Annotated in this window: 55 protein-coding genes, 2 tRNA genes and 3 pseudogenes (1 of these 60 cut by a window edge); 36 read left to right on the forward strand and 24 right to left on the reverse strand. The window is 57.5% G+C overall.

The window, feature by feature from the left end; translation table 11 throughout:
• From mutY to ACIF4X_RS02400, 7 genes are all read left to right on the forward strand, one after another.
• On the forward strand, window positions 1–65 hold the 3' portion of the coding sequence (gene mutY, locus ACIF4X_RS02370; RefSeq protein WP_134176247.1) for an A/G-specific adenine glycosylase. Its footprint begins 1,003 nt before the window's first position; 65 of the gene's 1,068 nt are visible here — the last part of the coding sequence; its start codon lies off the left edge, out of view; its stop codon occupies window positions 63–65.
• Complete coding sequence (locus ACIF4X_RS02375) at window positions 62–334, forward strand: oxidative damage protection protein (protein ID WP_016772129.1); 273 nt, start codon at window positions 62–64, stop codon at window positions 332–334. Before mutY ends, ACIF4X_RS02375 begins: the two co-directional genes overlap by 4 nt.
• A gap of 104 nt (window positions 335–438) precedes the next feature.
• Window positions 439–514: transfer RNA gene (locus ACIF4X_RS02380), tRNA-Phe, on the forward strand.
• A 578-nt stretch (window positions 515–1,092) separates the two neighbouring features.
• Window positions 1,093–2,172 (forward strand): hypothetical protein, encoded by a 1,080-nt coding sequence (locus ACIF4X_RS02385; protein WP_397480773.1) that lies wholly within the window; start codon window positions 1,093–1,095, stop codon window positions 2,170–2,172.
• Window positions 2,173–2,247: 75 nt separating this feature from the next.
• The gene (locus tag ACIF4X_RS02390; protein WP_007909181.1) at window positions 2,248–3,039 is read left to right on the forward strand and encodes a TSUP family transporter; all 792 of its coding nucleotides are present in this window, start codon (window positions 2,248–2,250) and stop codon (window positions 3,037–3,039) included.
• A gap of 8 nt (window positions 3,040–3,047) precedes the next feature.
• Window positions 3,048–3,917 (forward strand): alpha/beta hydrolase, encoded by an 870-nt coding sequence (locus ACIF4X_RS02395; RefSeq protein ID WP_397480774.1) that lies wholly within the window; start codon window positions 3,048–3,050, stop codon window positions 3,915–3,917.
• A complete protein-coding gene (locus ACIF4X_RS02400; RefSeq protein WP_397480775.1) occupies window positions 3,914–4,267 on the forward strand; it encodes a hypothetical protein in 354 nt (117 codons plus the stop codon). The genes ACIF4X_RS02395 and ACIF4X_RS02400 overlap by 4 nt, the downstream gene beginning before the upstream one ends.
• Here the strand turns inward: ACIF4X_RS02400 and ACIF4X_RS02405 are convergent.
• Window positions 4,264–4,554 (reverse strand): YceK/YidQ family lipoprotein, encoded by a 291-nt coding sequence (locus ACIF4X_RS02405; protein WP_397480776.1) that lies wholly within the window; start codon window positions 4,552–4,554, stop codon window positions 4,264–4,266. The two genes, ACIF4X_RS02400 and ACIF4X_RS02405, sit on opposite strands and share 4 nt — an antisense overlap.
• Window positions 4,555–4,629: 75 nt before the next feature.
• Complete coding sequence (locus tag ACIF4X_RS02410) at window positions 4,630–5,079, reverse strand: carboxypeptidase regulatory-like domain-containing protein (protein WP_397480777.1); 450 nt, start codon at window positions 5,077–5,079, stop codon at window positions 4,630–4,632.
• A 259-nt stretch (window positions 5,080–5,338) separates the two neighbouring features.
• Here ACIF4X_RS02410 and ACIF4X_RS02415 point away from each other — a divergent pair, with 259 nt between their 5' ends.
• The 4 genes from ACIF4X_RS02415 to ACIF4X_RS02430 all read left to right on the forward strand — a co-directional run bounded on the left by ACIF4X_RS02415 (window position 5,339) and on the right by ACIF4X_RS02430 (window position 8,341).
• Window positions 5,339–6,397, forward strand: coding sequence for a YhcG family protein (locus ACIF4X_RS02415; protein ID WP_242208871.1), 1,059 nt, complete (start codon window positions 5,339–5,341; stop codon window positions 6,395–6,397).
• Window positions 6,398–6,465: 68 nt separating this feature from the next.
• Window positions 6,466–7,440: an alpha/beta fold hydrolase gene (locus ACIF4X_RS02420; RefSeq protein WP_397480778.1), complete on the forward strand. Its 975-nt coding sequence runs from the start codon at window positions 6,466–6,468 to the stop codon at window positions 7,438–7,440.
• Between the two features lie 28 nt (window positions 7,441–7,468).
• On the forward strand, window positions 7,469–7,882 hold the full coding sequence (locus ACIF4X_RS02425) for a hypothetical protein (RefSeq protein WP_397480779.1): 414 nt from the start codon (window positions 7,469–7,471) through the stop codon (window positions 7,880–7,882).
• Between the two features lie 6 nt (window positions 7,883–7,888).
• The gene (locus ACIF4X_RS02430) at window positions 7,889–8,341 is read left to right on the forward strand and encodes a hypothetical protein (RefSeq protein ID WP_150794170.1); all 453 of its coding nucleotides are present in this window, start codon (window positions 7,889–7,891) and stop codon (window positions 8,339–8,341) included.
• A gap of 70 nt (window positions 8,342–8,411) precedes the next feature.
• Here ACIF4X_RS02430 and gabP read toward each other — a convergent pair whose 3' ends face one another.
• A complete protein-coding gene (gabP, locus tag ACIF4X_RS02435) occupies window positions 8,412–9,803 on the reverse strand; it encodes a GABA permease (RefSeq protein ID WP_397480780.1) in 1,392 nt (463 codons plus the stop codon).
• A gap of 554 nt (window positions 9,804–10,357) precedes the next feature.
• Between gabP and ACIF4X_RS02440 the strand changes: the two genes are divergently transcribed.
• From ACIF4X_RS02440 to ACIF4X_RS02490, 11 genes are all read left to right on the forward strand, one after another.
• Window positions 10,358–11,131: an ABC transporter ATP-binding protein gene (locus tag ACIF4X_RS02440; protein WP_007909167.1), complete on the forward strand. Its 774-nt coding sequence runs from the start codon at window positions 10,358–10,360 to the stop codon at window positions 11,129–11,131.
• A gap of 13 nt (window positions 11,132–11,144) precedes the next feature.
• Window positions 11,145–11,894: an ABC transporter substrate-binding protein gene (locus tag ACIF4X_RS02445; RefSeq protein WP_034153033.1), complete on the forward strand. Its 750-nt coding sequence runs from the start codon at window positions 11,145–11,147 to the stop codon at window positions 11,892–11,894.
• Between the two features lie 78 nt (window positions 11,895–11,972).
• On the forward strand, window positions 11,973–12,665 hold the full coding sequence (locus tag ACIF4X_RS02450) for an ABC transporter permease (RefSeq protein WP_034153034.1): 693 nt from the start codon (window positions 11,973–11,975) through the stop codon (window positions 12,663–12,665).
• Window positions 12,665–13,354 carry an ABC transporter permease gene (locus tag ACIF4X_RS02455; RefSeq protein WP_007909164.1) on the forward strand — a complete coding sequence of 230 codons (690 nt, stop codon included), beginning with the start codon at window positions 12,665–12,667 and terminating at the stop codon, window positions 13,352–13,354. Before ACIF4X_RS02450 ends, ACIF4X_RS02455 begins: the two co-directional genes overlap by 1 nt.
• The gene (locus tag ACIF4X_RS02460; protein ID WP_397480781.1) at window positions 13,335–14,570 is read left to right on the forward strand and encodes a methyltransferase; all 1,236 of its coding nucleotides are present in this window, start codon (window positions 13,335–13,337) and stop codon (window positions 14,568–14,570) included. The genes ACIF4X_RS02455 and ACIF4X_RS02460 overlap by 20 nt, the downstream gene beginning before the upstream one ends.
• 429 nt (window positions 14,571–14,999) lie before the next feature.
• A tRNA-Thr gene (locus ACIF4X_RS02465) sits at window positions 15,000–15,075 on the forward strand.
• Between the two features lie 115 nt (window positions 15,076–15,190).
• Complete coding sequence (locus tag ACIF4X_RS02470; protein WP_397480782.1) at window positions 15,191–16,072, forward strand: hypothetical protein; 882 nt, start codon at window positions 15,191–15,193, stop codon at window positions 16,070–16,072.
• A gap of 503 nt (window positions 16,073–16,575) precedes the next feature.
• Complete coding sequence (locus ACIF4X_RS02475; RefSeq protein WP_397480783.1) at window positions 16,576–16,941, forward strand: hypothetical protein; 366 nt, start codon at window positions 16,576–16,578, stop codon at window positions 16,939–16,941.
• Window positions 16,942–17,515: 574 nt separating this feature from the next.
• Window positions 17,516–17,752 (forward strand): colicin E3/pyocin S6 family cytotoxin, encoded by a 237-nt coding sequence (locus ACIF4X_RS02480; RefSeq protein ID WP_397480784.1) that lies wholly within the window; start codon window positions 17,516–17,518, stop codon window positions 17,750–17,752.
• A gap of 9 nt (window positions 17,753–17,761) precedes the next feature.
• On the forward strand, window positions 17,762–18,073 hold the full coding sequence (locus ACIF4X_RS02485; protein ID WP_397480785.1) for a hypothetical protein: 312 nt from the start codon (window positions 17,762–17,764) through the stop codon (window positions 18,071–18,073).
• Entirely contained in the window at window positions 18,073–19,011 is a 939-nt protein-coding gene (locus ACIF4X_RS02490) for an ImmA/IrrE family metallo-endopeptidase (RefSeq protein ID WP_397480786.1), read from the forward strand. Before ACIF4X_RS02485 ends, ACIF4X_RS02490 begins: the two co-directional genes overlap by 1 nt.
• 2 nt (window positions 19,012–19,013) lie before the next feature.
• Here ACIF4X_RS02490 and ACIF4X_RS02495 read toward each other — a convergent pair.
• Window positions 19,014–19,766: pseudogene (locus ACIF4X_RS02495) on the reverse strand (hypothetical protein); the annotation flags it as partial.
• A gap of 1 nt (window position 19,767) precedes the next feature.
• On the opposite strand from ACIF4X_RS02495, the pseudogene ACIF4X_RS02500 reads away from it, so the two are divergent.
• Both ACIF4X_RS02500 and ACIF4X_RS02505 read left to right on the forward strand, forming a co-directional pair.
• Window positions 19,768–19,974 (forward strand): annotated as a pseudogene (locus ACIF4X_RS02500) (integrase); the annotation flags it as partial.
• Window positions 19,975–20,036: 62 nt separating this feature from the next.
• The gene (locus ACIF4X_RS02505; RefSeq protein WP_397480787.1) at window positions 20,037–21,191 is read left to right on the forward strand and encodes a PIN domain-containing protein; all 1,155 of its coding nucleotides are present in this window, start codon (window positions 20,037–20,039) and stop codon (window positions 21,189–21,191) included.
• 451 nt (window positions 21,192–21,642) lie between these two features.
• On the opposite strand, the pseudogene ACIF4X_RS02510 reads toward ACIF4X_RS02505, so the two are convergent.
• Window positions 21,643–21,786, reverse strand: a pseudogene (locus ACIF4X_RS02510) (transcriptional regulator); the annotation flags it as partial.
• Between the two features lie 464 nt (window positions 21,787–22,250).
• On the opposite strand from ACIF4X_RS02510, the gene ACIF4X_RS02515 reads away from it, so the two are divergent.
• Window positions 22,251–22,532 carry a DUF3077 domain-containing protein gene (locus ACIF4X_RS02515; RefSeq protein ID WP_397480788.1) on the forward strand — a complete coding sequence of 94 codons (282 nt, stop codon included), beginning with the start codon at window positions 22,251–22,253 and terminating at the stop codon, window positions 22,530–22,532.
• Between the two features lie 43 nt (window positions 22,533–22,575).
• On the opposite strand, the gene ACIF4X_RS02520 is transcribed toward ACIF4X_RS02515, so the two are convergent.
• Together ACIF4X_RS02520 and ACIF4X_RS02525 are read right to left on the reverse strand one after the other, a co-directional pair.
• Window positions 22,576–23,241: an RES family NAD+ phosphorylase gene (locus ACIF4X_RS02520; protein ID WP_397480928.1), complete on the reverse strand. Its 666-nt coding sequence runs from the start codon at window positions 23,239–23,241 to the stop codon at window positions 22,576–22,578.
• 11 nt (window positions 23,242–23,252) lie between these two features.
• A complete protein-coding gene (locus ACIF4X_RS02525; protein WP_397480789.1) occupies window positions 23,253–23,660 on the reverse strand; it encodes an antitoxin Xre-like helix-turn-helix domain-containing protein in 408 nt (135 codons plus the stop codon).
• 333 nt (window positions 23,661–23,993) lie between these two features.
• Between ACIF4X_RS02525 and ACIF4X_RS02530 the strand changes: the two genes are divergently transcribed.
• On the forward strand, window positions 23,994–24,920 hold the full coding sequence (locus tag ACIF4X_RS02530) for a LysR family transcriptional regulator (RefSeq protein ID WP_397480790.1): 927 nt from the start codon (window positions 23,994–23,996) through the stop codon (window positions 24,918–24,920).
• Here the strand turns inward: ACIF4X_RS02530 and ACIF4X_RS02535 are convergent.
• From ACIF4X_RS02535 to ACIF4X_RS02560, 6 genes are all read right to left on the reverse strand, one after another.
• Entirely contained in the window at window positions 24,837–25,154 is a 318-nt protein-coding gene (locus tag ACIF4X_RS02535) for an AzlD domain-containing protein (protein ID WP_007909127.1), read from the reverse strand. The two genes, ACIF4X_RS02530 and ACIF4X_RS02535, sit on opposite strands and share 84 nt — an antisense overlap.
• Complete coding sequence (locus tag ACIF4X_RS02540; RefSeq protein ID WP_397480791.1) at window positions 25,133–25,849, reverse strand: AzlC family ABC transporter permease; 717 nt, start codon at window positions 25,847–25,849, stop codon at window positions 25,133–25,135. Before ACIF4X_RS02540 ends, ACIF4X_RS02535 begins: the two co-directional genes overlap by 22 nt.
• Complete coding sequence (locus ACIF4X_RS02545; RefSeq protein WP_007909123.1) at window positions 25,846–26,223, reverse strand: N-acetyltransferase; 378 nt, start codon at window positions 26,221–26,223, stop codon at window positions 25,846–25,848. Before ACIF4X_RS02545 ends, ACIF4X_RS02540 begins: the two co-directional genes overlap by 4 nt.
• Before the next feature lie 79 nt (window positions 26,224–26,302).
• The gene (locus ACIF4X_RS02550; RefSeq protein ID WP_397480792.1) at window positions 26,303–27,049 is read right to left on the reverse strand and encodes a 2OG-Fe dioxygenase family protein; all 747 of its coding nucleotides are present in this window, start codon (window positions 27,047–27,049) and stop codon (window positions 26,303–26,305) included.
• Window positions 27,050–27,281: 232 nt separating this feature from the next.
• Window positions 27,282–28,586 carry an OprD family porin gene (locus ACIF4X_RS02555; RefSeq protein ID WP_397480793.1) on the reverse strand — a complete coding sequence of 435 codons (1,305 nt, stop codon included), beginning with the start codon at window positions 28,584–28,586 and terminating at the stop codon, window positions 27,282–27,284.
• A 297-nt stretch (window positions 28,587–28,883) separates the two neighbouring features.
• Window positions 28,884–29,552, reverse strand: coding sequence for a DsbA family protein (locus ACIF4X_RS02560; protein ID WP_397480794.1), 669 nt, complete (start codon window positions 29,550–29,552; stop codon window positions 28,884–28,886).
• A 255-nt stretch (window positions 29,553–29,807) separates the two neighbouring features.
• Here ACIF4X_RS02560 and ACIF4X_RS02565 point away from each other — a divergent pair, with 255 nt between their 5' ends.
• Window positions 29,808–31,901 carry a TonB-dependent receptor gene (locus tag ACIF4X_RS02565; protein WP_397480795.1) on the forward strand — a complete coding sequence of 698 codons (2,094 nt, stop codon included), beginning with the start codon at window positions 29,808–29,810 and terminating at the stop codon, window positions 31,899–31,901.
• A gap of 187 nt (window positions 31,902–32,088) precedes the next feature.
• On the opposite strand, the gene ACIF4X_RS02570 is transcribed toward ACIF4X_RS02565, so the two are convergent.
• The 4 genes from ACIF4X_RS02570 to ACIF4X_RS02585 form a co-directional block, all read right to left on the reverse strand.
• Window positions 32,089–32,301, reverse strand: a complete 213-nt coding sequence (locus ACIF4X_RS02570; protein ID WP_397480796.1) for a hypothetical protein — start codon at window positions 32,299–32,301, stop codon at window positions 32,089–32,091.
• Window positions 32,302–32,546: 245 nt separating this feature from the next.
• Complete coding sequence (aguA, locus tag ACIF4X_RS02575; protein WP_397480797.1) at window positions 32,547–33,653, reverse strand: agmatine deiminase; 1,107 nt, start codon at window positions 33,651–33,653, stop codon at window positions 32,547–32,549.
• A gap of 5 nt (window positions 33,654–33,658) precedes the next feature.
• Window positions 33,659–34,537, reverse strand: coding sequence for an N-carbamoylputrescine amidase (aguB, locus tag ACIF4X_RS02580; protein WP_034151905.1), 879 nt, complete (start codon window positions 34,535–34,537; stop codon window positions 33,659–33,661).
• 293 nt (window positions 34,538–34,830) lie between these two features.
• Window positions 34,831–37,743 carry an aminotransferase gene (locus ACIF4X_RS02585; RefSeq protein WP_397480798.1) on the reverse strand — a complete coding sequence of 971 codons (2,913 nt, stop codon included), beginning with the start codon at window positions 37,741–37,743 and terminating at the stop codon, window positions 34,831–34,833.
• A gap of 166 nt (window positions 37,744–37,909) precedes the next feature.
• Here ACIF4X_RS02585 and rfbC point away from each other — a divergent pair, with 166 nt between their 5' ends.
• Genes rfbC through ACIF4X_RS02605 form a run of 4 tightly spaced genes read left to right on the forward strand, consistent with a single transcriptional unit; the run spans window position 37,910 to window position 42,140 of the window.
• A complete protein-coding gene (rfbC, locus tag ACIF4X_RS02590; RefSeq protein WP_277760182.1) occupies window positions 37,910–38,455 on the forward strand; it encodes a dTDP-4-dehydrorhamnose 3,5-epimerase in 546 nt (181 codons plus the stop codon).
• A gap of 42 nt (window positions 38,456–38,497) precedes the next feature.
• The gene (locus ACIF4X_RS02595) at window positions 38,498–40,306 is read left to right on the forward strand and encodes an ATP-binding protein (protein ID WP_397480799.1); all 1,809 of its coding nucleotides are present in this window, start codon (window positions 38,498–38,500) and stop codon (window positions 40,304–40,306) included.
• The gene (locus ACIF4X_RS02600) at window positions 40,303–41,688 is read left to right on the forward strand and encodes a sigma-54-dependent transcriptional regulator (protein WP_397480800.1); all 1,386 of its coding nucleotides are present in this window, start codon (window positions 40,303–40,305) and stop codon (window positions 41,686–41,688) included. Before ACIF4X_RS02595 ends, ACIF4X_RS02600 begins: the two co-directional genes overlap by 4 nt.
• Window positions 41,685–42,140, forward strand: a complete 456-nt coding sequence (locus ACIF4X_RS02605; RefSeq protein WP_397480801.1) for a YiiD C-terminal domain-containing protein — start codon at window positions 41,685–41,687, stop codon at window positions 42,138–42,140. Before ACIF4X_RS02600 ends, ACIF4X_RS02605 begins: the two co-directional genes overlap by 4 nt.
• Window positions 42,141–42,359: 219 nt before the next feature.
• On the opposite strand, the gene cysQ is transcribed toward ACIF4X_RS02605, so the two are convergent.
• The gene (gene cysQ / locus ACIF4X_RS02610; protein ID WP_397480929.1) at window positions 42,360–43,187 is read right to left on the reverse strand and encodes a 3'(2'),5'-bisphosphate nucleotidase CysQ; all 828 of its coding nucleotides are present in this window, start codon (window positions 43,185–43,187) and stop codon (window positions 42,360–42,362) included.
• Between the two features lie 11 nt (window positions 43,188–43,198).
• Window positions 43,199–43,765, reverse strand: coding sequence for an ADP compounds hydrolase NudE (gene nudE, locus ACIF4X_RS02615; protein ID WP_077570256.1), 567 nt, complete (start codon window positions 43,763–43,765; stop codon window positions 43,199–43,201).
• 88 nt (window positions 43,766–43,853) lie between these two features.
• Here nudE and yrfG point away from each other — a divergent pair, with 88 nt between their 5' ends.
• Window positions 43,854–44,516 (forward strand): GMP/IMP nucleotidase, encoded by a 663-nt coding sequence (gene yrfG, locus ACIF4X_RS02620; protein ID WP_397480802.1) that lies wholly within the window; start codon window positions 43,854–43,856, stop codon window positions 44,514–44,516.
• Between the two features lie 49 nt (window positions 44,517–44,565).
• Here yrfG and lysM read toward each other — a convergent pair whose 3' ends face one another.
• Window positions 44,566–45,015: a peptidoglycan-binding protein LysM gene (gene lysM, locus ACIF4X_RS02625; protein WP_397480803.1), complete on the reverse strand. Its 450-nt coding sequence runs from the start codon at window positions 45,013–45,015 to the stop codon at window positions 44,566–44,568.
• 137 nt (window positions 45,016–45,152) lie between these two features.
• Here lysM and ACIF4X_RS02630 point away from each other — a divergent pair, with 137 nt between their 5' ends.
• From ACIF4X_RS02630 to ACIF4X_RS02645, 4 genes are all read left to right on the forward strand, one after another.
• The gene (locus tag ACIF4X_RS02630) at window positions 45,153–46,040 is read left to right on the forward strand and encodes a LysR family transcriptional regulator (RefSeq protein ID WP_397480804.1); all 888 of its coding nucleotides are present in this window, start codon (window positions 45,153–45,155) and stop codon (window positions 46,038–46,040) included.
• Window positions 46,041–46,132: 92 nt separating this feature from the next.
• A complete protein-coding gene (gene fdhD, locus ACIF4X_RS02635; protein WP_397480805.1) occupies window positions 46,133–46,972 on the forward strand; it encodes a formate dehydrogenase accessory sulfurtransferase FdhD in 840 nt (279 codons plus the stop codon).
• On the forward strand, window positions 46,969–49,317 hold the full coding sequence (locus ACIF4X_RS02640; RefSeq protein ID WP_397480806.1) for an FdhF/YdeP family oxidoreductase: 2,349 nt from the start codon (window positions 46,969–46,971) through the stop codon (window positions 49,315–49,317). Before fdhD ends, ACIF4X_RS02640 begins: the two co-directional genes overlap by 4 nt.
• Before the next feature lie 290 nt (window positions 49,318–49,607).
• Entirely contained in the window at window positions 49,608–50,090 is a 483-nt protein-coding gene (locus tag ACIF4X_RS02645; protein WP_016986401.1) for a glycine zipper domain-containing protein, read from the forward strand.
• Window positions 50,091–50,145: 55 nt separating this feature from the next.
• On the opposite strand, the gene ACIF4X_RS02650 is transcribed toward ACIF4X_RS02645, so the two are convergent.
• The 4 genes from ACIF4X_RS02650 to ACIF4X_RS02665 all read right to left on the reverse strand — a co-directional run bounded on the left by ACIF4X_RS02650 (window position 50,146) and on the right by ACIF4X_RS02665 (window position 54,784).
• Window positions 50,146–50,571 (reverse strand): acyl-CoA thioesterase, encoded by a 426-nt coding sequence (locus tag ACIF4X_RS02650; RefSeq protein ID WP_397480807.1) that lies wholly within the window; start codon window positions 50,569–50,571, stop codon window positions 50,146–50,148.
• 235 nt (window positions 50,572–50,806) lie between these two features.
• On the reverse strand, window positions 50,807–52,033 hold the full coding sequence (locus tag ACIF4X_RS02655) for a 3-hydroxyacyl-CoA dehydrogenase NAD-binding domain-containing protein (protein ID WP_397480808.1): 1,227 nt from the start codon (window positions 52,031–52,033) through the stop codon (window positions 50,807–50,809).
• A gap of 132 nt (window positions 52,034–52,165) precedes the next feature.
• Window positions 52,166–54,100: an ATP-dependent DNA helicase RecQ gene (locus ACIF4X_RS02660; protein WP_397480809.1), complete on the reverse strand. Its 1,935-nt coding sequence runs from the start codon at window positions 54,098–54,100 to the stop codon at window positions 52,166–52,168.
• A 180-nt stretch (window positions 54,101–54,280) separates the two neighbouring features.
• On the reverse strand, window positions 54,281–54,784 hold the full coding sequence (locus ACIF4X_RS02665; protein ID WP_397480810.1) for a polysaccharide deacetylase: 504 nt from the start codon (window positions 54,782–54,784) through the stop codon (window positions 54,281–54,283).
• Window positions 54,785–54,845: the final 61 nt, after the last annotated feature.

Genomic DNA, 54,845 nt, shown 5'->3' on the forward strand with positions numbered 1-54,845 from the left:
CCGCCCCGGTCAAAACCTTGCTCGAACGCGCGGCCGCCGTCTTGAATGCAGGAGAGTCGCCATGACCCGCACCGTAATGTGCCGCAAGTACAAAGAAGAATTGCCCGCGCTGGAACGCGCTCCTTTCCCGGGCGCCAAAGGCCAGGATATTTTCGACCACGTCTCGGCCAAGGCCTGGGCTGACTGGCAGAAACACCAGACCCTGCTGATCAACGAAAAGCGTCTGAACATGATGAACGCCGAAGACCGCAAATATCTTCAGGGTGAAATGGACAAGTACTTCTCCGGCGAGGAATACGCCAAGGCCGAAGGCTACGTTCCGCCTGCAGAGTAAACCCCGCAAAATCGGGGGTCGAATCGTAAGCGACGGAATTAATTTAAGAAATTTTAAAAAAGTCGTTGACGTAAATCCGAAAAACCCTTTTAATGCGCCCCGTTGCCCAGATAGCTCAGTCGGTAGAGCAGGGGATTGAAAATCCCCGTGTCGGCGGTTCGATTCCGTCTCTGGGCACCAAATACCGAAAACCCTGAATCGCAAGATTCAGGGTTTTTTTATGCCTGCAATTTGATAAGCCTCACCTCACCCCTCTTCCAGTGCTTTTGCTGACGATAATTTTGATGTTAGGCTCCGTCAGCTTTTTCGGCAGGTCATTGCTGACTGTCGAAAATAATCGCCGAGTACTTCAGCCCTGATGACCGGCATTTAACGCATTACTCAAATAACGCACTCCGCGCCCCGGAATCCTCGAAACCTACTGAGGTTATTGCTGGCAGCAGGAGAGTTGCGTCTGCGAGCAGGATCGCTCGCAGAACTAAGACCCCTCATAAAGTTGTCATGGAGGACAAGACCTCAGCGCAGGTCATCTGCTGTTGTTTCAACTGTCAGGCAAGCGACAGCAAACACGGACCCGGCATTCAACATTTGTTTGAACTGTCGCGTCACAGCGCCCTGTGCCCTCCCGAAAAAACCAGACCTGTATCAACTCGCCCACGTCCGGATCTGTGCGTGCGCCACACGCATTGCATCATCGAAACAGCCAACAGCTCCCATAAAAAAATACAAAGGGAGCCGATACGACAGGGATGTAAAAAATGACCGAAGCCCTACAACAAACCAATAAAACCGTTGAGTCTTTAGTTGAACAGGAAGTCAGAACTTTCAGTTTTGATACGCAACAAGCAACGCTGCTGCACACCTTCTCTGAAGAACTGGCCGCCATGGGCGGGCCACAAGCCGCAGGCGCCAAGTCCAAAGCCTCGCTGGCAGCGACCGAGTTGAAGTTTTCGTTTTCCAAGGATCAATCCGAACTGCTCGGCGCTTACTCCGACGGCCTGGTTTCCCTGCTGATTTTTGAGGGCATGCAAAAAGTCACCGACACCAGCCCTCCGGATGAACTGCCCGACCTGACCGCTCTGGAGCATCGTCACGACGTACTTTGCCTGGCGGCGCGCAATCAGATTCTGTTGAAACTGGTGGATAACAGCTCCTTTGCCTACGACATGGACAACGAAGGCAAACTGGTCCGGCTCGTCGCCAACTTCAAGGGCGGCGGACTGACCAAAATCAATGATGAACCGGAAATCAAAGAGCTGAGCTCCCATTCCGGCCTCGCCCTCGGCCCGCACACCGAAGCGCCGTACTGGTGCGCCGTCAACGCGAAAGACGGGCACTCACCCTCGCCATCGTCGTTGATTCTATCGGCGCTGTGGAATCCAAGCCTGGAACCAACCTCGGTAATTCCGTTGCCACCTCTGCTGGACGAAATCGGCGTTACTGGATGCCTCGCTCTGACGACAGGCAGCTTCCAGTTCACCCGCAGCGACTCGTTCGTCAACGGCAAGGGCGAAGATGGCCGTAATGTTTCGATTCTGGAGTTCGATGACAACGTTGGATTCGCCGCGCGATTCAACTCGTACCGTTTTTCCGTCAACGAAAACGCCTCGGACTTTGTAAAAGAGGCTTATTCCGCACTTTGCCAAAGCGTGGGTAAAGCAACACCGGTTCAATACACACTGACGCAAGAGTCGGCCATGGTGATCAATAACGTCCGGGCCCTGCATTGTCGTGATGTCATCAAAGACAATCGACGTGTTTTGGTGCGCATCTTCGGCCTGTCGAAGTTCTCGTCCCCAATTGTCATTTCAGACGATCCGCTGCTGATACAGGGCTGATATTCGCTGCACGCAAAGCTGTTGAATGGCCAGTCATGTGAATGGCTGGCCAATAACTATAAAAGGGAAAATGTAATGGCTTGGGATGTAATTGGCATGTTGGCGCTCGTGGCTTTTTGCGCCGGTTTTTTTGATGCGATTGCCGGGGGTGGCGGTTTGATTACTTTGCCTGCCTTGTTTCTCGCTGGTGTCGACCCGATCAGTGCGATTGCCACCAACAAGTTTCAGGCCGCGTCGGCCACTATTTCGGCCACGGTCACTTTTGCCCGCAAGGGCATGATTGAATGGCGCGAGGGGCGCTTCCTGGTTATCTGCGCATTTCTGGGTGGCGCCAGCGGGGCACTCTTGGTCAGTTCTATTGATAAGCGCTATCTGGAAGTGTGCGTGCCCGTCATGCTCATTCTGGTGGCGATTTACTTTGCGCTCTCGCCGAAACTGGCCAATGAAGATCGTCGCAAGAGAATCGGCATTCTGCTCTTCTCGTTCACCGTAGCGCCGATCCTTGGCTTCTACGACGGTATCTTCGGCCCGGGTGTAGGCTCGTTCTTTATCGTTGGTTTTGTGCTGCTTTGCGGGCTTGGCATGATGCGGGCCATGAGCTTCACCAAACTGGCCAACGCGTCGTGCAACCTGGGTTCGCTGTCAGTTTTCATCACCAAAGGCGTGATCATCTGGCCGATCGCGATTGCCATGGCGCTGGCAGCCTTCCTTGGCGCACAACTGGGCGCAAGAGCGGCTGTCCGGGTCGGCCCACGCTTGATCAAACCCATGTTGATCGTGGTCTGCTGCGCCTTGGCGATCAAGCTGTTGAGCGTGGAGACCAATCCATTGCGGGTTGCAGTCCTCCACACCCTGGCAGCCTTGTGATCCATCGGTTGGCGCTGACCGGCGCGTCTCGACTTCAGTCTCGATTGCAGTTCGATGAGGCGCCAACCGGTCCCGAGTTTTTCTTTTCGCAGAACTTTGCGGGCTATCAACTGGAAGCTCGAGTGCTGAGCGGCTCCGACGGCGAAGCGTCAATGCCAAAGGTGCTGGCGATTCACGGCGCCCGCTCTGACTATTCGCGACTCAACGCCATTCTGCACCCCTTGCAGGCGCTGGGAATTGCCAGCCTGAGTTTCAATCTTTCCGGCCATGGTCCCGGCGCTGATGTTGCCCTTGAAGACACTTCACTGGCGCAGAACCTTCAGGAGGCCTTACAGTTTGCCGATCATCTTGGCGCCGAACTCAGCACAGTGATCGGTCACAGTCTGGGGGGCGCACTGGCGCTCAAGTTGGCGCAAGCGCATCGCGCTTCAGTCAGGCGCATTGTGCTGTTCTGCCCTGCCCTGTACGCGGAGGCGGCTTGGCAGCAACCGTTTGGACCAACCTTCAAAAGCGCCATTTCGGTACCTTACGGTTTTCTAGATTCGCCATCGCTGGATTTCCTGCGCACGTTCGACGGCAAGGTCTTGCTGGTGATCGGCGAATACGATGGCCTTCGATCAACCGCGTTTGGCGGGATTCCCGGTACATCTGCCGGGACGCAGCAAATGGGCGCGCGCTCGATTTATAGCGCAATTCCCTATGAGGTCATTGAGACCATTGAAAAGAGTCTGCCGCCCCATCAATTCAGAAAAATCATGCTGCCGGGGTGCGACCACGCTGTATCAACGTGGCTCAGGGAGAACCCGCCACGCACAATGGAACTCGCGAACGAGATAGCGCAGTTCATCAATACCGGAAACAGGTCCCAAGCGTCATGAATCAAAGGAAAACCCGCGTCCCCCTGCCCCATCCGCCGCCCTATCGTCCAAGTCGGGTGACGTACTGGCTGACTGTTCTCGTTGCTCTGCTGATTACTTTCGCCATCGGGTTGTCGATCTGGATGCTGGTCGACAGCTGGATCAGCGGATCTATCACCACCAATAATCGCGGCCCGCGCAGTACTTACACCCTGGCCCTGCAACCGCGGCAGTTCTGGTTCGAGTTTGTCTGGCAGAGCGTTGGCACAGTGTTTCTGCTGGCAGTGGGTGTGTTCGGCGTGTGGATCTATCGCAAGGTTCAAGAGCCCGTGCACACGCCGAAGAGCAAGCGCCGCGCTAAGAAAACCTAAAGCGTATTGATGTAATCGATCGGCAGCAGAACCGTATCCAGCGCGGCATCCACTGGCAGAGATACGACGGTAATGACCGGACAGACAATCATCATGTAACAGACGATCGCCGCCGGCATGCCATCGCTGCCCCCACCACGCACACCCAACAGGTGAAGGTTGCCATCCACCCCACGGTAATACTGAGCATCGGACAAACCGTCATTCAAACGCCCGATAAACGTTCCGCAGCCGGCCAACTGTAATAACAGGCCGATGACACCAACAGTACGCAAAATCCCTTTCAAACCAGCGTTTCCTTACGTCACAAAGATAAGGCGCGGGATTGTACCCGCGCCTCGGCTTGGCAATCACATCCATCGCTATCCAGCGTCATTCCAGTGGAACACCAGATTGCGCGCCGTGCCGCTGCCAACGCCGGTCACGTCGTGCCGCGTTTCGCCTTTACGCGTGGCCACCACCGTGTACTTCCCGGGTGGTAGTTGCACATATACCAATGGGCCCGTCTGGTTAAGCGTCAATACGGTTTGCCCTGGCGACTTTTCAATCATCACATCGACATCAGCGGTGTACTCGTCTTGCGCGCCGACTGCGAACGTCATGTGCAGGTTGTAACCACTGGTCTGTTGAATGGCCTTTGCCTCATCCTCACCGATCCCGCCGGCCAGATAAGTGACGCCGTTCTGTTGTTGCTGCTGAACTTGCACACCGGCGCTGTCGATGGGCTCAAGACTGGCTGCCTGCAACATCACCGGAAACAACAGTGCAGCGACGGCGGCGATGGACAGCATGAATGAAAGAACGCGTTTCATGATCACGACTCCCGGGTTCGTGAAGAACCCAACCGTTACTCCTTTTAGATTTTGCGTACCGGGGTGGGTTTTAGATTGTTTGGAACTTGGTGCGTGTACGAAATGGACTACAGATCATTTCGTTCTGGCGCATCTTTCAACGGCAACGTCCTGCAACATCAATCCCCTCTTCCTTCCCATATCACCGGCTCGCCCGACATACGCGGGCGGCGACTCTGGGCATGCTTTGACGCCTGTTTCCAACGATGTGGAAGAGCCGATGAGCCCGCTAAAACCTGCTGACACGCAAGACCCGAAAATCGATTCATTGCTGGGGGAGCTAGGCGAACTGATTCGCCAGGCGCGGCAAAAAGTGCTGCGTGCGGTGGATACGATTCAAGTGCAGACCTGCTGGCAGATCGGCAGGCATATTGTCGAATTTGAACAAGAGGGAGCCCAGCGTGCGGGGTATGGAAAACAGTTGTTGGCGTTGTTGGCGAAGGATCTGACGGCGCAGTTTGGTAAAGGGTTTGATGATCGTAATCTGCGATACATGCGCAGCTTTTATCAGTTGTTTCCAATTTGGAACGCAGTGCGTTCCGAATTGAGCTGGACACACTATCGTCGGCTTCTGGGCGTGACCAATGAAAAAGCACGCCATTGGTACATGGACGAATGCGCCAACCTGAACTGGTCAAGCCGCGCCCTCGATCGACAGATCCTTACGCTCTACTACGAGCGGCTTCTCATGAGTCGCGACAAAGCCGATGTCATCGAGGAAGCCACCACCAATATCGAAGCGCTGAAATGCAATCCGCGTGAATTCATTCGCGATCCCGTCATGCTCGAATTTCTCGGTCTGCCCTCAGCGGGCAAGGTCAGGGAAAGCGGTCTCGAGCAAGCCCTCATCGACCACCTGCAAGGCTTCTTGCTTGAGCTGGGCAAAGGCTTTTCCTTTGTCGCCCGCCAACAACGCATCAGTACCGACGGCGTCGATCTGTACATCGATCTGGTGTTCTACAACTACCTGCTCAAATGCTTTGTGATCATTGATCTCAAACGCGGCAAGCTCAGCGCCCGCGATGTCGGGCAGATGGACATGTATGTGCGCATGTACGACGAGCTCATGCGCAGCGAGGGCGACAAGCCGACTGTTGGCATCATTCTGTCTGCCGAGAGCAACGAATCGGTGGCGCGCTACTCAATGCTCAAAGGTAATGAGCAACTGTTCGCCAGCAGTTACAAGACGATCCTGCCGAGTGAAGAAGAGCTGCGTGCAGAACTCAATCGCGAACAGGCCTTGATCGAAGAGCGAATGCTTACTCAATCCACTGAATAAAACCTGCGGATTGTTCCCGGGCGGCACGGCGACTATCGTTGGCAGCTTACTCGTCAAGGTCGAAAGTCATGAGCTGTCAGGACACGCCCGCAACGCAGAATGTGCAGTCAAGGTCACCGACTTTGGCTGCAACGCGAGAGCAGCCTTTCAAGGAATCGGCTGCCGACGGATATGTCCTTGCCGGTTTTACCTGGCGCCACGCATCACCCGATACTCAGCGCCCGGTGGTCATCATCAACGCCGCCACCTCAGTGCGTTGCCGCCACTACTCGCGCTTCGCGGCTTACCTGTTCACCAATGGCTGCGACGTGATGGCCTACGACTACCGCGGCATCGGCGAATCGCGATCCGCTTCGATCAAAGGCTTGAACGCTACTTGGACAGATTGGGGCGCCCTGGATTTCGAAGCGATGCTCAAACGCGCACAACGGGAGTTTCCCGGTCAGCCGATCGACGTGGTCGGCCACAGTTTTGGCGGTTGCGCGGCGGGGCTCGGCGAGTCCGGGCGGGTTATCCGACGGCTGGTCACCGTTGGCGCGCAGTTCGCCTACTGGCGCGATTACGCGCCTGAACATCGCTGGCGCATGGTCGGCAAATGGCATGTGGTGATGCCGTTGCTGACGCTGCTTTGCGGTTTTTTCCCCGGCAAGCGACTCGGTTGGCTGGAGGATACGCCAACCGGCGTTGTGCGCGACTGGAGCACGCCCACCGCGCGTTACGAACAGCGCCCCAGTGGTCGCGCACTGATGAAAAAGAAGGGGACCCTGCCCTTCGCCGATGTTCGCGCGCAGACCTTGGCGATCAGCATCAGCGACGACCCTTACGGCACAATTGCGGCGATCGAACGCCTGCTCGGCTACTTCGATCACGCTGCAAAAACCCACCTGCGCATCGAGCCGCAGGACATCGGCGAACAACAAGTCGGACATTTCGCCTTTTTTCGCAGCGCATACCAAGCCACACTATGGCCCATCGCTCTGACCTGGCTGCAAACCGGCGCACTGGCCCCCGACACACCCGGGCGGCAAGTCCCACGCAGCTGAGCCCTCTCAACGCACGACGGAACACATCATGGCCTCCGCCAACAAGCAGCAAAAACGCGCCACTCGGGCCAAAGCCAAGGCCAAGCAGAACCGCACCAAGCGCGCGGAAGCGCCGGTCGAGCTGGACCCGAACGACGACCGCATCGACTTCGAGTCGGTGGATCTGACCGAACTGTTCAAAAAGATGATCGACGCCGAGAAGATCAGCCAGCAAGCCCTGTGCGCCGCGTTCCTCGAGGATCCGCTGCTCGAACTGGTTTACGAACAGGAAGGCGAAGAAGGCGCGATGGATTTCATCCTTGCCGCGCTGATCGAGTATCGCCAGTGGTCGCAGGAAACCGACGAGGCCGGCGCGCTGGCCTGGATCGAATCCCCGGCCTTCCAGGCCGACTATGTGGCGGCGTCCGACGCGATCGCCGCGCAAACCCAACAGAAGAACTGAGTTCCCATGGCATCCCTGAACAAGCAACAGAAACGCGCCAAACGCGCCAAGGCCAAAGCCAAGCAAATCCGTATGGTCGGCCGCAAGCCGCTGGAACAGGACGAAGATCTCGACCACCTCGCCGAGCCGGTGCCGGAATACGTCCTGGCGATGTTCAGCAAAATGCGCGACGCCGAAGCCATCAGCCGCAACGAAATGCTGCTGACCCTGCTGCGCGAACTGGCGTTCGTCATCGTTGATCATCCAGAACTGCTCGACATGGAAAACGCCGACAACGAAGGCATGGCCGCCACCCACCTGGCCGCCGACATGCTGATCGACTACCGCATGTGGGCCGAAGGCGTAACGATCGAAGAAGCCCAGGCCTGGCTGAGCGAACCACAGTTCATCACCGATTTCGGGGTTGCGCTGGATGCTTATGGCAAGTCGGTAGATGCGCAGGAAGACAAGAGCGAATAAACAACGCTCACAAACAAAAACGGCCGCTAGTCATCACTGACAGCGGCCGTTTTGCGTTACGCGTAACGGATCAGTTCAACACCACCGCACCACGTTTTTCCAGTTTGCGACGGCGTGCCACCAGCAAACCGGCAGCCACCACCATCAGGCTCAGCAGGCCAGTCGCGAGGATCTCCACGCGATGCGCTTCCTGGAACAACATGATGGTCAGCGCCGCAACGATGAAGATGATCACCGCATAGGTCAGGCCCGGAAACAGCCACATGCTGAAGTCGATTTTCTCACCGCGCGCCACGCGTTGTTTGCGCATGCGCAGTTGCGAAAAGGCGATCACCAGGTACACCAGCAGCGCGATCGCGCCGGAGCTGGCCAGCAGGAATTCGAACACCGCAGCCGGGGCTACGTAGTTGGCGAAGGTGCAGAGGAACGCTGCGCCGGTGGACAGCATGACCGCCCAGTAAGGCGTGCCGCTTTTGTTGGTACGGGTCGACATGGCCGGGGCATCGCCACGCTTGCCGAGGGAGAAGAGCATGCGCGACGAGGTGTACAGCGCCGAGTTCAGGCAGCTGGTCACCGCGACCAGAACCACGATGTCGACGATCATCTTGGCGTTAGGAATGCCCATGCGCTCAAGCACAGTCTGGTAGGAACCGAGGTTGGCCAGCGTAGGATCGTTCCATGGCACCAGGGCCACAACGATGAAGATCGACACGAGATAGAACAAGCCGATCCGCCAGATTACCGAGTTGGTGGCCTTGGAGATCTGCTTGCCCGGGTTCTTCGATTCCGCGGCCGCGATGGTCACGATTTCGGTACCCATGAAGGAGAACATGGTGGTCAGGATCGCGCCCAACACTGCGCCCATGCCGTTTGGCAGGAAGCCGCCGCTGTCAAACAGGTGCGACACACCGCTGACCTGGCTGTTCGGCAGGTAGCCGAAGATCGCTGCAAGACCGAGGGCGATGAAGCCGATGATCGCCAGCACTTTGATCAGGGCAAACCAGAACTCGAATTCACCGTAATTCTTCACACTGAACAGGTTCGTCACGGTGAGCAACATGGTGATGATCAACGCGAAAGCCCAGATGCCCACACCCGGGAACCATGCATGGAGGATGGTCGCAGCGGCGTTGGCTTCCAGCGGAATCACCAAGACCCAGAACCACCAGTACAACCAGCCAATGGTGAAACCGGCCCAGTGCCCGATGGCGCGGTCGGCGTAAGTCGAGAACGAACCGGTGTCCGGCGAGGCAACAGCCATTTCGCCGAGCATGCGCATCACCAACACCACCAGGGTACCGGCGGCGGCATAAGCCAGCAGCACGGCAGGGCCGGCGGCAGCGATGGCGTGGCCGGAGCCAACGAACAGACCGGCGCCGATTACACCGGCGATCGACAACATGGTCACATGACGCGGTTTGAGCCCCTGTTCGAGGCCATTGGAGCTTGGGGTACTGCTCATTGAAACTACCTTTGCAAGGAAAGCGATTCAGTCCGTCCTGTCTGGTGTGTTCTTTCTCGTAAAAAGAAACCAACAGGGCGTTCCGGATTCTGCACGCAATAAATGCGCCAAAATGTTTCAAAGTCTTCAGACTCGCGGCTTTGCGCGCGACCGGACAGTCAGCGCAAGTCCTTGAGATTAATGGCTATTCGCCAGAACGTTACCCTGCGACTCACTTTCATGACGAATCAGCGCACCAGAAACACACTGAAAAAGTGTGGGATGCACAATAAAAGGGCGAATCAGGAACGTTCGGCCGGATAGCGCTTCCAACACCCCGCCAAAGCTGGCAACATCGCGCCTTTTTTTACGCGACACCCACGGGTTTGCACGATCAAACACCCGTTCGGTTGTTGATGGGGCGACAGTCTGCTGTGCCGATGCGACAACCTGCCACATGCCACCCGTTAACCGCTCGTAGCGCTGTTGGCTGCCATTGAAACGCTATGCTAGCTTGGCCGCCTCGCCAGGACGGCCATCCAACAGCTGGAGCGCAACATATATGAGGAACGCACATGGCTGAGGCCACGCCCGCGCTTGAAATCCGCAACTTGCACAAACGCTACGGACAGCTTGAGGTGCTCAAGGGCATCTCGCTGACCGCCCGCGACGGCGATGTGATCTCGATCCTCGGTTCCTCCGGTTCCGGCAAGTCCACGTTCCTGCGTTGCATCAACCTGCTGGAAAACCCGCACCAGGGCCAGATTCTGGTGGCCGGTGAAGAGCTCAAGCTCAAGGCCGCCAAAAATGGCGAACTGGTTGCCGCCGACGGCAAACAGATCAACCGCCTGCGCTCCGAGATTGGTTTTGTGTTTCAAAACTTTAATCTGTGGCCGCATATGAGCATCCTCGACAACATCATCGAGGCGCCACGCCGCGTGCTCGGCCAGAGCAAGGCCGAAGCTATCGAAGTCGCCGAAGCGCTGCTGGCCAAGGTCGGCATCGCCGACAAGCGCCACGCGTACCCGGCGCAATTGTCCGGCGGTCAGCAACAGCGCGCGGCGATTGCCCGCACGCTGGCAATGCAACCGAAGGTGATCCTGTTCGACGAACCCACCTCGGCGCTTGACCCGGAAATGGTTCAGGAAGTACTTAGTGTCATCCGCGCATTGGCTGAAGAAGGCCGCACCATGCTGCTCGTGACCCACGAAATGGGTTTCGCCCGTCAGGTCTCCAGCGAAGTGGTGTTCCTTCACCAGGGCCTTATAGAAGAGCAAGGATCGCCACAGCAGGTGTTCGAAAACCCGCTTTCGGCGCGCTGCAAACAATTCATGTCCAGCAACCGCTAACGGAGCAACATGCATGCAGAATTTTAAAAAGGTCTTCCTGGCCGCCGCCGTCACCCTCGCGTTCAGCGCCGGTGCCATGGCTGAAACCCTGAAGATGGGCATCGAAGCGGCTTACCCGCCATTCAACAACAAAGACGCCAGCGGCAACGTGGTCGGCTTCGACAAAGACATCGGCGACGCCCTGTGCGCGAAGATGAAAGTCGAATGCACCGTGGTCACTTCCGACTGGGACGGCATCATTCCGGCTCTGAACGCCAAGAAGTTCGACTTCCTGATCTCCTCGCTGTCGATCACCGAAGAGCGCAAAGGCGCGGTCGACTTTACCGACCCGTACTACTCGAACAAGCTGCAGTTCATCGCCCCGAAAAACGTCGACTTCAAAACCGACAAGGACTCGCTGAAAGGCAAGACCATCGGTACCCAGCGTGCGACCCTGGCCGGTACCTGGCTGGAAGACACCTACGCCGATGACATCAAAGTCAGCCTCTACGACACCCAGGAAAACGCCTACCTCGACCTGACCTCCGGTCGTGTCGACGCGATCCTCGCCGACAAGTACGCCAACTATGACTGGCTGAAAAGCGACGCCGGCAAGAACTACGAGTTCAAAGGTGACCCGGTCGTAGAAAGCGACAAGATCGGCATCGCTGTGCGCAAAGGCGATCCACTGCGTGAGAAGTTGAACGCTGCTCTGAAGGAAATCGTCGCCGACGGTACCTACAAGAAGATCAACGACAAGTACTTCCCGTTCAGCATCTACTGATCCTGACCTGTGGGACTGGCGCCGTGATGCATCGGCGTCGGCTCCCGACTTTGCCTGCCGCAATTTGAACAGAAACCCATGATTATCGACCTCTACGGATTCGGCCCGGCCCTCGCTGCCGGCGCGCTGATGACCGTCCAACTGGCCCTCACGGCCCTGTGCCTGGGATTGGTGCTCGGTCTGCTCGGCGCCTTGGCCAAGACTTCCCCGTACAAGCCGTTGCAATGGCTTGGCGGCACGTATTCGACCCTGGTGCGTGGCGTTCCGGAATTGCTCTGGGTGCTGTTGATCTACTTCGGTACGGTCAACCTGATGCGCGCCCTCGGTGAGTACTTCGGCAACCCCGACCTGCAACTCAATGCCTTCGCTGCCGGTGTGATCGCTCTGGGCCTGTGCTTCGGCGCTTACGCCACTGAAGTGTTCCGTGGCGCGATCCTCGCCATTCCCAAAGGCCACCGTGAGGCCGGCCAGGCCCTGGGCCTGTCGAAATGGCGGATCTTCACCCGGCTGATCATGCCGCAGATGTGGCGCATCGCCCTGCCCGGCCTGGGCAATCTGTTCATGATCCTGATGAAAGACACTGCGCTGGTCTCGGTGATCGGTCTGGAAGAAATCATGCGTCACGCGCAAATCGGCGTGACCGTGTCGAAACAACCGTTCACCTTCTATATGGTCGCCGCGATCATGTACCTGGGCCTGACCGTGCTGGCGATGACCGGCATGCACTTCCTGGAAAAACGCGCCGCTCGCGGCTTTGCGAGGAGCGCTTAATGAACTGGGAAGTCATCATCAAGTGGCTGCCGAAACTGGCGCAGGGCGCGACCCTGACCCTGGAACTGGTGGCCATCGCCGTGATTGCCGGTCTGTTGCTGGCAATTCCACTGGGCATCGCCCGCTCTTCGAAGCTGTGGTACGTACGCTCGCTGCCTTACGCTTACATCTTCTTTTTCCGTGGCACGCCGTTGCTGGTTCAGCTGTTCCTGGTCTACTACGGCCTGGCGCAGTTCGACGCGGTGCGCGAAAGCGCCTTGTGGCCGTACCTGCGCGATCCGTTCTGGTGTGCGACCGTGACCATGACCCTGCACACGGCGGCGTACATCGCCGAGATCTTGCGCGGGGCGATTCAGGCGATTCCACCCGGCGAAATCGAAGCGGCGCGGGCTTTGGGCATGTCCAAGCCCAAAGCGATGTTCTACATCATCCTCCCGCGTGCCGCGCGCATCGGCCTGCCGGCCTACAGCAACGAAGTGATCCTGATGCTCAAGGCCAGTGCGCTGGCCAGCACCGTGACTTTGCTGGAGCTGACCGGCATGGCGCGCACGATCATTGCCCGCACTTACTTGCCGGTGGAGATCTTCTTCGCGGCGGGTGTGTTCTATCTGCTGATGGCCTACGTGCTGGTACGCGGCTTCAAGCTGCTGGAGCGCTGGCTGCGCGTCGATGCCTGCCAAGGGCGCTGACATTTCCCACGTGCTGACGGGCGAGGACTTACTCGCCCGCTTCACGGCGCTGGATGCTTTTTTGATTGAGCATCAGGCGCTGTGGAAACCTCGACCGTTCACTCATCTACATCTTCCTTGGGAAGAATCCTACCCGGAGCTGGCCTCTTGGCTGCGCGGACGGTCGCTGGAAGACGCGGAAAGTGCTCACAACCAACCTGCTGATCTTGCCGTTGCGCCGGAGCCATTTGCTTCATTGGCAGCGTTGTCGGCTGAACTGAGTTCTGTTGGCGAGTTGCCGGGACATGCGCTGGAGGCTGCGGGGCATCGATTGAATGTCGATGTGCCGGGGCGTAAGTGGCAGCAGATCGAGGCGTTTGCCAGTTGTTTGTCCTTTGCCTCGCAGCCGACGCATTGGTTGGATTGGTGTTCGGGCAAGGGGCATTTGGGGCGACGCTTGTTGGCCGCGGGGCAGCAACTGACTTGCGTTGAATACGACCCTCTGTTGGTCGCCAGCGGTCAGGCATTGAGTCAGCGTCATCACTTGCACGCTTTGCATGTGGAACAGGATGTCCTGGCAGCGGACGCCTCTGCTGTATTGAGCGCGAATCACACGCCCGTCGCCCTTCACGCCTGCGGTGACCTGCATGTGCGATTGATGCAACTGGCCAGTGCTGTGGGTTGCCAGCAAATGGCAATTGCGCCTTGCTGCTACAACCGCATCAGTCGCAGCGAATATCAGCCATTGTCCTCGGCTGGATCGAGAACGTTTCTACAGCTCTCGCTGGAAGATCTGGCGCTGCCAATGAGTGAAACCGTCACCGCCGGTGCACGGGTCCGACGTCAGCGTGACACCTCCATGGCCCGGCGCTTGGCTTTCGATTTGCTGCAACGGCAAGTACGTGGAATAGACGAATACCTGCCCACCCCGTCCCTGCCCAGCGCCTGGTTGGACAAAACCTTCGCCGATTACTGCCGCGATCTGGCTGCGCTCAAAGAGTTATCCACAATCGGTTCGCCAGATTGGCCCGCCCTCGAAGCAGCCGGTTGGCAGCGGTTGGCCGAAGTTCGCAACCTCGAATTGCTTCGCGGATTGTTCCGACGACCACTGGAGCTTTGGCTGAATCTGGATCGGGCGCTTTTCCTTGAAGAACAGGGCTACAACGTCCGTCTCGGCACCTTCTGCGACACCCCGCTGACTCCGCGTAATTTGGTGCTACTGGCCGAACGCGTCTAAAACATCACAGCCTGTGGATAACTCTGTTGATGGTTTTCCCATGGATCCAATATCTGCGCCTGTTTCGCTGCGCTAACATCGCTGGTCATTTTTTGTTCACATGAATAAAAAACCTGTAAAACAGGGATTTGCGAACAAAATGAGAATGGGTTCACAAATCCTCGCCTGAGTCCGATTTCGTGCCTTTCAGTTGTGCATAAGCTGCCAATCAAAACGACATAAACGCCGAATAATGGGCTTACCGATCGAATAATCGCGGCCTCGCGAAAGCCGAAACGCCACTGCTTGCCCTGCAAAACAGCCTTATCGTGTATAAGGCGCGAATCCTACGTTACGCACTGCGCAGGGCTTAATTTGCCGTGATGCAAAAATAGTCTGAATTCAGGGGTTTACAGGATCTTCCCAATCGCTATAATCGTCGCCCACAACGCCGGTATAGCTCAGTTGGTAGAGCAACTGACTTGTAATCAGTAGGTCCCGGGTTCGACTCCTGGTGCCGGCACCATATAAATCAAAGGCTTGCAGCGATGCAGGCCTTTGTTTTTTGCGCTATACGTAACACCGCACGTAACAAGAGTCTTGTCGAGCCGACGCGCTAGGGATTGAAAACAGGTAACTCTATGAAAGGGCGAGTTTTCGACTGGAAGTTTATTCTCACCCTCACCGTGGCGATTCTGGGTATTGTCGTACCATTGGTTTGGCAGTCCGATCTGTCCTCTAAGAATATGGAGCTTCGACTGAGCTCAAGTACCTCACTTGAACCATCGTCGAAAATCTTGGACTTGCAGGTTGTTTTAGACGGGAAAAAGCTGGAAAAACCTTACTCATCGTCTCTAGAGCTCGTCAATACAGGATCAAAGACTGTGTTGAGCTCCGATTTCGACAAGCCTATTGAAATCCTCATCGGTGATGGCGCGAAGCTCGTCACAGCGAGAATCACAGACACCACTCCGAACGACATCCCCGCAGAGATATCCCTATCTGGGAATGCGATACAGATTGCACCGCACCTTTCTAATCCCAAGGACACTATTTCCCTTAGTGTTATCACCTCAGGTGAGAAGCCCGATTACAGCACTCGGGGGCGTATAGCGGGAATTCAAAATATTTCCTACACAGACCTGACTCTCCCCAAACCCAACTACATTCGACACCTGATGTCAGTCATAAACGGCGTGGCCGGGTGGGGGCTGTTGTGCATTACCGTACTGTTTTCGTTCGTACATTTCGATCGACCAGCGTTTGGAGTACCCAAAGTTGTATCCCTATTCATAGGTCTAGTTTCGTATGTAGGGGCAGTCCAACTGATCAGCAGCGAGCTAAGCGGAATAATCTTGCGGAATCAATGGGGAATCTTTATTGCAATCGCCGTTATTTCAACCGCAACGGCGATAGCCGCCTGCCTGTTCTTGCTCCGGCGTTGGAATCGCCAAGCTCGCAGAATCCTCATAGCAGGTAGTCCAAAGTCGGCAAGCTCAAGCCGAGCACCTGATGAACGATGATTTAGGCTCGTAGGTGAGTTTTGATTAGTGGCAGCAGCGCGGTTTGATAGGCCGAGGTTTTAGAGCCGTTGTGATGAGTAAGCGTAAGTACGAGCCCTCCCTGAGGCGAGGCAAAAAAAAATAAGGGCTGCCCCCTCAAAAGCCTGTCAGTTTTGTCAGATTATTATTCTAACTACCTTCTAATCCCTGTAATTCAAGCCTCTCAGCGCTTTTGATCAGTGTCAGAACTGTGTCACTAACCTGTCAAAACCTGACAGAACAGCTATGTCAGATTCTCGACTCTCAACCCATTGATTTATAAGGGTTTTGTATTTCACATGGCAAAACTGACACAAACATCCACCCTCAGTGTCAGAGCTGAAGCCCAGTGAATACGGGGCCTCAGACGATTGGCTGACAGATATCCATGATCTGACAGGGTTTTGAGGGTCAACCTAAATAACTTTGATGAGGCATCTCGGAGCCATCCTTTAAGATGCCCAGGCGCGCCCTGATCGAGAAGAATGAACATGCGTAAAAAAGCATCCCAAGCAGCAGTACCCATCATCGAAATCATCAAGAAAGGCGCGGCTTGGGAGGTTCATTGGGATTACCAGGAAGCCCCAGAAAGCTCGATCCTGTTCCAACGCGCCGAATATCTGCGCGGCTACATCGACGGCACCATGGATGACCTAGGCATTCATCCCGACAATGTGTGCTGTGCCAGCGGACAGACCGGAACCGTAAAGAAGCTGAGCGAAGACCAGGCTCTGAGGTTGAGAGATGCTTTGAACCGCGTGCTGATCCCGATCGTAAACAAGGAATTCACGCGCCTTCAGAACATGAGCGACCTGCCTCACCTTCGAATGGCTGACGCTGAGGAGGCGTGAAACCCTCTTAAACGCTCTAGTTCTCCTGCAGCCCTCGCCGCATATGGTTCACTCGGGAATTCAAACCTCCCTCGCATGCAGGCAATTGCCACCCGAAAAAGATCGTGCGCGTTTTGGAAAACAGCCTGAAATCCACGTTTTCAAAGTTTTCGCCCAATGAAATCGGGCATTCCAACGATATCCCCTCCGCGACCACCCCGTGCATCTCTGTGCAGCCGCGCTGCATTACCCCTCAAAACTTTGCAATAGGTGAAACGGCCGCTTCCTCGCAGAGCCCCACAGCCCGCTTGGGCTGCACGATCGTTTGCACTAAAGCCGCGTTTGCATAAAAAACGGACGCAAAGCCCGTCGGCGGGAGGGGGATAAGTGCTTTTTTCGAACATTTTTTCTTCTTCAGGCCCTTTGACATCTCGAAGAACAAATATCATGCGGCTTTTGAAAATCTACCTTGCATCTGAAGATCGCCTCGTCCCCGGGCGAATCAAGACAATGAGTGCTATATGAGATAGCATTCTGCTGAACGGTTCCTGGTCTTTTAGATTGGAACATCGTAAGGGATGGCGAAGGAGCACCGATGGGCGGTATCGCACGACCCAGACCGTCTATTGTCGACAGTTACAAGAAACACAAGGTCGAGGGTGGAAGGCAGTATTATTTTGACCCCAATGAGCAGCGCTATTATTCATGGGACTCTCTTCATGGTGAGTTTGAAGTATTTGATAAACGCGGCTATCACTTGGGCTCGGTATGCCCCAAAACGGGGATAACCCTGAAACCCCCCGTCAGAGGACGGCGGTTTAACCCAAACTAGGGGATCATTATGAGCTTTATTAAACTTTGCCTAAACGGCGACGTGCTGACCGACGAGATTGATGATTTCGTTCAAGACTGGCACGAAGGCAAAGCCGGAGAGGATCAGGAACTTTATGAATTCCTCGGTATGACTTGGGAAGAGTATTCTGTTTGGGCAACCAATCCGTCGATGCTTTCATACATTTTGTCTGCAAGAAAAAATGGAGTTAGTTTTGAAGACGAGTTAAGCCGTGACCGGTTCTCGTTAGCTGCCCGCGCCGCGTCCCCTTTAGAAGCTAAACGTGTCATGGAGTGGTTACAGCAAGAGGAAGCTGGTTGATGTACCCAGAGGAGAAAATGGCGGCAAGGGTACTTAAACGAAAAGGGCTCACCCCTCCTTACGACCTCATAGAGCTAGCGAATAGCTATGGTGAGTTGCGATACAGGAGTTTTCCTTTCAAAGCCGATGGAATAACGGTCGGCATCGGCGAACAAGTTCGGCCAACGATATATATCAATAGCGATTGCCCAGAAACTCGGCAGCGATTTACGCTTGCTCACGAAGTTGGCCATATAGTTATTCCATGGCACACAGGCACTGTTGTATCACACCTAGAGCCCGGTTCCGATGATGATGAATATTGGCTTATGGAGCAACAAGCCAATAGATTTGCAGCCGAACTTCTAATGCCTACAGTGTGGCTAAAGCAACTGCATGCCCAATCAGGCTCAGTAGAAAAATTCTTCAGAAAAGTGCTATTGGATACCGGAGCTTCAAAAGAAGCGGCTTTCTATAAGATTTTCAAGGACTTAGATGCACCTATTGCATGTGCTCGTCTCGAAGAGGTTTTTGGGACGATATCACAGATAAAAAGAACCAGATTCGCCCCGCACGATGACAAAAGCACTCTTCCTAGCGAAATCTATAAAGATATAGATCACGAGTTTGAAGAATTCTTTATAGATGGAATGAAATTCTGCGCATGGACATTCAAGGGTAAAGAAATTTTGGAGCTTGACCCTCGAACTTGGCGAGAGCTTCTAAAGCAAATGCTCGAAGATACGAATCTGCAATCCAAACTCGGCAGCATTAACTCAATTATGTCAGCAGCTTTTGATAAATCAAAGCATCTTGCAGAGAATGACATCTGCGGAGGAGTGATTAGATCCTTCAGATTAAGGGATGGATTACCCGGCCTCAAAGAACATGCACTCTTCGAACAGTATGTCATCAAGAGAGTCAAAGAATTGAAATTGCGTAGCCAGAAAGCGCGATGATTTTAGTCTTCCAATACAATAGGTTTAAGTTCAACCGCTAGCAGCGATGCTTGTGCTGCTTGGGCGGCGAAGGCAGCTGAATTATTTGGCATGGGTGTGGCGCCGTGTACATGCCCCGCCAGTTGAGTATTCATATACTGCACTAACTCAATCAGGTCGAATAAAATTTTCAGCACATTCGTTTGTTCTAATCCTAGCCAGGTCTTAGGAGCCAATAGCCGTTGGCTGACAGTTACTAGGCTTTCGCGCAAACCTTGGATTCGTTCCTGCATATCCCCGCCTACCGTGGCGTTGTACTTTTGCCCGACCACCAGGTTCAAATCGCGCCCAGTCGCCTGGTGCAAATCATCCACCACCGCCAGACTCGCGGAGCCACCCGACAGCAGCTTGAGCGCACCCAGTGCTTCGATTTTCTTGATGCCACCCACTGTCTCGGTCGAATAGTCGTCCACCGCCCTGGTGTGGTTCTGGAAAGTCTCGGTGTTATCCAAGGCTTCGACTTCACGCTCGATCGCCTTGTCCTGGATCTTCCCATCGGTTTGGCGCAGCCAGTTGCCGTCGGCGTCGACGCGCTGCTGACAGGCTTCGCTGTGTTGCCACACCTGATCACCCTTCGGCACCCGGGGCAGGCTCAGACCGTGCGGCAGGATCTGCGTGATGAACGGCTTGTGTGGCAGGCCGTAAGCGAAGCTGATCACGACGGTGGTGCCCTCCTCCGGAAAGCCAAACATGCCCGCTTCTTGCCCGCCCATCGGCGCCTGGCAACGCTTTATCACATTGGCGATTGCAGACGGAAACATCAATCCGGAGGACCGTTTCGCCCTGCACGACCTTAAACGGCGCGGCATCACTGATACGACCGGCACTAGGGCAGACAAACAGGAAGCTAGTGGCCATCGTGACGCGAAAATGATGGATGTCTACGACTTGAGCCTACCGATCGTTGCACCCTCTGCAGATTAAGCATGCATGATGGCACTCGAGGCGATACCTTTAAAATCGAATAGAAATCAGGAGAAGGCGTCATGCCAAAGGGAATGCCTACCCCAGAATCAGTATGGGATGGCGACATCAGTTTTTTTTCGATTGACACTGACGTCATTCAAGCGGCCGGATATCACTTTGAAACTGGCGCGCTCCATCAACTTCACAAGCAACTCCCATCCAGCATGGGGTTACAGCTAACAGACATTGTTGCCACTGAAGTCATCGCACACCAGATGAAGGCTGTGTCAAAGTCTGTACAAGAATTCAAAAGCGCTTCAGCGAATCTAAAACGTAGAGCTGATCTGCCGATGAATCAAATCGACGATCTGTTTGTTGGACTCGATCCAGAAGAAGCATCGCGGATTTTTTTTCGCAAGCGGGTGGAAGACTACGCTGATAGGTGTGGGGGTGGGATTTTAGAGACTGAAGGTGACGGTATTCTGACCGAAGTATTTCGCAGATACTTTAATGCCATACCTCCATTCGAGCCCAACGCTTCGAAAAAAGCAGAGTTCCCCGACGCTGCTGCACTACTGGTACTAGAGTCTTTCGCAGAAGAAAACGAAACGTTGGGAATAGTAGTATCAAACGACGGTGGCTGGCACAACTTTGCAGCCAGTTCTGAGTATCTGTATTGCGCAAGATCATTGGATGAACTAACTAAGCTATTCATCGCGACGAGCGATGTGTCTACAAAAATTAAAGCGGCAATTCTGGACTCAATCAATGATCGCCAATCGCGATTGCGTATGCAGCTCAGTGATGAACTAAAAAACCACATCGACGACGCAACTTGGTTTGTAGGATTGCTTACAACTGACGTGGGTTCAAGTATTGATGGTGAGGTTACTGATACTCACTTAGCTGATCACGAAATCATTGTCGAACGAACCGATGTGTGGATGGATGAGGAGGATCCGACGAAGTGGTTAATCGAGGTGACAGCATCAATCAAAGTGGATGTGACGATAGACGTCATAACCTTTGGATGGGATGTTTACGATCGAGACGAAGCTAGACTCAGTAACGACAGCGTAGACAGAGTAATTGACGTCGACATCACAGCATTCCTCACCTGCACGGATGTGAACGCCGCATCAGCTCCTCAGGATTGGGAGGTGGAAATCGATATCGCCCCCGGTATTTATACTGTTGATGTCGGAGAAGTGAAGGCTTTCCCTTGGGATGAATAGCTCCTACTGCACGTAATTAACCTTCCCACACCCTAATAAAACCAGCCATGCGGCAGGGTGCTCGACGTAACAGGAACCACCGTAACTCATTGATTTAAATGCTTAAAGCACCTTCCTTGTAATCAGTAGGTCCCGGGTTCGACTCCTGGTGCCGGCACCATACAAAACAAAGCCCCTGCAGAAATGCAGGGGCTTTGTTGTTTCTGGGCGTTTATATCCTTAGCCGCGTTTCAGCTTCAGTAGAAATAGCGCACCTCCTCCGCACATGTCGATCAAATCGCCAGACGCCCTTCTCCCACAAAGCACGGCTTTTACCCAAAACGCTCAAATTTGCGCTTTTATGCCAAATTATGAACTGGCAATAATTATGGCGTGCCCATAAAAAGTGTAATTGCATGAGCAGCGTTTCTCAGCTCACTGAACCGGCGGAGTCAATGGCAACGCGGTTTCCCAGTCCAAGAGTGCTTGAAGCCTCGACGCTTTGTTTCTCCGCCGCAGAGGGCAGCATCTGCGTTACGCGAGCGGCCTCACCGGCCTTCATCTGACGTACAGACTCCAGTAAGTCCTGCTGGAATTGCTCCAATTCAACGACCATCGCTGATCTCCTCGTTTTGTTGCTTAAGGACAAGTCGTAACCGACAAAACACATGCCGCGAAATCTTGAGAAATCTGCTGTAACGAGAAGCCAAGCAAAGCCACTACTGGCCACAATTGCTCGCCTGCTACTCCCCAAGCTACCGTCAAACCCGTCGCTGCCAATTCAGCGACCGGGCCTGATAACCCGGGTAAGATACAGGCGCACTAGCGCCCCAACTCACGTTTGCCGGCGCATTTTTTGTGTCTGCCTTACTGTGCAATGGCGGCTGTGCGTGGGAGACCTTCGGGTCTGCCGGGTTCCTGTATCTCCGGTTTCTCAGCCTGCGCATAGCTGCCACCTTTTCGCCTGAGAACGAAATAGCAGCTCTCATTTGATACAGGGAGTTCACAAATGAAAGCCATTGATCCGTCAGCACACCGGTCACTTCACGCCCGTCCATCTCGAACGGCAGGTGAAGCGAAATGACCAACTACCTCGATTTGAAAACCCCAGGCCTCACGCACTTTTCCTTCCAAGCCAATCAAGCGATGTTTCGCACCAATCGTGGTGTTCCAGTAATAGCCGCTCTCTCGCACGCCTCTCACTTGCTTCACATCTCCAAGCTACTGACCGCTGACTCCACAGTCTCGCGCGAGACTGACCTTCATGCTTATGCCTCGCAGTATCTGCAGGAGTTAAGCAAGGCGCTGATCGATGATGTCGTGAAAGTGATGGATGCGCCGCCGGACAAGCCGTTGATGTAAACACCGGTGTAAGGCCCTCGCTGATACGAGGGCTTTTTGCGTTTCAGACCTGACTGATTTCAAACACAAACGAAATCTTCTGCTGACTCGCACTCCACACATACCGCAAATGCTTGCCCTGCTTCGGAATCGATACCGCCGGCGGCCGAAACGCAGCGATGCATTCGTGGCCCGGCAAGCGGACGCTGTTGTAGAGCAATCCCCACGACTCGGTTTCGCGCAGTTGTCGGGCGAAAACCTGTGACGGCCCATAAGCCTCAGGATCCGGATTGTGCAGTTCGGGGTGATCGTGACGAATGTCGTGCAACGGTTTAACCACCCGATTGACGTAAGTGCGCATGGTCAACTCAAGATCCGCTTCCTGGGTCGCCGCAAGAAATCGCTCCTGGTGATAACAAGTCTCAGCGATGGCCGCAGCCTGGCTGCTCGCAGCGTAGTAAACGCCGAAGGTGCCATCGCAGAAACGACTGCGTTTGCCGATGTGGGTAAACGCAGCCATCACCGGAGTCGAACCGGGACCGGAAAGTCGATCTTCGGGACGCACTCGGGCGAGAACCCCAGCTTGTTCAATCAGCCGATCATTGGTCAGCGCTTCAATCGCGTAGGCAACTTCCAGGTCTTCGGGATCGAGCACGTCTTCGAACAGCGCAATCGGCGGGAAGCTGCTGTTGACGATCCGGTAGGCTCGCGGCCACGGCACATCAACCAAATCGGGCGCCTTCAACCGCGCACCCCATCGAGGTAGCGGCGTACATCGGCGATATCGACCACGCGCCCGGCCAGCATGTAATCCAGCGCCGTTTGCCCATTGAACGGCGCCGCCGTGTTAGGGCTGCTGACCCACGTGTAAGCGCGCTCGCGGCTGTTGCTGAAGATGATGCTCAACGCCTTGTGAATACCCATCAGGTAGGAGATGCGCTCAAGGGTGTCGTTAGGCAGACGTATGTTCGGCAGATGTTTGTATTTGTAGAACGTGGTGTTACCAACGCCGCCGAGTAATGTGCGTTGCTGCTCTGCGCTGCAGCCCCAACGCTCCATAAGGTTGAAGAAGAACTTCAGCGCAACGCGGCCGGCTTCGGGGGCGTCGAGTTGTTCACGAGGGCTTATGGCCTGCGATGAGGTGGGCATGTGGCCGCCTCCTTGATTAGGTACCTGAATATGAGCGTAGTACAGATACGGACGCAAATTAATTTTTAATACATAAGCGAATAATAATTCCGCTAGATATCGGCGACAAAAATCCATCTCACGCACCAAAACCACACACTTTTTTTGACCCCCATCACCCCCACGTCACCAAAAACCCCGATCCTGTGTCAGCCTCCAGCCATCGGCGGAGACATCGATTCGCTACTAAACCCGCGACAACTATGCTCAGGTACAGGAATATAGCCAGCATATGGCGCCTGACCGGCAGTCTCGTAAACAACAATACCCAGCCCACTTTAGAGGGCATTACCCATGGATAGCAGAACCTTACGCAACCTCATGCGCATCGTGCAGACCGGCTCTTTGTCGGCCGCAGCCGAGCATTCGTGCCTGACTGTGCAGGCGTTGGCCGCGCAGTTGAACAAGGTCGAAGAGCAGTTCGGTTTCCGCTTGTTTCGACGTTCCAACAAAGGGCTGACGCTGACGCCGCAAGGCACCGAGCTCACGCCTTATATGGACAAAGTGCTGATTGCCACGCGACAGATGGAAGAAAAGGTCGAGGCGCTGAAAGTGCCGGGGCAGCGGACGTTGAAGGTTGCGTTGAACAATACCTTATCAACTGACTTCAACCGGCGAATGATTGGACGCCTGATCGAGGTGTTTCCCGATTATCAGATGGAATTCAGCTATGCCGAGTCGATGGAAAACCTCAGCAAGCTGAAAAATGAGGACTTTGACCTTGCGGTGCTGATCGGCCCACAGCGGCCGGGATTGCCGAGCATTGTCTTGCCGGATGTGCAGGTACAAGTAGTCGGCGCGCATTGCGGTCAGGAAAACGATCCGCTGACGTTGCTGGGCAACAAGTTTCAGGTGCGTCCTGCAGAAGATTGTCCGTATTCCCACAGCTTTCTGCGTTTTCTCGACGCTGGGCTGGGCAATCACGAGAACGGCCAGCGCATGGTCTATTCGTGCAGTGAAACGTTGACGCTGTCGCTGATCACGCAGATGGACGCGGTCGGCATGGTTTCGCGTGAGGCCGCGCAAAAGAACGGCCTGACGATTTTCCCAGGTTTCGAGGATTTCCTCGAAGTGCGCCTGGCGGTGAACAATCCGGAGTTGTCGAGCCAGGCGTTGAGTGATGTCGTCGATCTACCGCTACATGAACGAGCCGAGCGCAATGTACGCAGCCGTCCCAACCGCCACACTGAGAAAGAGGTTTTTGCTGAAATACGCACATAACAACGTCGGAATTGCGGCATAGAATTCCGGGCGATCGAGCTGTATGTGCTGATCCTTGATCAACAAGGGTGTCAGGCTGATCGCAGCGACGATCGCCACCGGCAAGTATTCCAGCGCCCGCGCAATAAACGGCGGCCAGTGCTCGGTGTTGACTTGCAGGGGCAAGGCGCGCGGCAGGAAAGTCACGGCCATCATCAGCGCGACCACCAGAATCAGAAACGTTTGGTCAGGCATACACCCACTCCGCAGCCCACAAACGTGGCGATAAACACATTGAACGGCGAACTGCCGACCAGACTCAACGCGCCCATGCACAGCACAGCGGCCGCAGCGGCAATGAGTTTGTTGCGCGTGTTGCACAGCGACACCAGCACGTAGAGCATCATCGCGGTCAGGGCGTAGTCGAGCTGATATTTGATCAGGTGCGCGGCATATTGCGCGCAGACCGCGCCGAGCAAACCGCCGAGCACCCACGAGGTGTGGCAGAACAGATTGAAGCCGATCAGATAACGCACATTGACCGGCGCACCCGTGCCGAGTTTGACGCTGTGGAACGCGAAGGATTCATCCGTCAGGCCACCGGCATAGGCCCAGCGCTCCATGCGACTCAAACCGAGTGCGCGCAGGGCCTTGGCCATGTACACCGACATCAACATGTGCCGCGCGTTGATCAGGAACGTGGTCAGTACAATGGTGGTCAGCGATGCACCGCTGGAGATCAGCGCCAGCGCGGCGAATTGTGAAGCGCCGGCATACACGAACAGACACATCGCCACCGGCAGCCACATCGGCAGGCCGGCGTTGACAGCCATCAGCCCGAACACGAATGACACCGTGAAGTAGCCGGCGACAACCGGGCTGGCTTCGGCAAACGTGCGCGATGGCTGATGAGCAGCCATCAGCGGCGCACTGCCGGACGTTTCATTCATAGATCCCTCTCAAATGTCCGTTCGCCGTGGGGTTCGCAAAAACCCTGGGCAGTCCAAAAACGCTTGCCCGCGAGGTTAGCATCGTCGACGAACAGAAACATCCGCAACACACCGACACGCTTCATGTCGGAAGACGCTGCTTCAACCAGACGTTGACCGACACCCTGGCTGCGATAGCGCGGGCTGACGGCCAGATGATTGATGGTGCCGCGACTGCCGAGCATGCCGCCAAGCACCGCGCCGACGATTTCGCCGGCGATGTCGAAGGCGAGATAGGCCGTGGTGGTTTTCTGGATCAGCACGCCGCGCAGGCACTTGGCGTCCTGCCATTCGCAGAAGGACACTTCGTCGAACTGACGGAAGAAGCGCTCCATGCGCTGCGCGTCCTTGGCCGTGGCGCGGCGCAGCACCACCGGCGTCGAGCACTCGACGCCGTCGATTGGGGTGATCTGATTAGCGAACAATGTCGAAAGCGGTCCCGGGCCGCGAGAAGGAAATCGCCAGAATCTGCCGGTACGCCATGGCATGGGTGTGCGTGTTGCGCGCAGGCGTCACGTAGTGGCGCATGTCGCGGTCGAGGAAGTAGGTGGTGTCGAGTATTTCCTCGTAGGTGGTCGACGCCAGTTGATGCTCGTGGACGTCGTACAGACGACTCTCCGCACCCTCGACGTTATTGCGGCCCCAGAAGTGCACACCGCTGAATGGGTAGCCGTCGCAGTGAATCCCTTCAGGGGTAATTTCCAGTTGTTTGCCGGGTTTGATCTCGATGCGGATCTGATGGATCTGGCACTGCCAGATTTCATCGTGCAGCTCTTCCGGCAGCACGCTTTTGTACACTTCGAAATCGGTGTCGATCAGGCTGCGCATCACCGGCGAAGTTATCACTTCATCGGAGAAATCCTGGAAGTGCCGCACCAGACCACCGACATAGGCGTTGTTTTCTTTCGACTGCACGTAGGCGCGATGCTCGAGTTGCTTCAACTCGCGAGTCTTGGGGTTGTACTCGAAGTCGCTGTAACGACGGTAACGCATGCCGGCTTCGGCCTGACCGTAGTAACTGTCAGGCTCCATGTTTTCCCAACTTTTGGTCAGTCTGACGAAGTCGGCAAAATGACCGTAGAGATTGAAGTCACCACCCTGGACGTTGACATATTTGTCGCGCCGTAGCGATTCGCCCACTTCTCTGTTCAAAACGATCATTACCAAATTCTCCGCTGCGTTGAGCGGCCTAATCTATTAGGTGGAGAATTTGCGTCCATGAGAAAGAATTTCAGGCATTTAAAGCCCTGTTTGAAACGGCGTTTGCAGCCACTTAAAAACAACTTTTACATGACAAAACCACGGGTTTTTTCCGGTTTTCATCGAAAAACCGTCGAAAAAAAACCCCGAACCAGTCGGGGTTTTTCTCATGTTTCTTACACTTGATCAGGCATCAGAAGATGTTGATCGGGTAGTCCACGAATACACGCAGTTCGTTACCGCTGACGTTGTACTCGCTGGATTTCTGCGAAACACGCAGGATCGAGCTGCGCAATTTCACGCTCAGGTCTTTGGCCGGGCCAGACTGCACGACGTACTTGAACTGGTTGAAGATTTCGCGCTCGGTGCCGCCTTCGCTGGTGGACGTGGTGATGTTGTCGCCACGCACATAAGCGAAGTTGTAGCTCAGGCCCGGTACGCCGAATGCGCCGAAGTCGAGGCCGTAGCCCAATTGCCAGCTGCGCTCGTCTTCAGCGTTGAAGTCGGACCAGTAGGAGTTGGCCAGGTAGATGGAGTTACCGCCGTCACCAACACGACCTTGATCTTTCTGGTAACCGCCGTAGGCGTAACCGAGGTTGCTGTCGCCGGTGGAACGCTGGTGCGCCACGGTGAACGAGTGCGGGCCGGTAGCGAAGGTTGCAGCCAGGCTCCAGATCTTATTGTCGCGACCGGTCACGATGCTCTCGCCCGGAACGGTGTTTTCGCGCACGTACGAGCTGTCCAGCTTGGTGCGATAACCGTTGAAGTCCAGGGTCAGCGACTGATCCTTGTTGAACGGCAACACGTAGTTGGCGTTCACGTATTGTTTCTTCAATACGTCTTCGACGTCGGAAGCGTACAACGCACCTTTGAAGTTCTCGGTGAACTGGTAGCTACCGCCCAACACGTTGATCGACTTCAGACCACCGCTGTCACGGCCTTCGTCGCTCTTGCGCGATTCGGCAGTGAAACGACCGGCGTTCAGTTCCAGGCCTTTGATCTCTTTGGAAGTGATCAGGGTACCGGTGTAGCTTTCCGGCAGCAGACGCACATTGTCGTAGCTCAGCACCGGCAGGGCCGGCATCTGGTCGCCGTAGGTCAACACGGTGTTGGAGAAGCGGAACTTCACCGCAGCACCGCCCTTCGCTATGTCATGGTTCGCGCGACCGTCATTTTCTTGCTTGAAGAAGTCGATACCACCGGCGCCGCTGCGGCCCTTGCCGCCGTCCAGACGCAGTGCGTACAGACCGAAAGCGTCAACACCGACACCCACGGTGCCTTGGGTGAAGCCGGACGAGAACGTACCGATGGCCGCTTGGCCCCACTCGGCCTTGTCTTTGTTACCGTTTTTGTAATCACGATTGATGTAGGCATTGCGCAACAGCACTTTGAGGCTGCTGTCTTCAACAAAACCCTTGGACTCGGCCTGGTCGTTAGCCATGGCCTGAGTGGCGCTCAACATCCCCAGTGCGATCAGACTGATTCGCTTGTTCAACATTTTGTTTTCCTTATTACGGGTTGAAACGCGCTGTGTCGAACGGCGGAAACGGCGCTATTGCACTCTTTTATTCACCCCGAAACAAAAAGGCCCGCCCACGACAATGTCATGGCGGGCCTGCTCCTTATTTTGAGTCATGGCGGTTGGCCACAGGCGTTGGGCCGAATCGTAGCCGCGCCCTCAACAATGTGTCAATTTCAAGAATCGTCTTTAAATAGGTAAAAATCGTCTAAGAAACGTAAATTTTGCGCTGAGTCCTTGCTTGGAATTGACAGCAGCCAGTGAATCCAGCGCGTGTCAGTGACAGCCGTCGAGGTCACATAACGTAGGAGATTCGCCGGTTTTTTCGATGCCGCTCACCTGCTCAAGCCATTGCGCAAAGGCTTGTGGCTTGCCCAGCCAGGGACTGATGTCGACCAAGGTGAATTGCCCGTCCTGCTCGAGTGCGAGGGTTGGAAAACCCTGTCCCCCAAGCTGAGCCAGAAATCCGCGCGTGGCTTTTATATGCGGTTCTGGATCAACCGCTTTAAATGCGACATGGAAGTCCTCTTCGGCGTAACCCGCCTCAATGGCCAGTTCCATGAGCACCGATTCGTCGGCGATGCGCCGCCCTTCCAAATAATGCGCGGTCTGCAAACGCCCGAGCATCTGCAGGCCGCGAGCATCGATAGCCTGCGCCGCCATGACGGCAGCAATGGGTGGCGTTGAATCGAAGACGGCCGAGTGATCGCGCAACAACCCTTCGAAATACGCCTCACCGAAAGGCTGCCCGGTGTATTCGGCGATACGTCGATCATGAGGCATGACGTAATCGCGCAGTTGTGGGGAAACACGCTGGCGGTTGGCGCCACTCATCATGCCCCCAGCATGGGCGATCACCGGCAGCACCTGTTGCGCGGCTTCAACCAGCGGCTTGGCGCCATAACACCAGCCACACAACGGGTCGTAAATGTAATGAAGAATCATGGGAAAGCTCCGGCAGAAAATCAGGAAAATCGATGGCGGCAGATTAGTCCCCGCACACATGCGGAAAAACGCCGGAATGGCTTTCAGTCTGTTTCGCGAATCGGTCGAATTGTCTGGTCGGTCAGATTGCGTCGAACCAGACACAAATTGAAACAATCAGACAAGGGAACTTATAAGGAATAATTAACGGAAGTAAATGCAAAGCATTACCATTCGCGCGATCGAATTCTTCCACCCTTTCGGATGCGCTGTTCAATGCCTGCCCCGTTCCGTCTTACGCCCGTCACTCTTGGGCTTTCTGCTTTTCTGTCCAGTGGTTTTGCCTATTCGGCGACCGAGTTACCCGCCACCGCGATCAGCGCCGAAGCGCAAGCCGACGACCCTCGGGTGAAGCTCAGCAGCACCGCGACGCGCACTTCAACACCGGTGCGTTATGTGCCGCAGGCGATTGATTCGATCAAGACCGCCAACGTCGCCAACTACGGCACCAATGATATTGCTGACGCCTTGAGCGGCATGCCCAACGTCAGCAGCAGCGCCGACACTCGCTTCGACAGCCTGCGCATCCGCGGCTTCGATGCCAGCAACGACTTCTATCTGGACGGCATCCGCGACGACAGCCAGTACAAGCGCGACCTGCACAACATCGAACGCGTCGAAGTGCTCAAAGGCCCGGCCGCCGTGCTGTATGGTCGCGGCAGTCAGGGCGGGATCGTCAACCGCGTGAGCAAAATGCCGGAGTTCGGCCGCCGCTCGACCATCGAAGCCCAGGCTGGCAGCGAAGATTTGCGCAGCCTTTACGCCGACCTCAGCACCGACCCGAGCGAAAACATCAGCCTGCGCCTGAACATGGGCAACATGGATGAAAACAGCTTCCGCGACGGTGTCAGCGGCAATCGCCAACTGTTCGCGCCGTCTATGAGCTGGCAATTGACGCCGGATCTGAACTGGTTGGTGCAGTACGAATACAGCCGCTATAACCGCACGCCGGATCGCGGCATCCCCGGCGTCAACGGGCGTCCGGCGGATGTCGGTCGGGACACGACCTACGGCAACGATCACGACTTCATCGACGACAAGTCGCAATCGCTACGCTCGAAACTCACTTACGAAATCAACGACAACTGGCAACTGCGCCAGACCCTCGGCGTGTTCAAGCTCGACAGCGACTTCGACAACACTTACCTCACCGGTTACACGCCGGCGACCAACAAGGTCACACGCCAGCACTGGCAGCAGGATCTGACGACACGCAACGTTTACAACAACGTTGAACTGGAAGGTGGTTTCGATACGTTCGGCCTTGAGCATCGCCTGTTGACCGGGATCGAGATCGGCAGCCAGCGCCGCGATCCAACGCTGTACAACGCCGCCACCGGCAGAACGCCCGGCGCGCAGCCTGTGCCGTCGCTCGACCTGTACAACCCGAACCGCGATCTGCGCCACACCGGCAGCATGCAGGTCTCGAGCAGCAGCCACACCGAAGTCGAAAGCCGTGCGGTGTACGTGCAGGATCAACTGCGCCTGAACGACCAATGGCAACTGCTTGCCGGTCTGCGTTACGACACCTTCGATATCGAGTCGACCAACAAGCTGCGTAACATCTCCGAAGACCGCGACAGCCACAGCACCAGCCCGCGCGTGGGTCTTGTCTGGACTCCGTTGCAGAATCACTCGTTCTACGCTTCGTGGTCGAAGACGTTTTCGCCCGTGGGTGGTGGCTTGATCGGCATCACCCCGGGTGCGGCCGGCAACACCAACGACCTCAGTCCCGAGCTGACCAAGCAGAAAGAAATCGGCGTGAAGAGCGACTGGTTCGACGATCGCTTGAGCACCACGCTGGCGGTGTATGACCTGGAACTCTACAACCGCCGTACCACCGATCCAAACGACCCGACCTTGACCGTGATGTCCGGTCTGCAACGCTCGCGCGGGATCGAGTTGACCGCCACTGGCAACATTGTCGGCAACTGGTACATGCGCGGCGGCATCGGTATGCAGGACGCGAAGATCGAGAAGGACAACAACGGCCTGGAAGGCAAACGCATCAACAACGTCGCCAAGCACAACGGCAGCCTGTTCCTGACCTGGAAACCGGAAATGGGCTGGTACGGTGAAACCGGTCTGACCCTGGTGGGTCAGCGCTACGCCGATAACGCCAACACGACGGTGTTGCCAGGTTATGGCCGTTGGGATGCCCTGGTCGGTTACCGCTTCAAGGATTGGGATTTGCGCGGGGCGCTGAACAACATCACCGACCGTGAGTATTACGCGTCGGCCACCAGCCAGTATCAGATCCAGCCAGGTGCACCACGCAGCGTCGTGATGACCGGCACCTACAGTTTCTGATTGCACACCAATCCCTGTGGGAGCGAGCCTGCTCGCGAAAGCGTCGGGTCAGTCGACATCGTCGTAACCTGATCCAGCGCATTCGCGAGCAGGCTCGCTCCCACATTGAATGGGTGTGTACAGAATAGTCGTGCATAAAAAAGCGCCGCCATCCCGGCAGCGCTTTCACCAATCCCTGTTGTTCTTCTTATCCTTCCATCACAGCCCACAACGCATCCAGTTCGGCCTCGCTGAACAGGCCAGCGGGGTAACGCTCGATCATCATCCGGCGCGGATCAGGTTGCCTGATCTGACGCGTTCCATTGGACTTCAACCAGTGCGCGACAATCTGGAGCGATTCGCCGTCAACGGCCATGGGATGCAACGTCCGCTCGCTGACTACGTTCACTTCGGCGTTCATTTCAGCGCTCTCTCCCCGTTCGTGAGCGGCTACGTTATCCAAGGTTTATGACAGAACTGTTGAAGTTCTCCCCCTCCCTAGTGCACGGGTGATGAATACAAGAGCTATGCCAAGGTTTCGCATTTGTCGACAAGCGGATACAAAGAAGCCCGCCATCCTGTCGGACTGCGGGCTTCAGCTGATGCATAGCGAGCTAATCATTGCCCGGCCGATTTGTTAATCAACTCAAGCTGTTACAACTCAACTCACTGTTTGTGCGGCGCGGGTTGCTGCTGGGTAAGGCAGTGGATATTGCCGCCACCCAGTAACAGTTCACGGCCCGGCACCAGCACCACTTCGTGCTGCGGGAACAGCTTCTGCAGGATTTCCTTGGCCGGTGCATCCATCGGATCGTCGAAGCTCGGCGCGATGATGCCGCCATTGACGATCAGGAAGTTCACGTAGGAGCCCGCCAGGCGCACAGACGGATTGCGCTCCTGCGTGCCGTCCACCGGATCAACACCGGCACACTCTTCTTCGGTCGCGTACAGCGGCCCCGGAATCGGCATTTTGTGCACCGTGAACGGGCGACCCTTGGCGTCGGTGCTGCTTTGCAGAACTTCCATTGCCGCCTGGCAGCGCGGGTAGTTCGGATCCTGCGGATCATCGGTCCACGCCAGTAGTACTTCGCCCGGGCGCACGTAGCAGCAGAAGTTATCCACATGACCATCGGTTTCGTCGTTGAACAAACCGTCCGGCAGCCAGATGATTTTATCCACAGCCAAATTGGCGCTGAGCACCGCTTCAATTTCTTCGCGGCTCAGGTGCGGGTTGCGATTGCGGTTGAGCAGGCACTCTTCGGTGGTGATCAACGTGCCTTCGCCGTCGACGTGGATCGAACCGCCTTCGAGCACGAAACCTTCAGTGCGATAACGCTGGCTGCGCTCGATCTCGAGGATCTTGCCGCCGACCTGCGAATCACGATTCCACGGCGAGTACAGACCGCCGTCGAAGCCGCCCCAGGCGTTGAAGTCCCAGTTCACACCGCGCACTTCGCCGCTGTTGTTGATTACGAAGGTCGGGCCGCTGTCGCGCACCCAGGCGTCATCGCTGGACATCTCGACCACACGGATATTCGGCACGTCGAGACGCGCGCGGGCATTTTCGTACTGGCCGGCGGACACAGCCACGGTCACCGGTTCAAAACGCGCAATGGCTTTGGCCACAGCCGCGTGTGCGGCTTGCGCCGGTTTGCCGCCCAGACGCCAGTTGTCCGGGCGCTCGGGCCAGATCATCCAGGTCTGCGTTTGCGGCGCCCACTCGGCCGGCATGTGAAAGCCGTCGGCGCGCGGGGTACTTTTCAAGGTGGTCATCGGGATCAGGACTCCAGGGAACCGTCGAGGGTTTTCAACGCGCCGTACAGGTTCGGACGGCGGTCACGGAATGAACCCCACGCGCTGCGAATGTGTTCGAGCTCGTCGAGGTTGAAAGTGTGCACAAGAATACCTTCTTCGGTTTTATTCAGCTCCTGCACTTTTTCGCCGAACTGGTTGGCGATGAACGAAGAGCCGTAGAACGTAATGTCGTAGCCGTCCTGTTCTTCGTTGCCGATGCGGTTGCTGGCGATCAGCGGCATCAGGTTGGCACCGGCGTGACCCTGCTGCACACGCTGCCAGTGGTCGCGCGACGAAATGGTCTTGTCGTGCGGCTCACTGCCGATTGCGGTTGGATAAAAGAGGATTTCCGCGCCTTGCAACGCCATGCTGCGTGCGGCTTCCGGGAACCACTGATCCCAGCAGATGCCCACGCCGATTTTCGCGTAACGGGTGTTCCACACTTTGAATCCGGTGTCGCCCGGGTTGAAGTAATACTTCTCGTGGTAGCCCGGGCCATCCGGGATGTGGCTTTTACGATAAATCCCGAGGTTGCTGCCGTCGGCATCAATGATCGCGATGCTGTTGAAGCGTGCGCGGCCGGCCAGTTCGTAGAAGCTGATTGGCAGCACCACTTGCAGCTCTTTGGCGATTTTCTGGAAATGCTTGATGGCGACGTTTTCTTCCACGGTCGTCGCGAGCTGCAGGTAGTCCGGGTTCGGCTTCTGGCAGAAGTACGGCGCCTCGAACAGCTCCTGGATCAGGATGATTTGCGCGCCTTTGGCGGCGGCTTCGCGCACCAGCCTTTCAGCGATTTCGAGGTTGGCTTCCAGATCCCACGAACAGGCCATCTGAGTGGCGGCGACGGTAACGATACGGCTCATGAATCATCTCCGGGCAAGTGCTTTGACGGTCGACAATTCGACCGAAAAGAAAAACGCGTGCACCGGACATGAGATCACCATGCCGGAGCAATGGCGACTTTATAGCCGATAAATATCGGCTTTAGAAGCTACTAAAATGCATTTCGTCTAATTTAGCGCACATAAAGCCGATACAAATCGAATTACAACCGTACCCATGTAGGAGCTGCCGAAGGCTGCGATCTCTTGATTTTGCTCTTGAAAAACAAGATCAAAAGATCGCAGCCTTCGGCAGCTCCTACATGGGGTGAGTGTCAGACGCCCTCGGTGAGCACCCGATCCAACATGTCGACGAAGAAGTCGACACTCTGGCGTGGCGTCACCATCGGCGGTTTGATCTTGAGAATGTTCAGATCATCACCGGTCGGCTGCATGAAAATCCCCAGCTCACGCAAGCGATCGCACAGCAACGCTGTTTCCTCGGTCGCCGGCTCCAGCGTCTCGCGATTGCGGATCAACTCAAGCCCTAGATAGAACCCGGAACCATGCACCGCGCCCACCAGCGGATGTTTATCGATCAACGCTTCGAGCCGTGCCTTGAAGTGGCCACCGACCACCTGCGCGTTCTCCCAGAGTTTTTCTTCTTCCATGACATCGAGCACCGCCATGCCGATCTGGCAACTGACCGGACTGCCACCCGCTGACGAAAAGAAATAACCCTCAGCCTCCAGCGCTTCGGCAATTTCCCGGCGAGTGATGACCGCCCCCAGTGGCTGACCGTTGCCCATGCCCTTGGCCATGCAGATGATGTCCGGCACCACGCCCTGTTCTTCAAAGCCCCAGAAGAAACGGCCCATGCGCCCGTAACCAACCTGCACTTCATCGGCGATGCACACCCCGCCCTGCGCACGGACCAGCGCATACACCTGCTTTAGATACCCCGACGGCAGCGAGATACCGCCGGCATTGCCGTACACCGGTTCGCAGATGAATCCAGCCAGTTGGCGCTTCTGCTCGGCAAGTTTTTCCAGGTGATGTTCAACGCTGCGCACGTAATCCGGCGCCGAATCGAGGCCACGGAATTCCCCGCGATAAGTGTTTGGAGCAGGCACCGGATGCACCCAGTCCGGGCGACTTTCCAGGGCTCTCGGGTTATCGGCAATTGACGTTGATACCGCATCGGCGCCGACCGTCCAGCCGTGATAGGCCTCAAGCACACTGATCATGTCGCGGCCGCCGCTGTAGGCCCACGCCAGACGAATCGCCAGGTCGTTGGCCTCACTGCCGCTGTTGACCAGAAACACCCGATCCATGCCCTCCGGCGCCAGTTTCAGCAAGCGTTCGGAAAACTCGGCGACCGCCGCATAGTTGAACCGCGAGTTGGTGTTGAGCAGTGACCACTGGCGCGCAGCGACCGCCGCCATGCGCGGGTGACCGTGACCGAGCACCGCAACGTTGTTGAGCATGTCCAGATAGGAGCGGCCCTGCATATCGATCAGATGATTGCGCCAGCCACGTTCGATGCGCGGCGGGTCGACGTAGTAGTGTTTTTGCGTGCGGGCGAAACTGCCATCGCGGCGTTCGAGCAGGGTTTTCGCGTCCAGCTCCGGCTCCGCATCGCAGGCCAGCCCCAACAAAGCGGCCGGCGAAGGGCACAGCGCCTGCCACGCCGCGGCATGCGCCGGGGTGCAAAACAACGGCGCATTGAGTTGCGCGCCCCGACACAACTGCACCCGCAACGGGCCGCTGACCGCGCCCAGCACCTGTCCTTTGACCAGCGCCGCGCCGCTGTGCAGCGAAGGTGTCACGCCCCACAGCCGCACGCTGAGTTGCGGGCCATCCAGTTGCAACACACCGTCTGCGGCCTGATGCACGACGCCAGCGAACGGCGCCTCCACGGCGGTACCATCGGGCACACGCAATTCCACATGCAGCGGGAAGGTGTCCGGTTCAACGGCACTGTCGGGACGAGTGCGCGACAAACGGTACTGACCATAACGGCTTGCCGCCAAACCATGCGCCACAGCCGCTTCAGTCAGCAGCCGCTGGTCGATACCCTCCTGCTCCCAATTGCCAGCGTCGAAATGCGGACTCAGCACGCCAAGATCGATCAGCGCAAATTCGTGTCCGACCAGACCGGGCAACAATGGCGCAAAACCTTCACTTTCAATGGCCGGCAAAGCCTGTCCCAGCGCCGCCAGAATCGCCGCCTCCATCAGCGCCTGAGGCACCGATGTAGCCACGCGGAAAATTTCCCACTCATGGGTAAGGTTGTCACGACTGTAAGTATTCGCCGGGTCGATGCTGACCTGTTGCTCGCCACTGAGCACCAGCACCGCCGCGCGCGCCACGATCAAAGGCCACAGTGCTTGCAACTCTTCGTGTTGCAGTGGGTTGACCGCGTGGTAAGCCTGAACCGCCGGCAAGATGACAAACGGATCACCACCAGCGTGATGCAGCAACGCCGCACACGTTACCGACAGATCGGTGATGCGCCACGTGCGCACCAGATCGCCGAAGTCGATCACACCCTGCAACTGCCAGTGACGCTGGGCATCGCGCGCCCAAACGGCATTGTCATCGGTGATGTCCATGTGAATCGCCTGCACGGGCAGATTGGCCAGCAACGGCTGCAAGCGGCGCTCGGCCTGAGCGGCGGCATCGGCGATCAATGTACGTTGCTGCTCGTCCTTGATGACCGGCAGCAAATGGCTGATCAACGCACTGGCGTGGCGCGCATCCCATTGCAGCGTGCGCTCAAGGCCGGGATGGTCGAAACCGGCCAGTGCCAGATCCATCTCACCGCAGAGCCGGCCAAACTTGGCCACCACGTCATGGCTCAGGTGACCGAGATGGGTCAGCGGCTGACCCTCGATGTAATCGAGCAGACGCACATGCACCGCTTCGCCACCGACTGGCAGCGACAACAGATCTTCACCGCTATTGGCCGCTATTACCCGTGGCACCTTCACGGCCGAGTGCTCTGCCAGAAACTTGAGGCCGGCGTGCTGAGCCTGCAGTTCCACGAGGGCGTAATCGCCACGACAGATCTTCAACACAAAGCGCCCGCGCGGACTGTCGACGCGAAAATTCAGATCCTGCTGGCTGCCGAGCGCCTGCAACGTGCCGCTGAGCCCGTAATGTTCCGCCAGCCATTGCCGGGCCCGCTCTGCAGAAACCTGCGGGCTGGGCAAACTGGCGCGATGAATCAACGTGGCGAGCGGCATGAAACGACCCCTGAAATTTTATTAGGCGCCTATATCGCCATTGCTTGGCAGGATCCGCAACCCCCAACCGCGTAAAGGTATCGGGGCTATTTCTCTTCTGGCACTCGCACCCTTGGGCACTTTGCGCAAGAATGACGACCATTCACACCAGCCTATGGAAGTCCCCATGAATGTAATCACCACCGACCTGCCCGGTGTTCTGATCATCGAACCGAAGGTGTTTGGTGACGAGCGCGGTTTTTTCTACGAGAGCTTCAATGCCAAGGCGTTCCAGGACGCCACCGGTCTGGACACTCAATTCGTCCAGGACAACCACTCGCGCTCGCAAAAAGGCGTGTTGCGTGGTCTGCATTACCAACTCGAAAACACCCAGGGCAAACTGGTCCGCGTAACCGTCGGCGAAGTATTGGACGTGGCCGTGGACATTCGCCGCAGCTCGCCGCACTTCGGCAAATCGGTGGCGGTGCGTCTGTCGGCGGAAAACCATCGTCAACTGTGGGTGCCGGAAGGTTTCGCCCATGGTTTCGTGGTGCTGAGCGAGTTCGCCGAATTCCTCTACAAGACCACCAACTACTACGACCCATCGTCCGAGCGCAGCATTCGTTGGGATGACCCCGCTCTGGGCATCGACTGGCAGCTCGATGAAGCACCGAAGCTGTCCGCCAAGGATCAAGCCGCAGCGCTGCTCAAGGACGCTGACGTCTTCGCCTGAGGCCGGGCATAATGCGCCTGTCCCTACAGGCGCATCCGGCTCATGAAACCAACCCTTCCCCGCAGACCTCGCTGGCGCAGCCTCGCGCTGCTGGCCCTGTGTCTGGCGCCGCTGTTGTGGCCGCTGGAACATCTTGCCGAGCGCTATTACCGCAGCGAACTGGCCGGCCAGAACCGCCAGACCCTCGACCTGTACGTCGCCAACCTGCTGGGCACCCTGCACCGCTACGAAGTGTTGCCGCAAATCCTCGGCGATCTGCCGGCGCTGCGTGCAGTACTGGGTGCGCCTGACGACGGCGTCACCCAAGGCAATGCCAATCGCCTGCTGAAGAACATTGCCGCGCAGACCGGCGCCGAAGTCATGTACCTGATGGACATCAGCGGCCAGACGCTGGCAGCGTCGAACTGGGACAAGCACGACAGTTTTGTCGGCCGCAATTTCTCGTTCCGGCCGTATTTCAGTGAAGCCATGGCCGGTCGTCTCGGGCGCTTCTTCGGTCTCGGCACCACCTCGGCCAAGCGCGGTTACTTCTTCGCCGCCGCCGTGCGCAACGGCGAAAAAATCATCGGTGTACTGGTGATCAAGGTCGACCTCGACCACACCGAAAGCCTATGGGGCAAAACCCCGGAACAACTGCTGGTGACCGACCACAACGGCGTGGTCATCCTCACCTCGCGCCCGGAATGGCGCTTTCGCTCGACCCGTGACTTGAGCGACAGCGAACGTTCGGCGATCACCGCCATCCAGCCCTATCCGACCCGTGAACCGCGCCCATTGAGCCTCAGCCCCAGCGCGTGGCTGATCCAGACCCACGACATCGCCGAAACCGGCTGGAGCGTGAGTATCCTTGCCCCGCGTACGCTGATCGACCGCCCGGTGCGCACCGTCGTCGCCATCGGCGGCGCCACGCTGCTGGTGGTAATGCTGTTGCTTGGCCTGATGATGCAGCGTCGCCGGCATTATCTGGAGCGCATCGCGTTCGAGGCCAAGGCACGCCGCGAACTGGAGGGCCGCGTGGCGGAACGCACCAGCGACCTCGAAGGCCTCAACCGGCGTTTGAAGGAAGAAGTGCTGGAGCGTGAACAGGCTCAGCAGGAACTGGTGCGCGCCCAGGATGACTTGGTACAGGCCGGTAAATTGTCGGCGCTGGGAACCATGTCAGCGAGCATCAGCCACGAACTCAATCAGCCGCTGGCAGCGATCCGCAGCTACGCGGAAAACGCCGAAGTGCTGCTCGATCATCAGCGCACCGACGACGCTCGCGGCAACCTCAAACTGATCAGCGAACTGACCGGGCGCATGGCCTCGATCATCGCCCACCTGCGCGCCTTTGCCCGCCGTGATCGCCATGCGCCGGAAAGCGTTGCCCTGCAACCGGCCCTCGACGATGCACTGGCCTTGCTCGCCAAACGGCGCCGCAGCATGGAGGTTGAGCTGATTCGCGATCTGCCGGCCGCCACGCTGTGGGTCGAGGCCGGGGAAACGCGTCTGCGCCAGGTGCTTGGCAATCTGCTGGCCAACGCCCTCGACGCGCTCACCGAAAAAGGCCCGCCGCGCAAACTGTGGCTGAGTGCCGAATCCACCACCGAGGGCGTCAATCTGTACATTCGCGACAACGGCCCTGGGTTCTGTATGGAAGCCCTCGGCCGCGCCAGCGAGCCCTTTTACACCACCAAGACCCGCACTCAGGGTCTGGGGCTGGGGCTAGCCATTTGTGAAACGCTGATGCGCGCCTTCGGCGGTGAGCTGTCGTTCGCCAACCACAAGCAAGGTGGCGCCTTGATTACCCTGCGGCTGCGCGCCGGTGCGCCCGGGGTCAGCCTGCAACCGTCCGAGGATCGAAGTGCATGACCATCGACAATCGTATTCAGGTGGTGTTGATCGACGACGATCCGCACCTGCGTCAGGCTCTCGGCCAGACACTGGATCTGGCCGGTCTGAAAATCTTGCCGCTGTCCGAAGCCAAGGGGCTGGCCGCACAGCTTGAACGCGACTGGCCGGGCGTGGTGGTGAGCGATATTCGCATGCCGGGTATGGACGGTCTGGAATTGCTCAGCGAATTGCACGCGCAGGATCCGGAGCTGCCGGTGTTGCTGATCACCGGCCACGGCGATGTACCGCTGGCGGTGCAGGCCATGCGTGCCGGCGCTTATGACTTTCTCGAAAAACCTTTCGCCAGCGATGCGCTGCTCGACAGCGTGCGCCGCGCCCTCGCCTTGCGCCGACTGGTGCTGGACAACCGCAGCCTGCGCCTGGCCCTCAGCGACCGCAATGAATTGAGTGCGCGACTGGTTGGCCATTCGACGCCGATGCTGCGTCTGCGCGAACAGATCGGCGCGCTGGCCGCGACCAAGGCTGACGTGCTGATCCTCGGCGAAACCGGCGCCGGCAAAGAAGTGGTCGCCCGCGCTCTGCACGATTTGTCGAGCCGCCGTAACGGCCCGTTCGTGGCGATCAACGCCGGCGCACTGGCCGAGTCGGTGGTGGAAAGCGAACTGTTCGGCCACGAACCCGGCGCGTTCACCGGCGCGCAGAAACGCCGCATAGGCAAATTCGAATTCGCCAATGGCGGTACGCTGTTTCTCGATGAAATCGAAAGCATGAGCATGGACGTGCAAGTGAAGTTGCTGCGCATGCTGCAGGAGCGCGTGGTCGAGCGTCTGGGCGGCAATCAACTGATCCCGCTGGACATCCGCGTGATTGCCGCGACCAAGGAAGACCTGCGTCAGGCCGCCGATCAGGGCCGCTTCCGCGCCGACTTGTATTACCGCCTCAACGTCGCACCGCTGCGCATTCCGCCACTGCGTGAGCGTGGCGAAGATGCGTTGGTGCTGTTCCAGCATTACGCCGATGAAGCCAGCGCCCGCCACGGTTTGCCGCCCCACGAGTTACAACCGGCACAACGCGCCTTGCTGCTGCGTCACACCTGGCCGGGCAACGTGCGCGAACTGCAGAATGCCGCCGAACGTTTCGCCCTCGGCCTGGAACTGGCGCTGGATAACGGTGACGCCGAAAGCGCTGGCAGTACCACGGTCGAAGTCATCAATGGGGGGCTCAGCGAGCAAGTGGAAAGCTTTGAAAAATCGTTGATCGCGGCCGAATTGGCGCGTTCCCACAGTTCAGTGCGTAGCCTCGCCGAAGCCTTGGGCGTCCCGCGCAAGACCCTGCATGACAAATTGCGCAAGCATGGCCTCAACTTTGGCGACAGCAGCCATGGGGACGAGAACGAATGATCAGCCACAGCGCCTATCTTGAGTCGGTTTTGCATCACGACATCCCGCTGACCCGAGACATGGGCCTAAAAGTGCTCGACTGGCATGAACAGCAACTGAGTCTGTATCTGCCACTCGACCCGAACGTCAATCACAAGAGCACCATGTTTGGCGGTAGCCTTTACTGTGGCGCGGTGCTGGCCGGGTGGGGCTGGCTGCATTTGCGCTTGAAGGAAGAAGGTATCACCGACGGGCACATTGTGATTCAGGAGGGGCAGATCAGTTACCCGCTGCCAGTTACTGGCGATGCCACGGCGATTTGCCCGGCGCCTGATGTGGCGGTGTGGAAGAGGTTTCTGGCGATGTATCGGCGTTATGGGCGGGCGCGGTTGATGCTACAAACGCGCATCGTCAATCAGGGCAGCGAAGAAGATGCAGTGACATTTACCGGGCAGTACGTTTTGCACCGCTGAAGATCAAAAGCCCCTCATCGGAACGCCGCCCGCCTAACCCTCTCCCAGAGGGAGAGGGAACTGATTGGGGGATGCTTCAGAAGTACATCGACCTGAAGGCGCTTTGCCGAATCCACAATCGACCCAATCTTTCAGGTCGATGTGAGACGCAAGACAACTCGATCGGCTCCCTCTCCTGGGGGAGAGGGCTGGGGTGAGGGGGATTTCGGATCAGCCCATTTAACCCCGAGCCAACTCCAACAATTGCGAACGCCAGGCTGCCTTCGCCGGCAACGCCAAGAAGAACTCATTGCGCAGCGATTCCCGCGCTGGATAGCAGAACGCATCCCCGCGCAGATCCAGCACCTCACCACCCGCCCCTTCGAGCACACCCTGCGCCGCCGCCGTGTCCCACTGCGAGGTCGGCGCCAGTCGCGGATAGCAATCCGCCGCGCCTTCCGCCACCAGGCAAAATTTCAGCGAGCTGCCAATATTGGCCAACTGCAGTTCACCGAGGCTGGCACTCAAACCTGCCAGCAAACGCTCTTGCTCGGGGCTGGAGTGTCGACGACTGGCGACCACGGTGAACGCTTCACCCGGCCCGGGCACATCACGCACCTGAATCGAAACCGGCGTGCCGCCCTGGTCGCAACGCCATGCCCCAAGCCCGGCGCCGCCGATGTAGAAGCGACCGTTGGTCGGCATCGACACCACGCCAAATACTACTCGACCGTTTTCGATCAGCGCGATGTTGACGGTGAACTCTTCACTGCCGCTGATGAATTCCTTGGTGCCATCCAACGGATCCACCAACCACCAGCGCTGCCAGCCGGCGCGTACGCTCTGGGGGATGTTGGCGTCTTCTTCCGATAACACCGGAATGCTCGGATCAAGCGTCGTCAGCCCGGCAAGGATCAGATGGTGCGCGGCCAGATCCGCCGCCGTCACCGGCGAATCATCGGACTTGGCCGTGACCTCAACGCCAGAACGCCAGAACGGCAAAATCGCCTCGCCGGCCTGCAATGCCAGCGCAACCACTGGCGCCATCAACGGGTGGGGAAAATTCATCGACACTTCACTCATGCTGGGAAGAATCCGCGTTGGGTCAGCAGATCGCGGGTCAAATACAGGGCGGCCAGGGCACGACCTTCGGAAAATTGCGGATTGAGCGCCAGCGACGACAGTTCGCGCAGGTTCACTTTATCGACACGCATCGGCTCAGGCTCATCACCTTCCAGACGTTCTTCGTACAAATCAGTGGCCAGGACAACCTGAATTTTCTGGCTCATGTAACCGGGCGACAGCGACAGCTCGGTCAGATGCTCCAGTTGCCGCGCGCCAAAACCGGCCTCTTCCTTGAGTTCACGTTCGGCCGCTGCCAACACATCCTCGCCCGGTTCGATCAAACCTTTGGGCAGGGACAACTCGTATTCGTCAGTGCCGCCGCAATACTCTTCGACCAACACCGCATGTTCGGCATCCAGCATCGCCACGATCATCACCGCGCCGTAGCCCGCACCTTTGCCGACCAGACGCTCGTAAGTGCGTTCCACGCCGTTGGAAAAGCGCAGCTTGAGTTCTTCGACGCAAAACAGACGGCTGGTGGCGACGATCTCGCGGGCAAGTACGGTGGGTTTCTGGCGCATGCAAAGCTCCTTGGCGTGAACGCGCTACTATAACGCGGCTTTCCCGATTGTTTATGTCGGATATCTTTCTACCGTTCGAGACGTTGCCATGCCTTCATTACCGTGGTCCGACATCGATACCGTTCTGCTCGACATGGACGGCACGCTGCTGGATCTGCACTTCGACAATCATTTCTGGCTGGAACACCTGCCCCAGCGCTACGCCGAACTGCACGGGGTCAGCCGGGCCATGGCCGAGATGGAATTGCAGCCGTTGTTCGAACGCCACGCCGGCCAGTTGCAGTGGTACTGCCTGGATTTCTGGAGTGCCGAGTTGAAGTTGTCGGTGCGTGAATTGAAGCTGGAAACTGCGCATCTGATTGCACTGCGGCCGGATGCCGATACCTTTCTGGAGGCGATCAAACGCGCCGGTAAACGGGTGATCATGATCACCAACGCGCACCGCGACTCACTGTCGCTGAAGCTTGAGCGGATCGAACTGGCGCCGTATTTTGAACGGCTGATCAGCTCGCATGATTACGGTTATCCCAAGGAAAATCCGCAGTTCTGGGATGCCTTGCAGGCGGACATCGGCTTTGATCCGGCGCGCAGTCTGTTTATCGACGATACCTTGCCGATTCTGCGCAGTGCGCGGGATTTTGGTGTGGCGCATTTGCTGGCGGTGAAAGAGCCGGACAGCCGCAAGGGGCCGAAGGACACGGCTGAGTTTGCGGCGGTTGAGGATTATCGGGATCTGATTGGCGGTCTCTGAAACCGGATTGCCCCTATCGCCAGCAGGCTGGCGATAGCGGTTTCGATTTTTATTCAGGGATACGCAGTACCTGCCCCGGATAAATTTTGTCCGGGTGTTTGAGCTGAGGCTTGTTCGCCTCGAAAATCTTGTTGTACTTGTTGGCATCGCCATAAACGCGCTTGGAAATCGCGCTGAGGGTATCGCCCTTCTCTACCGTGACAAATTTCGCCGCTGTGGCCGCAGCGCCGGTCACGGTGATCTGATCATCTACACCGCTCACGCCAGCAACGTTGCCCAGCGCCAAGAGAATCTTTTCTTTCTCTTCCTGGCTGGCGGCTTCACCAGTGGCGATGACTTTTTCGCCTTCGACTTTCACCTGAATTTTCGAGGTATCAATCCCCGAAAGCGCGTCCTGCACGTGCTTGGTCAGCGCCTCACCATTGGCCTCGGCCTTGTCAGGCGTCAGTGCGTCGAGGATTTTCTCACCGGCTTCTTTGATAAAGCTGAATAGGCTCATCGTCTTCTCTCCATGGAATAAAGGTTCAGTCGTCCAAGCCTAGACCACGACAGACAAACCCGGTTCCAAGCCGACCAATGACCCTGCCACCGCGCAAGCGGTAGAATCGCCCACCCTTGCCAGCGCCCGGAGCGAAGATGGACATCAAGCAACTGAAATTCCTCATCGCCCTCGACGAAACTCGCCACTTCGGCCAGGCCGCCGCGCGTTGCCATATCACCCAGCCAACCCTGTCGATGCGCCTGCGCAGTCTTGAAGAAGAACTCGACCTGCCACTGGTCAACCGTGGCCAGCGTTTCGAAGGTTTCACCGCGCCGGGCGAGCGCGTGCTGGCGTGGGCTCGTTCGGTGATGGCGGCGTATGACGGTTTGCACGCGGAAGCGGCGGCGTGTCGCGGCAACCTCATCGGTACGCTGCGACTGGGCGTGGTGCCGTTGTCGAGTTTCGATCCGCTGCCATTGATGCAACGCCTGCACGCCGCACACCCGGATCTGCGTTTCGAAATGTCGGCGCTGAGTTCCGAACAGATCCTCGAACACCTCGCGAACAATCGTATAGACCTCGGCGTGTCCTACCTTGATCGTCTGGACCACGAACGCTTCGAATCACTGACCTTCAACGAAACCCGCATGGGCCTGCTCTACGATCAGCGCACCTTCACCTTCGGCGAGGCCCCCTTGAGCTGGCAATCGCTGATCGAACTGCCGTTGGGCATGCTCACCAGCGGCATGCATTTTCGCCAGTCCATCGACCATAACTTCCACAGCCGTGGCCTGACCCCGCAACCGTTGCTGCAAACCGACGCGGTGCATCAATTGTTACAAGCCGTACACGGCGGGTTCTGCTGCGCGATCATGCCGCTGGACGGCGGCCTGGAAAAACTCACCGATCACCTGCGCCTGCAACCGATCGAAGACGCCCAGACCCTCGCCCCGCTGGGCCTGATCATGCGGCGCGGAGCGCCCCGCTCAGCGCTGGCAGAGGCCTGTTTCGCTCTGTATCGGGTATCACCAACAGCCTCTTGATCGACGGCATCTATCGATAGATCGACAGTAGCGATTAGACGCGACAAGTTGCCGCGCCTAGTCTTAACGTTGATCAAACCGTCGGTGATGCCATGAACGCCAAGCGCCCAGCCTGCGCGGCGCCTGCACTTGAAACGCCCGCGCCTGCCGCCAGTCAGACCTACAGTTACAGCGATTTGCCCCGCGAGGAATCGGCCAGCACCGCGCTGGCCGAGGAAGTCGCGTTGGCGATCGCCTACAACGGCATCAGCCAGGCGGTGATGCTGGTGACACCGACCGACCTTGAAGATTTCATCGTCGGCTTCAGCCTCGGCAGCGGCATCATCGAAGACGCCACCGATATCTACGACCTGCAACTGACAGGGGCCGGCTCAGCGCAATACGCGCAAGTAACCATCGCCAATCGAGCGTTCTGGAACCTCAAGCAACAACGTCGACAAATGGCCGGCACCAGCGGTTGCGGCTTGTGTGGCGTTGAAGCAGTTGAGCAGGCACTGCCCGATCTCAAAGTTCTGCCCGGCGCGCCGCTGCCACCGATCGAATGGCTCGACGGACTGCGCCAGCGCATCGGGGCTTTTCAGCCGCTCGGTCAACATTGCGGCGCGGTACACGCGGCGGTGTTCATGAACGCCAGCGGCGAATTGCTGCTCGGCCGCGAAGACATCGGCCGGCACAACGCCCTCGACAAACTGATCGGTGGACTGATCCGCCAGAAGATATCCACAGAAGGCGGCTTGGCGATTGTCACCAGCCGTTGCAGTCTCGAATTGATCCAGAAAGTCTTGCGTGCCGGCATCCAGACGCTGGTCAGCCTGTCCGCGCCCACCGGCCTTGCCGTGCAATGGGCCCGTCGACACAACCTCAATCTCATCCACCTGCCGCAGAAAAGTGCGCCGCGGGTGTACAGCCCCGCGATGGAGAATCAAGCGTGAGCCAACATCATCAAGCCGACCAGAAACCTGTCCCGCGCTACAAGCCTTACAAAGGCGCTGCCGGCGGCTGGGGTGCCCTGATCAGTGTGGCTCAGGCCTGGTTGACCAGCGACAACGCGCTGAAAAACCTGCGCATGATGCTCAAGACCAACCAGAACGGCGGTTTCGACTGCCCGGGCTGCGCTTGGGGCGATTCGCCGGAAAGCGGCATGGTCAAGTTCTGCGAGAACGGCGCCAAAGCGGTGAACTGGGAAGCGACCAAGCGCCGCGTGGATGCCAAGTTCTTCGCCAAACACAGCGTCACTTCGCTGCTGGAGCAGAGCGATTACTGGCTCGAGTATCAGGGTCGACTGACCGAGCCGATGGTCTACGACGCCGAAACTGATCGCTACAAGCCGATCAGCTGGGACGACGCCTACACGCTGATCGCCAAACACCTGCAAAGCCTGCCGAGCCCGGATCTGGCCGAGTTCTACACCTCGGGTCGCGCCAGCAACGAAGCGGCGTATCTGTATCAGCTGTTCGTGCGCGCCTACGGCACCAACAACTTCCCTGACTGCTCGAACATGTGCCACGAGGCCAGCGGCGTCGCCTTGGCGCAAAGCGTTGGCGTCGGTAAAGGCACCGTGACCTTCGACGATTTCGAACACGCCGACGCGATTTTCGTCTGGGGCCAGAACCCGGGCACCAACCACCCGCGCATGCTCGAACCGTTGCGTGAAGCGGTGAAGCGCGGCGCGCAAGTCGTGTGCATCAACCCGTTGAAAGAGCGTGGACTGGAGCGTTTCCAGCACCCGCAACACCCGATCGAAATGCTCACCAACGGCGACAAGCCGACTAACACTGCGTATTTCCGTCCGGCCCTCGGCGGCGACATGGCGCTGCTGCGCGGCATGGCCAAGTTCCTCCTGCAGTGGGAGCGCGATGCGCAGAAGGCCGGCGAATCTGCCGTGTTCGATCACGATTTCCTCAATGCCCACAGCGCCAACGTGCTCGAGTACCTGGGCGTGGTCGATGACACGCCGTGGGAACAGATCGTCGAGCAATCCGGCCTGACCCTGGTCGAGATCGAACAAGCCGCGCGCATGTACGCCAAAGGCAAGAATGTGATCATGTGCTGGGCGATGGGCATCACCCAGCATCGCCACTCAGTGCCGACCATCCAGGAAATCGCCAACCTGATGCTGCTGCGCGGCAACATCGGCAAACCCGGCGCCGGCCTGTGCCCGGTGCGCGGCCACAGTAACGTGCAGGGCGACCGCACAATGGGCATCAACGAGCGTCCGCCGGTGGCGTTCCTCGACTCGCTGGAACGCCGCTTCCAGTTCAAGGTGCCGCGCCACAACGGCCACAACGTGGTCGAGGCGATCCACGCGATGGCCGAAGGTCGCGCCAAAGTCTTTATCGGTCTGGGCGGCAACTTCGCCCAGGCAACGCCGGACAGCCCACGCACCTTCGAAGCCCTGAGCAATTGCGACCTGACCGTGCAGATCAGCACCAAACTCAACCGCAGCCACCTGGCGCACGGTAAAGACGCGCTGATCCTGCCGTGCCTCGGCCGGACCGACATCGACATCCAGACCGAAGGCCCGCAAGCGGTCACCGTGGAAGACTCGTTCAGCATGGTGCACGCTTCCAACGGTCAGTTGCAGCCGCTGTCGAATCAGATGCGCTCCGAGCCGTCGATCATCGCCGGCATCGCTGCCGCGACACTGGGCAGCAAACCGGTGGACTGGAACTGGCTGGTGGCCGATTACGGGCGCATCCGCGAACTGATCGCCGACACCATTCCCAACTTCAAAGAGTTCAACGAGAAGATCAAGAACCCGGGCGGTTTCTATCTCGGTAACAGCGCTGGCGCGCGCAAGTGGAACACGCCGTCGGGCCGGGCCAATTTCCGCGCCAACATGCTGCCGAAAGATCTGGTGCACGAACGCACCCGCGCCACCGGGCAATTGCCGGATCTGATCCTGCAATCGATGCGCTCCCATGATCAGTACAACACCACGATTTATGGGCTCGACGACCGCTATCGCGGTGTGAAAGGCCAGCGTGATGTGTTGTTCGCCAACGAGGCCGACATCATTCGTCTGGGCTTCCGTCCGGGGCAGAAGGCGGACATCGTGTCGCTGTGGGACGATGGTCGTGAGCGTCGGGTGAAGGGCTTTACCTTGTTGGCTTTTGATATTCCGGCCGGTCAGGCGGCGGCGTATTACCCGGAAGTGAATCCGCTGGTGCCGTTGGAAAGCACAGGGGATGGCAGCCATACGCCGACATCGAAGTTCATTGCGATTCGCCTGGAAGCGGCGAGTGAGACCGGGTTGATCATGGCCAAGTCGGCTTAACACAAGATCAAAAGATCGCAGCCTTCGGCAGCTCCTACAAGGATCGATGTAGGAGCTGCCGAAGGCTGCGATCTTTTCGCTTTTGCCTTTCGAACGCCCACAAAAAAGGCCGCTTTTTCATAAAAGCGGCCTGTCCGAAGTAGCTAAAGACCGGCGAAAATAGCTTAAGTTCCACATACAAAACAGTAACTTGCGAAATTGTATACAAGTCGTGTTATTCGTCGGATTTCGATTGTCACGCTTGTTACACAGCCTCAGGATCGGCGCCGTCATCCCTTTGAGGCTCCTCTATGAAGTTCTCCTCGATTCTCTTGTTGTCCCTTGGCCTGGTCAGTGGCTTTGCGTCTGCTGGCGGCACCACCGAAGCAGGTGTGGGCGGCGCATTGGGCGGGGTTCTTGGCTCGGTCGTCGGTCAGTCTTTAGGCGGCAATACAGGTTCCACCATCGGCGCAGCCCTGGGCGGCGCGGGTGGTAGTGCGGTTGGTGCCGACAAACGCAGCCGTGGCGAAGCCGCCATCGGTGGTGCGCTGGGCGCAGCCGGCGGTAACGTAGTCGGCCGCAGCATGGGCGGCACCACCGGCAGCCTGATCGGCTCCGCAGCAGGTGGCGGCGCCGGTGGCGCGCTGGGCAACTACATGGGCAACAAGAGCGATGACGACGATCGTCGCTACGACCGTCGTCATGATGATCGTCGCTACTACCGCGACGACCACCGTGGTCGCGGCCATGCGTACGGCCACCGCAAGCATCACAAGTACTATCGCCATCGTTAAGGCGAATGCTTGAATAAAAATCGCAGCCCGAGGGCTGCGATTTTTTTTGCCTTTCTCAAACCGTCAGACGCTCCAGCGCCTCGCGCAACCGGGCCGGGATCGGCACCGGCTGATTGCTCGCCCGATCGACGAACACATGCACGAAGCGCCCCGCCGCACACGCTTCGCTTTCACCGACCTTGAACACCGCCAGTTCATATTGCACCGAACTGTTGCCCAGTTTTCCTACCCGCAGACCGATCTCGATCAGATCCGGGAACGCAATTGACGCGAAATAATCACACGCCGAACTGACCACAAATCCCACCACCGCGCCGTCATGGATATCCAGACCGCCGACCTGAATCAGGTAGGTGTTCACCGCTGTGTCGAAGAAGCTGTAGTAGGTGACGTTGTTGACGTGACCGTAGGCGTCGTTGTCATGCCAGCGCGTGGTGATGGGCTGGAAGTGCGGGTAGTCGGCGCGTTGAAGGGTGGACATGGTTGGGCTGATTCTCCTGTTTTTCAGTGAGGCCGCTTGCCCTCACCCTAGCCCTCTCCCGGAGGGAGAGGGGACTGACCGAGGTGTTCTTTCGGAATACACCGACCTGATCCTTAGAGTCGAACTCCAGTTTTTAAAGTCATGAAGATCGGCTCCCTTTCCCCCTCGCTCCCTTTGGGGGCGGTCCGACGGTTCGGGAGGGCTGGGGTGAGGGGGATCGATTCTGGCGGTGACATCACATTTGAGCAAACCCCTTCCCTTGCGCCGCCAACTCAGCAATCAACCGCGCCGGTTTCCACTGATCGCCCTGGCGCGTCTCCAGCGCCAGCAAGCGCTGATGAATGTCCGCGAGCCCTTGCTGATCCGCCCAGGCCATCGGCCCGCCCTTGTCCGCCGGGAAGCCATAACCGTTCAGATACACCAGATCAATATCGTGCGCCGATTGGGCAATGCCTTCCTGCAAAATCTTCGCGCCCTCGTTGACCAGCGCCAGCAGGCAGCGCTCCAGAATCTCCTCCGGACCGATCTCACGGCGCTGGAAACCCAACCCCTCGCTGACCTGCAACACCAGCGCATCGACCTCGGGATCGTGCTCAGCCTGACGACTGCCCGGCTCGTAATGGTAATAACCGTTGCCGGACTTCTGCCCGAACCGGCCCAACTGGCATAAACGGTTATCCACCTGAACTTCGGGCGCATCCTGGCCCTTGCCGGCCAATTCGCGCGCACGCCACTCTAGATCAATGCCGACCACGTCGTACATGCGAAACGGCCCCATGGCGAAACCGAAACCTTGCAGCGCCGCGTCGACCTGCTGTGGATAAGCGCCCTCAAGCAACATCTTGCGCGCCTCCAGCACATACGGGTGCAACATGCGATTGCCAATAAACCCGTGGCAGTTGCCCGACACCACACTGACCTTGCCCATGCGCTGGCCCAGCGCTAGCGCTGCTTCCAGAGCGGCCGGCGAAGTCTGCGCGCCGCGTACGATCTCCAGCAGTTTCATGATGTGCGCCGGGCTGAAGAAATGCAGGCCGAGCACTTGCTCCGGACGCCTTGTCGCCGCAGCAATCGCATCGATATCAAGCGCCGAGGTATTGCTCGCTAAAAGTACCTCAGGCTTGAGCAAGCCATCCAGCTCACGGAAGATCTTCTGCTTCAGCTCAAGATTTTCGTACACCGCCTCGATCACCAGATCGACATTGCGAATCGCCGCGTAATCCGCCGCCGTACTGACTCGAGCGATACGCGCATCCGCCTCGGCCTGATCAATCCGTCCTTGGCGCACGTTGTGTGCATAGGTTTCGGCGACGGTGACGAGTGCCTGCTCAAGCATCTGTGGATTGTTATCCACCCACTGCACGTTCACACCGGCATTCGCCAGGCACATGACAATGCCACGGCCCATGGTACCCGCGCCGATCACCGCGGCCTGCTGAATATCGAAGGATGTCTGGCTCATGTTGTTCTCTTGTTGGCGATCCAAAGACTGGTCTCACCATAGTCAGCCAACGACAGTTTTTGAAGTTTATTACCGTGATGATCGACATTCAGCGGATGGATGCAGGCGCCCTGACTCCCACAGGATTTATGTTTAATCGAGCAAATGATCGTCAGCCCATTCCCGGACTTCGGCATAGGGATACTCTTCCAGTGCCGCAAACCCGGGAATCGCCCGAGCCTTGAGTTTGGTGAACAACGGCACGCTGATCCCGCACAGAAACCTTGTCAGCCGCTCCGCCGTCGGCAGGATCCCGGTGTGCTGCTCATGCTTGTGGATAAAATCGCCACACAACGCCGCAAAGTTTTTATCCACAAGCGCTGGCAACTCCGGTGGTGCCGGCAACCGCGCAACCTGCCCGTGACACACCGAACAATGCCCACACTGCTCAGGCGCATTGCGATCCCCGAAATACTCGGCCAGGCGATAGCCCAGGCAGCGCTCGCTGGCGAACACTTCAAGCATCGCGTGGATGCGCGCCACTTCGGCCTGCTCATGCCGAGTGAAATAATCGTGCAGTTCAGCGCTCAGGGAATCGCTGTCAAAGTCGCTGTTCAGCAGGCTGTAGACCTCGGTCATCTGCTTGCTTTCCAGCTCGACCCAGCCCTTTTCCTGAAAATAATCCAGCGCCTTCACCACCCGATTGCGCTCGGCGGAATACTGCGAATACATCGCCTCGAAATTCACCGTGGCCCAGGTGCGCGCACGCGCCGAGGTCTGAATGATTGCAGCGACGAAATCCCTGCGTTCACCGTCGAAGCGCTCAAGCAGCGCTTCGGGTTCCAGCAGGTATTTGAATCGGTATTCGGCGTAGTAGGCGTAGCGCGGCGCGATCAAGCCGCGCAGTTCCAGTTGCACCAGCAACGTCTTCAGCGGCAGTGCGCGAATGTTGCTCTGATCCGCCAGTGGACCGAGCAGAAACTCCCACTGCCCTTCCGGCGCCGAGGCCTTTAGTTCATCGAGTACATAGCGAATCCCGTCGCGCTCCGGCGTATCACCGTAGACGAAGTTTTCCAGCACGTTGAGGCTGTCACGATTGGCCAGAACCAGACAGTCCGACGGCTGCCCGTCACGCCCTGCGCGGCCGATTTCCTGGCTGTAGTTTTCGATGGATTTTGGCAGGTCGAAGTGCACCACATTGCGGATGTCGCTCTTGTCGATGCCCATGCCGAAAGCGATCGTCGCGACGATGCAATTGGACTGCCCGGCCATGAAGCGTTTCTGAATCGCTTCGCGTTTGTCGTGGGCCAAGCCAGCGTGATAAGCCTCGGCCTGAAGGCCATTGCGCTCAAGGTGTTCGGCGATGTGCTCGGCGGTTTTCTGCAAAGTCACGTAGACGATGCTCGGCTGCCCCGGCCGCTCGGCCATCCACTCCACCAGCCGCCGGCGCTTGTCCTGGCCACGTACCGGCTCCACCAGCAGATTGAGGTTGGGCCGATAGAAACCGGTGGTCACCACATCAGCGGCGGCGATCGCGAATTTAGCCTGCATGTCGGCGATGACTTTCGGTGTTGCCGTAGCGGTCAGCAGCAAGGTTTGCGGGATATTGAACTGACGTTGATAGTCCGGCAGCTTGAGATAATCGGGCCGGAAGTTGTGGCCCCATTCCGAGATGCAATGCGCCTCGTCCACCACCAATAGCGAGATCGGCACCTGCTGCAAAAAGTTGCGAAAACGCTCGTTTTTCAAGCGTTCCACCGAGATCATCAGAATCTTGAGTTCACCCGAACGGGCGCGGGCCATCACGTCATTGGCATCATCGCGGCTCTGCGCCGAATCGATGCTGCCCGCCGAGATGCCATGACGCTGCAAGAAGGCCAACTGATCCTGCATCAGCGCCAGTAACGGCGAGACCACCAACGTCAGGTGCGGCAGCATCAGCGCCGGCAATTGGTAACAAATTGACTTGCCGGAACCGGTGGGAAAAATCGCCGCCGCCGAGCGCCCGGCCAGCACCGCGCTGATCGCGGTTTCTTGCCCGGGTCGAAACTGTGGAAAACCAAAAACCTGTTCCAGGGTGTTGTGCATTTCGCTGTCACTCCATTGACTGCTGCCATGCCAACAGCCTAGCGGGCGATCGCAGCGAGTCGAGAAAAGGTCGGGGCCAAATCGATTCGGAATGATACAGCGATTACTTGAACGCCACGGCCCCTGTGGGAGCGAGCTTGCTCGCGAAGAGGCCTGCCGCCACACCGCGAAGTTTAAAAATCAGGGACGCAACACTGCCACCCGCAACTGCTCATTCAGCATCTGCTCATGCACACCATGGCTCTTGCTCGCCCACAGCGCATGGGCTGGGCTGATGTCGCCAGTGAACGCTGCCGCCAACTGACGCAGATCAGCGACGCTGCGCACACGCGGGCAGAACGGTTGTTCATCACAGTTCTGACTGGCGTTGCGATAGGTACTCAGCAACCCCTCCCAGAGACCGTCACGCACGTGGCGAATCGACTTCAACTGCACGTGGGGCACACCGAGCCGCTGCTCAAGCCCCTCCTCATCGAGCGCTTCGCTGGCCAGCAGGGCTTTGGCGAACATCAACACTTCACCGCGCGAAGCCGTGTCCATGCTCGCCTGGCTGATGAGTGCCTCCGGCCAATCAGTACGATCGAGACGATCCAGCACCCATGCATTGCCAACATCAGAGGCCATGGCCAAACGGCAAGTGCTCAGCCCGAGCAGTAAAAGTGCGGCCATTCTTAGCCAGTGCATACCTAATTCCCTTTAAGCGCGTGTCAGACGTTTGGAAACGCCCTACAGATTCTGGCGCGCA

The sequence above is a fragment of the Pseudomonas sp. NPDC085632 genome (assembly GCF_044541255.1).
Lineage (GTDB): Bacteria > Pseudomonadota > Gammaproteobacteria > Pseudomonadales > Pseudomonadaceae > Aquipseudomonas.

Excerpts from the sequence above, each read along its gene's own strand:
- ACIF4X_RS02375 (WP_016772129.1), top strand. The coding sequence starts at position 62 with ATGACCCGCACCGTAATGTGCCGCAAGTACAAAGAAGAATTGCCCGCG.
- ACIF4X_RS02385 (WP_397480773.1), top strand. The coding sequence starts at position 1,093 with ATGACCGAAGCCCTACAACAAACCAATAAAACCGTTGAGTCTTTAGTT.
- ACIF4X_RS02390 (WP_007909181.1), top strand. The coding sequence starts at position 2,248 with ATGGCTTGGGATGTAATTGGCATGTTGGCGCTCGTGGCTTTTTGCGCC.
- ACIF4X_RS02400 (WP_397480775.1), top strand. The coding sequence starts at position 3,914 with ATGAATCAAAGGAAAACCCGCGTCCCCCTGCCCCATCCGCCGCCCTAT.
- ACIF4X_RS02410 (WP_397480777.1), bottom strand. The coding sequence starts at position 5,079 with ATGAAACGCGTTCTTTCATTCATGCTGTCCATCGCCGCCGTCGCTGCA.
- ACIF4X_RS02415 (WP_242208871.1), top strand. The coding sequence starts at position 5,339 with ATGAGCCCGCTAAAACCTGCTGACACGCAAGACCCGAAAATCGATTCA.
- ACIF4X_RS02420 (WP_397480778.1), top strand. The coding sequence starts at position 6,466 with ATGAGCTGTCAGGACACGCCCGCAACGCAGAATGTGCAGTCAAGGTCA.
- ACIF4X_RS02425 (WP_397480779.1), top strand. The coding sequence starts at position 7,469 with ATGGCCTCCGCCAACAAGCAGCAAAAACGCGCCACTCGGGCCAAAGCC.
- ACIF4X_RS02430 (WP_150794170.1), top strand. The coding sequence starts at position 7,889 with ATGGCATCCCTGAACAAGCAACAGAAACGCGCCAAACGCGCCAAGGCC.
- gabP (WP_397480780.1), bottom strand. The coding sequence starts at position 9,803 with ATGAGCAGTACCCCAAGCTCCAATGGCCTCGAACAGGGGCTCAAACCG.
- ACIF4X_RS02440 (WP_007909167.1), top strand. The coding sequence starts at position 10,358 with ATGGCTGAGGCCACGCCCGCGCTTGAAATCCGCAACTTGCACAAACGC.
- ACIF4X_RS02445 (WP_034153033.1), top strand. The coding sequence starts at position 11,145 with ATGCAGAATTTTAAAAAGGTCTTCCTGGCCGCCGCCGTCACCCTCGCG.
- ACIF4X_RS02450 (WP_034153034.1), top strand. The coding sequence starts at position 11,973 with ATGATTATCGACCTCTACGGATTCGGCCCGGCCCTCGCTGCCGGCGCG.
- ACIF4X_RS02455 (WP_007909164.1), top strand. The coding sequence starts at position 12,665 with ATGAACTGGGAAGTCATCATCAAGTGGCTGCCGAAACTGGCGCAGGGC.
- ACIF4X_RS02460 (WP_397480781.1), top strand. The coding sequence starts at position 13,335 with ATGCCTGCCAAGGGCGCTGACATTTCCCACGTGCTGACGGGCGAGGAC.
- ACIF4X_RS02470 (WP_397480782.1), top strand. The coding sequence starts at position 15,191 with ATGAAAGGGCGAGTTTTCGACTGGAAGTTTATTCTCACCCTCACCGTG.
- ACIF4X_RS02475 (WP_397480783.1), top strand. The coding sequence starts at position 16,576 with ATGAACATGCGTAAAAAAGCATCCCAAGCAGCAGTACCCATCATCGAA.
- ACIF4X_RS02480 (WP_397480784.1), top strand. The coding sequence starts at position 17,516 with ATGGGCGGTATCGCACGACCCAGACCGTCTATTGTCGACAGTTACAAG.
- ACIF4X_RS02485 (WP_397480785.1), top strand. The coding sequence starts at position 17,762 with ATGAGCTTTATTAAACTTTGCCTAAACGGCGACGTGCTGACCGACGAG.
- ACIF4X_RS02490 (WP_397480786.1), top strand. The coding sequence starts at position 18,073 with ATGTACCCAGAGGAGAAAATGGCGGCAAGGGTACTTAAACGAAAAGGG.
- ACIF4X_RS02505 (WP_397480787.1), top strand. The coding sequence starts at position 20,037 with ATGCCAAAGGGAATGCCTACCCCAGAATCAGTATGGGATGGCGACATC.
- ACIF4X_RS02515 (WP_397480788.1), top strand. The coding sequence starts at position 22,251 with ATGACCAACTACCTCGATTTGAAAACCCCAGGCCTCACGCACTTTTCC.
- ACIF4X_RS02525 (WP_397480789.1), bottom strand. The coding sequence starts at position 23,660 with ATGCCCACCTCATCGCAGGCCATAAGCCCTCGTGAACAACTCGACGCC.
- ACIF4X_RS02530 (WP_397480790.1), top strand. The coding sequence starts at position 23,994 with ATGGATAGCAGAACCTTACGCAACCTCATGCGCATCGTGCAGACCGGC.
- ACIF4X_RS02535 (WP_007909127.1), bottom strand. The coding sequence starts at position 25,154 with ATGCCTGACCAAACGTTTCTGATTCTGGTGGTCGCGCTGATGATGGCC.
- ACIF4X_RS02540 (WP_397480791.1), bottom strand. The coding sequence starts at position 25,849 with ATGAATGAAACGTCCGGCAGTGCGCCGCTGATGGCTGCTCATCAGCCA.
- ACIF4X_RS02545 (WP_007909123.1), bottom strand. The coding sequence starts at position 26,223 with ATGGAGCGCTTCTTCCGTCAGTTCGACGAAGTGTCCTTCTGCGAATGG.
- ACIF4X_RS02550 (WP_397480792.1), bottom strand. The coding sequence starts at position 27,049 with ATGATCGTTTTGAACAGAGAAGTGGGCGAATCGCTACGGCGCGACAAA.
- ACIF4X_RS02555 (WP_397480793.1), bottom strand. The coding sequence starts at position 28,586 with ATGTTGAACAAGCGAATCAGTCTGATCGCACTGGGGATGTTGAGCGCC.
- ACIF4X_RS02560 (WP_397480794.1), bottom strand. The coding sequence starts at position 29,552 with ATGATTCTTCATTACATTTACGACCCGTTGTGTGGCTGGTGTTATGGC.
- ACIF4X_RS02565 (WP_397480795.1), top strand. The coding sequence starts at position 29,808 with ATGCCTGCCCCGTTCCGTCTTACGCCCGTCACTCTTGGGCTTTCTGCT.
- ACIF4X_RS02570 (WP_397480796.1), bottom strand. The coding sequence starts at position 32,301 with ATGAACGCCGAAGTGAACGTAGTCAGCGAGCGGACGTTGCATCCCATG.
- aguA (WP_397480797.1), bottom strand. The coding sequence starts at position 33,653 with ATGACCACCTTGAAAAGTACCCCGCGCGCCGACGGCTTTCACATGCCG.
- aguB (WP_034151905.1), bottom strand. The coding sequence starts at position 34,537 with ATGAGCCGTATCGTTACCGTCGCCGCCACTCAGATGGCCTGTTCGTGG.
- ACIF4X_RS02585 (WP_397480798.1), bottom strand. The coding sequence starts at position 37,743 with ATGCCGCTCGCCACGTTGATTCATCGCGCCAGTTTGCCCAGCCCGCAG.
- rfbC (WP_277760182.1), top strand. The coding sequence starts at position 37,910 with ATGAATGTAATCACCACCGACCTGCCCGGTGTTCTGATCATCGAACCG.
- ACIF4X_RS02595 (WP_397480799.1), top strand. The coding sequence starts at position 38,498 with ATGAAACCAACCCTTCCCCGCAGACCTCGCTGGCGCAGCCTCGCGCTG.
- ACIF4X_RS02600 (WP_397480800.1), top strand. The coding sequence starts at position 40,303 with ATGACCATCGACAATCGTATTCAGGTGGTGTTGATCGACGACGATCCG.
- ACIF4X_RS02605 (WP_397480801.1), top strand. The coding sequence starts at position 41,685 with ATGATCAGCCACAGCGCCTATCTTGAGTCGGTTTTGCATCACGACATC.
- cysQ (WP_397480929.1), bottom strand. The coding sequence starts at position 43,187 with ATGAATTTTCCCCACCCGTTGATGGCGCCAGTGGTTGCGCTGGCATTG.
- nudE (WP_077570256.1), bottom strand. The coding sequence starts at position 43,765 with ATGCGCCAGAAACCCACCGTACTTGCCCGCGAGATCGTCGCCACCAGC.
- yrfG (WP_397480802.1), top strand. The coding sequence starts at position 43,854 with ATGCCTTCATTACCGTGGTCCGACATCGATACCGTTCTGCTCGACATG.
- lysM (WP_397480803.1), bottom strand. The coding sequence starts at position 45,015 with ATGAGCCTATTCAGCTTTATCAAAGAAGCCGGTGAGAAAATCCTCGAC.
- ACIF4X_RS02630 (WP_397480804.1), top strand. The coding sequence starts at position 45,153 with ATGGACATCAAGCAACTGAAATTCCTCATCGCCCTCGACGAAACTCGC.
- fdhD (WP_397480805.1), top strand. The coding sequence starts at position 46,133 with ATGAACGCCAAGCGCCCAGCCTGCGCGGCGCCTGCACTTGAAACGCCC.
- ACIF4X_RS02645 (WP_016986401.1), top strand. The coding sequence starts at position 49,608 with ATGAAGTTCTCCTCGATTCTCTTGTTGTCCCTTGGCCTGGTCAGTGGC.
- ACIF4X_RS02650 (WP_397480807.1), bottom strand. The coding sequence starts at position 50,571 with ATGTCCACCCTTCAACGCGCCGACTACCCGCACTTCCAGCCCATCACC.
- ACIF4X_RS02655 (WP_397480808.1), bottom strand. The coding sequence starts at position 52,033 with ATGAGCCAGACATCCTTCGATATTCAGCAGGCCGCGGTGATCGGCGCG.
- ACIF4X_RS02660 (WP_397480809.1), bottom strand. The coding sequence starts at position 54,100 with ATGCACAACACCCTGGAACAGGTTTTTGGTTTTCCACAGTTTCGACCC.
- ACIF4X_RS02665 (WP_397480810.1), bottom strand. The coding sequence starts at position 54,784 with ATGCACTGGCTAAGAATGGCCGCACTTTTACTGCTCGGGCTGAGCACT.